51 protein-coding genes (2 of these 51 cut by a window edge) are annotated in these 56,594 nt (G+C 62.4%); 20 read left to right on the top strand and 31 right to left on the bottom strand.

Translation table 11 applies throughout. The annotated features are described in order from the left end of the window. On the top strand, nt 1-134 hold the 3' end of the coding sequence (locus HU736_RS02305) for an HvfB family MNIO-type RiPP peptide maturase (RefSeq protein WP_186699729.1). 697 nt of this gene lie to the left of the window's left edge; 134 of the gene's 831 nt are visible here — the last part of the coding sequence; its start codon lies off the left edge, out of view; the stop codon is at nt 132-134. After that, complete coding sequence (locus HU736_RS02310) at nt 131-850, top strand: HvfC family RiPP maturation protein (RefSeq protein WP_186699731.1); 720 nt, start codon at nt 131-133, stop codon at nt 848-850. The genes HU736_RS02305 and HU736_RS02310 overlap by 4 nt, the downstream gene beginning before the upstream one ends. On the opposite strand, the gene HU736_RS02315 is transcribed toward HU736_RS02310, so the two are convergent. Beyond that, nucleotides 826-1,782: a DMT family transporter gene (locus HU736_RS02315; protein ID WP_186699733.1), complete on the bottom strand. Its 957-nt coding sequence runs from the start codon at nt 1,780-1,782 to the stop codon at nt 826-828. The two genes, HU736_RS02310 and HU736_RS02315, sit on opposite strands and share 25 nt — an antisense overlap. A gap of 102 nt (nt 1,783-1,884) precedes the next feature. On the opposite strand from HU736_RS02315, the gene HU736_RS02320 reads away from it, so the two are divergent. From HU736_RS02320 to HU736_RS02330, 3 genes are all read left to right on the top strand, one after another. Further along, nucleotides 1,885-2,769, top strand: a complete 885-nt coding sequence (locus tag HU736_RS02320) for a LysR substrate-binding domain-containing protein (protein ID WP_103436976.1) — start codon at nt 1,885-1,887, stop codon at nt 2,767-2,769. Nucleotides 2,770-2,859: 90 nt separating this feature from the next. Continuing rightward, nucleotides 2,860-5,412: a bifunctional diguanylate cyclase/phosphodiesterase gene (locus HU736_RS02325; protein ID WP_186699735.1), complete on the top strand. Its 2,553-nt coding sequence runs from the start codon at nt 2,860-2,862 to the stop codon at nt 5,410-5,412. A gap of 75 nt (nt 5,413-5,487) precedes the next feature. Then, nucleotides 5,488-6,657 carry a GGDEF domain-containing protein gene (locus HU736_RS02330; RefSeq protein ID WP_186699737.1) on the top strand — a complete coding sequence of 390 codons (1,170 nt, stop codon included), beginning with the start codon at nt 5,488-5,490 and terminating at the stop codon, nt 6,655-6,657. A 63-nt stretch (nt 6,658-6,720) separates the two neighbouring features. Here the strand turns inward: HU736_RS02330 and HU736_RS02335 are convergent, their stop codons facing one another. The 3 genes from HU736_RS02335 to HU736_RS02345 all read right to left on the bottom strand — a co-directional run bounded on the left by HU736_RS02335 (nt 6,721) and on the right by HU736_RS02345 (nt 10,837). After that, the gene (locus tag HU736_RS02335; RefSeq protein WP_186699740.1) at nt 6,721-8,079 is read right to left on the bottom strand and encodes a hypothetical protein; all 1,359 of its coding nucleotides are present in this window, start codon (nt 8,077-8,079) and stop codon (nt 6,721-6,723) included. A gap of 139 nt (nt 8,080-8,218) precedes the next feature. Further along, nucleotides 8,219-9,034: a protein phosphatase 2C domain-containing protein gene (locus HU736_RS02340; protein ID WP_103438745.1), complete on the bottom strand. Its 816-nt coding sequence runs from the start codon at nt 9,032-9,034 to the stop codon at nt 8,219-8,221. Nucleotides 9,035-9,304: 270 nt separating this feature from the next. Continuing rightward, complete coding sequence (locus tag HU736_RS02345) at nt 9,305-10,837, bottom strand: MFS transporter (protein WP_186699742.1); 1,533 nt, start codon at nt 10,835-10,837, stop codon at nt 9,305-9,307. A gap of 107 nt (nt 10,838-10,944) precedes the next feature. Here HU736_RS02345 and HU736_RS02350 point away from each other — a divergent pair, with 107 nt between their 5' ends. Further along, nucleotides 10,945-11,853, top strand: a complete 909-nt coding sequence (locus tag HU736_RS02350; protein WP_186699744.1) for a LysR family transcriptional regulator — start codon at nt 10,945-10,947, stop codon at nt 11,851-11,853. Nucleotides 11,854-12,111: 258 nt separating this feature from the next. On the opposite strand, the gene HU736_RS02355 is transcribed toward HU736_RS02350, so the two are convergent. The 3 genes from HU736_RS02355 to HU736_RS02365 all read right to left on the bottom strand — a co-directional run bounded on the left by HU736_RS02355 (nt 12,112) and on the right by HU736_RS02365 (nt 16,077). Further along, on the bottom strand, nt 12,112-14,451 hold the full coding sequence (locus HU736_RS02355) for a TonB-dependent siderophore receptor (protein ID WP_186699929.1): 2,340 nt from the start codon (nt 14,449-14,451) through the stop codon (nt 12,112-12,114). A 136-nt stretch (nt 14,452-14,587) separates the two neighbouring features. Next, entirely contained in the window at nt 14,588-15,559 is a 972-nt protein-coding gene (locus HU736_RS02360) for a FecR domain-containing protein (protein WP_367615277.1), read from the bottom strand. After that, nucleotides 15,556-16,077 (bottom strand): sigma-70 family RNA polymerase sigma factor, encoded by a 522-nt coding sequence (locus tag HU736_RS02365; protein WP_186699747.1) that lies wholly within the window; start codon nt 16,075-16,077, stop codon nt 15,556-15,558. The genes HU736_RS02360 and HU736_RS02365 overlap by 4 nt, the downstream gene beginning before the upstream one ends. Nucleotides 16,078-16,236: 159 nt before the next feature. Here HU736_RS02365 and HU736_RS02370 point away from each other — a divergent pair, with 159 nt between their 5' ends. The 4 genes from HU736_RS02370 (at nt 16,237) to HU736_RS02385 (ending at nt 20,582) form a co-directional block, all read left to right on the top strand. Next, nucleotides 16,237-16,758 (top strand): sigma-70 family RNA polymerase sigma factor, encoded by a 522-nt coding sequence (locus HU736_RS02370; protein ID WP_103436980.1) that lies wholly within the window; start codon nt 16,237-16,239, stop codon nt 16,756-16,758. Continuing rightward, the gene (locus tag HU736_RS02375) at nt 16,755-17,714 is read left to right on the top strand and encodes a FecR domain-containing protein (protein WP_186699749.1); all 960 of its coding nucleotides are present in this window, start codon (nt 16,755-16,757) and stop codon (nt 17,712-17,714) included. Before HU736_RS02370 ends, HU736_RS02375 begins: the two co-directional genes overlap by 4 nt. 91 nt (nt 17,715-17,805) lie before the next feature. After that, the gene (locus HU736_RS02380) at nt 17,806-20,280 is read left to right on the top strand and encodes a TonB-dependent siderophore receptor (protein ID WP_186699751.1); all 2,475 of its coding nucleotides are present in this window, start codon (nt 17,806-17,808) and stop codon (nt 20,278-20,280) included. A 14-nt stretch (nt 20,281-20,294) separates the two neighbouring features. Beyond that, on the top strand, nt 20,295-20,582 hold the full coding sequence (locus HU736_RS02385) for a hypothetical protein (protein ID WP_371411608.1): 288 nt from the start codon (nt 20,295-20,297) through the stop codon (nt 20,580-20,582). A 177-nt stretch (nt 20,583-20,759) separates the two neighbouring features. Here the strand turns inward: HU736_RS02385 and HU736_RS02390 are convergent, their stop codons facing one another. Next, nucleotides 20,760-21,968 (bottom strand): MFS transporter, encoded by a 1,209-nt coding sequence (locus HU736_RS02390; RefSeq protein WP_186699753.1) that lies wholly within the window; start codon nt 21,966-21,968, stop codon nt 20,760-20,762. Between the two features lie 135 nt (nt 21,969-22,103). Between HU736_RS02390 and HU736_RS02395 the strand changes: the two genes are divergently transcribed. The 3 genes from HU736_RS02395 (at nt 22,104) to HU736_RS02405 (ending at nt 24,919) form a co-directional block, all read left to right on the top strand. Next, on the top strand, nt 22,104-22,691 hold the full coding sequence (locus HU736_RS02395; RefSeq protein WP_186699755.1) for a TetR/AcrR family transcriptional regulator: 588 nt from the start codon (nt 22,104-22,106) through the stop codon (nt 22,689-22,691). A 194-nt stretch (nt 22,692-22,885) separates the two neighbouring features. Beyond that, complete coding sequence (locus HU736_RS02400; RefSeq protein ID WP_186699757.1) at nt 22,886-23,869, top strand: DUF1852 domain-containing protein; 984 nt, start codon at nt 22,886-22,888, stop codon at nt 23,867-23,869. Between the two features lie 27 nt (nt 23,870-23,896). Beyond that, nucleotides 23,897-24,919 carry a methionine synthase gene (locus tag HU736_RS02405; RefSeq protein WP_186699759.1) on the top strand — a complete coding sequence of 341 codons (1,023 nt, stop codon included), beginning with the start codon at nt 23,897-23,899 and terminating at the stop codon, nt 24,917-24,919. A 30-nt stretch (nt 24,920-24,949) separates the two neighbouring features. Here the strand turns inward: HU736_RS02405 and HU736_RS02410 are convergent, their stop codons facing one another. The 3 genes from HU736_RS02410 to HU736_RS02420 form a co-directional block, all read right to left on the bottom strand. Next, entirely contained in the window at nt 24,950-25,624 is a 675-nt protein-coding gene (locus tag HU736_RS02410; RefSeq protein ID WP_186699761.1) for an anti-sigma factor, read from the bottom strand. After that, nucleotides 25,621-26,187 (bottom strand): sigma-70 family RNA polymerase sigma factor, encoded by a 567-nt coding sequence (locus HU736_RS02415; protein WP_340612914.1) that lies wholly within the window; start codon nt 26,185-26,187, stop codon nt 25,621-25,623. The genes HU736_RS02410 and HU736_RS02415 overlap by 4 nt, the downstream gene beginning before the upstream one ends. A 124-nt stretch (nt 26,188-26,311) precedes the next feature. Then, complete coding sequence (locus HU736_RS02420; protein ID WP_186699765.1) at nt 26,312-26,905, bottom strand: fasciclin domain-containing protein; 594 nt, start codon at nt 26,903-26,905, stop codon at nt 26,312-26,314. Nucleotides 26,906-27,244: 339 nt separating this feature from the next. On the opposite strand from HU736_RS02420, the gene HU736_RS02425 reads away from it, so the two are divergent. After that, the gene (locus HU736_RS02425; protein ID WP_186699768.1) at nt 27,245-27,763 is read left to right on the top strand and encodes a cysteine hydrolase family protein; all 519 of its coding nucleotides are present in this window, start codon (nt 27,245-27,247) and stop codon (nt 27,761-27,763) included. 42 nt (nt 27,764-27,805) lie between these two features. On the opposite strand, the gene lysA is transcribed toward HU736_RS02425, so the two are convergent. Beyond that, complete coding sequence (gene lysA, locus HU736_RS02430; protein ID WP_186699770.1) at nt 27,806-29,038, bottom strand: diaminopimelate decarboxylase; 1,233 nt, start codon at nt 29,036-29,038, stop codon at nt 27,806-27,808. Between the two features lie 119 nt (nt 29,039-29,157). Between lysA and HU736_RS02435 the strand changes: the two genes are divergently transcribed. Beyond that, nucleotides 29,158-30,072: a LysR family transcriptional regulator gene (locus tag HU736_RS02435; RefSeq protein WP_186699772.1), complete on the top strand. Its 915-nt coding sequence runs from the start codon at nt 29,158-29,160 to the stop codon at nt 30,070-30,072. A gap of 2 nt (nt 30,073-30,074) precedes the next feature. On the opposite strand, the gene HU736_RS02440 is transcribed toward HU736_RS02435, so the two are convergent. The 5 genes from HU736_RS02440 to HU736_RS02460 form a co-directional block, all read right to left on the bottom strand. Then, complete coding sequence (locus HU736_RS02440; RefSeq protein WP_103436990.1) at nt 30,075-31,589, bottom strand: DHA2 family efflux MFS transporter permease subunit; 1,515 nt, start codon at nt 31,587-31,589, stop codon at nt 30,075-30,077. Beyond that, nucleotides 31,579-32,724: an HlyD family secretion protein gene (locus tag HU736_RS02445; protein ID WP_186699774.1), complete on the bottom strand. Its 1,146-nt coding sequence runs from the start codon at nt 32,722-32,724 to the stop codon at nt 31,579-31,581. The genes HU736_RS02440 and HU736_RS02445 overlap by 11 nt, the downstream gene beginning before the upstream one ends. Continuing rightward, the gene (locus tag HU736_RS02450; RefSeq protein WP_186699776.1) at nt 32,721-34,160 is read right to left on the bottom strand and encodes an efflux transporter outer membrane subunit; all 1,440 of its coding nucleotides are present in this window, start codon (nt 34,158-34,160) and stop codon (nt 32,721-32,723) included. The genes HU736_RS02445 and HU736_RS02450 overlap by 4 nt, the downstream gene beginning before the upstream one ends. 104 nt (nt 34,161-34,264) lie before the next feature. Next, the gene (locus tag HU736_RS02455) at nt 34,265-34,978 is read right to left on the bottom strand and encodes an AraC family transcriptional regulator (RefSeq protein WP_103436993.1); all 714 of its coding nucleotides are present in this window, start codon (nt 34,976-34,978) and stop codon (nt 34,265-34,267) included. A gap of 173 nt (nt 34,979-35,151) precedes the next feature. After that, nucleotides 35,152-35,949: a class I SAM-dependent methyltransferase gene (locus tag HU736_RS02460; protein WP_186699778.1), complete on the bottom strand. Its 798-nt coding sequence runs from the start codon at nt 35,947-35,949 to the stop codon at nt 35,152-35,154. 74 nt (nt 35,950-36,023) lie between these two features. Between HU736_RS02460 and HU736_RS02465 the strand changes: the two genes are divergently transcribed. Then, a complete protein-coding gene (locus HU736_RS02465) occupies nt 36,024-36,362 on the top strand; it encodes a hypothetical protein (protein ID WP_186699780.1) in 339 nt (112 codons plus the stop codon). On the opposite strand, the gene HU736_RS02470 is transcribed toward HU736_RS02465, so the two are convergent. After that, on the bottom strand, nt 36,331-37,557 hold the full coding sequence (locus HU736_RS02470) for an MFS transporter (protein WP_186699933.1): 1,227 nt from the start codon (nt 37,555-37,557) through the stop codon (nt 36,331-36,333). The two genes, HU736_RS02465 and HU736_RS02470, sit on opposite strands and share 32 nt — an antisense overlap. A gap of 274 nt (nt 37,558-37,831) precedes the next feature. Between HU736_RS02470 and HU736_RS02475 the strand changes: the two genes are divergently transcribed. After that, complete coding sequence (locus tag HU736_RS02475; protein WP_103436996.1) at nt 37,832-38,344, top strand: AAA family ATPase; 513 nt, start codon at nt 37,832-37,834, stop codon at nt 38,342-38,344. Nucleotides 38,345-38,384: 40 nt separating this feature from the next. On the opposite strand, the gene HU736_RS02480 is transcribed toward HU736_RS02475, so the two are convergent. The 5 genes from HU736_RS02480 to HU736_RS02500 all read right to left on the bottom strand — a co-directional run bounded on the left by HU736_RS02480 (nt 38,385) and on the right by HU736_RS02500 (nt 44,297). Further along, nucleotides 38,385-38,837 (bottom strand): GNAT family N-acetyltransferase, encoded by a 453-nt coding sequence (locus HU736_RS02480; RefSeq protein WP_186699782.1) that lies wholly within the window; start codon nt 38,835-38,837, stop codon nt 38,385-38,387. Continuing rightward, nucleotides 38,834-39,232 (bottom strand): GFA family protein, encoded by a 399-nt coding sequence (locus HU736_RS02485; RefSeq protein WP_186699784.1) that lies wholly within the window; start codon nt 39,230-39,232, stop codon nt 38,834-38,836. Before HU736_RS02485 ends, HU736_RS02480 begins: the two co-directional genes overlap by 4 nt. A 193-nt stretch (nt 39,233-39,425) precedes the next feature. After that, nucleotides 39,426-42,506, bottom strand: a complete 3,081-nt coding sequence (locus tag HU736_RS02490) for an efflux RND transporter permease subunit (RefSeq protein ID WP_186699786.1) — start codon at nt 42,504-42,506, stop codon at nt 39,426-39,428. Continuing rightward, the gene (locus HU736_RS02495; RefSeq protein WP_186699788.1) at nt 42,503-43,603 is read right to left on the bottom strand and encodes an efflux RND transporter periplasmic adaptor subunit; all 1,101 of its coding nucleotides are present in this window, start codon (nt 43,601-43,603) and stop codon (nt 42,503-42,505) included. Before HU736_RS02495 ends, HU736_RS02490 begins: the two co-directional genes overlap by 4 nt. A gap of 79 nt (nt 43,604-43,682) precedes the next feature. Beyond that, the gene (locus HU736_RS02500) at nt 43,683-44,297 is read right to left on the bottom strand and encodes a TetR/AcrR family transcriptional regulator (RefSeq protein ID WP_186699790.1); all 615 of its coding nucleotides are present in this window, start codon (nt 44,295-44,297) and stop codon (nt 43,683-43,685) included. An 89-nt stretch (nt 44,298-44,386) separates the two neighbouring features. Between HU736_RS02500 and HU736_RS02505 the strand changes: the two genes are divergently transcribed. After that, the gene (locus HU736_RS02505) at nt 44,387-45,841 is read left to right on the top strand and encodes an efflux transporter outer membrane subunit (protein ID WP_186699792.1); all 1,455 of its coding nucleotides are present in this window, start codon (nt 44,387-44,389) and stop codon (nt 45,839-45,841) included. A gap of 198 nt (nt 45,842-46,039) precedes the next feature. Here the strand turns inward: HU736_RS02505 and HU736_RS02510 are convergent, their stop codons facing one another. From HU736_RS02510 to gbd, 3 genes are read right to left on the bottom strand one after another with little or no spacing between them, the layout of a single operon-like run. Further along, nucleotides 46,040-47,629, bottom strand: coding sequence for an aldehyde dehydrogenase (NADP(+)) (locus tag HU736_RS02510; protein WP_186699794.1), 1,590 nt, complete (start codon nt 47,627-47,629; stop codon nt 46,040-46,042). A gap of 20 nt (nt 47,630-47,649) precedes the next feature. Beyond that, nucleotides 47,650-48,993, bottom strand: coding sequence for an MFS transporter (locus HU736_RS02515; RefSeq protein WP_186699796.1), 1,344 nt, complete (start codon nt 48,991-48,993; stop codon nt 47,650-47,652). A 45-nt stretch (nt 48,994-49,038) separates the two neighbouring features. Further along, the gene (gbd, locus tag HU736_RS02520) at nt 49,039-50,181 is read right to left on the bottom strand and encodes a 4-hydroxybutyrate dehydrogenase (protein ID WP_186699798.1); all 1,143 of its coding nucleotides are present in this window, start codon (nt 50,179-50,181) and stop codon (nt 49,039-49,041) included. 155 nt (nt 50,182-50,336) lie between these two features. On the opposite strand from gbd, the gene HU736_RS02525 reads away from it, so the two are divergent. Next, on the top strand, nt 50,337-51,278 hold the full coding sequence (locus tag HU736_RS02525) for a LysR family transcriptional regulator (RefSeq protein WP_186699800.1): 942 nt from the start codon (nt 50,337-50,339) through the stop codon (nt 51,276-51,278). Here the strand turns inward: HU736_RS02525 and HU736_RS02530 are convergent. Beyond that, the gene (locus HU736_RS02530; RefSeq protein ID WP_103437006.1) at nt 51,275-52,087 is read right to left on the bottom strand and encodes a helix-turn-helix domain-containing protein; all 813 of its coding nucleotides are present in this window, start codon (nt 52,085-52,087) and stop codon (nt 51,275-51,277) included. The two genes, HU736_RS02525 and HU736_RS02530, sit on opposite strands and share 4 nt — an antisense overlap. Before the next feature lie 108 nt (nt 52,088-52,195). On the opposite strand from HU736_RS02530, the gene HU736_RS02535 reads away from it, so the two are divergent. After that, on the top strand, nt 52,196-52,510 hold the full coding sequence (locus HU736_RS02535) for a DUF2834 domain-containing protein (RefSeq protein ID WP_186699802.1): 315 nt from the start codon (nt 52,196-52,198) through the stop codon (nt 52,508-52,510). Nucleotides 52,511-52,566: 56 nt separating this feature from the next. Here the strand turns inward: HU736_RS02535 and HU736_RS02540 are convergent, their stop codons facing one another. The 4 genes from HU736_RS02540 to HU736_RS02555 all read right to left on the bottom strand — a co-directional run. Further along, complete coding sequence (locus HU736_RS02540; RefSeq protein WP_186699805.1) at nt 52,567-53,862, bottom strand: OprD family porin; 1,296 nt, start codon at nt 53,860-53,862, stop codon at nt 52,567-52,569. Nucleotides 53,863-53,995: 133 nt separating this feature from the next. Then, the gene (locus HU736_RS02545; protein WP_186699807.1) at nt 53,996-55,309 is read right to left on the bottom strand and encodes an MFS transporter; all 1,314 of its coding nucleotides are present in this window, start codon (nt 55,307-55,309) and stop codon (nt 53,996-53,998) included. A 208-nt stretch (nt 55,310-55,517) separates the two neighbouring features. After that, on the bottom strand, nt 55,518-56,159 hold the full coding sequence (locus HU736_RS02550) for an N-carbamoylsarcosine amidohydrolase (protein WP_186699809.1): 642 nt from the start codon (nt 56,157-56,159) through the stop codon (nt 55,518-55,520). A 14-nt stretch (nt 56,160-56,173) separates the two neighbouring features. Beyond that, on the bottom strand, nt 56,174-56,594 hold the 3' portion of the coding sequence (locus HU736_RS02555; protein WP_186699811.1) for a maleate cis-trans isomerase family protein. 332 nt of this gene lie beyond the right edge of the window; the window shows 421 of its 753 coding nt (coding positions 333-753); its start codon lies off the right edge, out of view; its stop codon occupies nt 56,174-56,176.

Raw genomic sequence — 56,594 nt, forward strand, 5'->3', positions numbered from 1 at the left:
TGGCCTGCGAGCGCTTTGGCGTGCAGCCGACGGTTCTTGAACGCGATTTCAACTACCCGCCATTGGCCGAGCTTCTGGCCGAAACGGCGCGCATTGCGATGGCGCAGCAGGCTAGTGTGAGGTGTGCAGCATGAACCTGCATCAACAGCAACTGCAGATGGCCAGCTACGTGCGCGACCCGGTCCGCAACCCGCCGCCGGCCGATATCGAGGCTCGGCGCCTGCGGGTCTATCGCGAGCTGTTCTATAACAGCATCGAAGGGCTGCTGGCCGCCAGTTTCCCGGTGATGCGAGCAACCCTGGGCGAGCTGGTCTGGCACGCGAGAGTGCGTGATTTCTATGCCGCTTACCGTAGCCAGACGCCGCTGTTTACCGAGATCGGCGGGGCATTCATCGATTACTTGTACGAGGCTGATCTGGACGCCCCGTGGCAATTGGAACTGGCCCATTACGAATGGATCGAAGCGCAGCTTTTCCTGAGCGCTGATGAGGCCTTCACCCAGCTGGATACAGCCGATCTGCTGGAGGGCGAGCCAACACTGTCGTGCCTGGCGCGGATCCTGGCGTACCGCTGGCCGGTCGATCGGATCGGCCCCGGCTATCAGCCTTCAGCGCCACCTGCATCGCCAACCTTGTTGCTGGTTTATCGCGATGAGCACCTGCAGGTGCGTTTCGCCCGGCTCACCCCAATGGCCTACCAGTTACTGGCCGGGCTCAACGGCAGCGGGCGGCAGCGCTTGCAGGCGCTGGGCGACGAGCAGGTTCAGGCGCAGGGCTTGGCGCTGCTCGAAGACCTGCACGCGCAGCAGCTTGTCATCGCCGTAAATTACCTGGCGGGTGCCTCGGCCTGAGCCTCGGCGGATTTCTTCGCCGGCGGCTTCAACCGGGTTACACCCAACAGCACCAGTGCCATGCCCGCCACCTGATATAGTGAAATCTGCTCACTGAGAATCGCCCACGACGCCAGCACCGTCAGTACCGGGCCGAGGTTGCCGACAGCCGCCGTCTGGGTAGGCCCCAGGCGCTGAATCGCCAGGGCCAGCCAGTAGATTGGCAGCACCGTGGAGAATACTGCCATCAGTCCAGCATTGGCCCACACCGCAGCCGGCAACTGCGCCAGTTGGCTTACATCCGCCACCAGCAGGTAGTGGGCCAGCACCATCAAACTTGAAGCCGCGCCGCACAACCCGGCCAGGCGCATAGAGCCCATTCGCTTGAGCAGCATGCCGGTGCCGCAGTAATACATCGCGTAAGTGACCGCGCTGGCAAACACCCACAACGAGCCGACAATGATCTGCTGGCCTGCGCTGGCACTGCTGACATCGTGCACGAATGCGATGCCCAGGCCGAGATAGCACAGTCCCATCGCCGCCATCGTGCGCAGGTTGGGCCGTTCACGCAGGGCGACGGCCTGGATAAGCAGTACCAAGGTGGGGTAGGTGAACAGGATCAGCCGCTCAAGCCCCGCGCTGATGTACTGCAGGCCATAAAAGTCGAACCAGCTGGCCAGGTAGTACCCAAGCAGCCCCAACACTGCCACCCGCAACCCATCGGCCACCGTCAACCGTTCGCCACCCTGGCGTTGGCTGAGCCAAAGCAACCAGACAAACAGCGGCAGGGCCAGCGCCATGCGCATCGCCAGCAGGGTAATTGCATCCACTGCAGCTTCGGCGTAGGCGAGTTTGACGAAGATCGCCTTGAAGCTGAAGCCCAGTGCCGCGAGCACTGCAAAAAGGCTGCCGTTATCAATCTGGCGTTTGAGCATGGCGTGTAAGCGAGGCATGGCGAATCCGGAAACAATTGGTAAGGTTTATTCTGCGCATAACGCGGCGCACTGTAGAATCGCTATTTAGCGAACAAGGCTTTCGTTTTTGGAGAAGACACGATGCACTTCGACCTTGCTGATCTGCGTCTGATCGCGGCGATCGCCAGCAGCGGAAGCCTGAGTAAAGCCGCGGCTACCTTTCCGGTAGCAATCTCGGCTGCCAGCAACCGCCTGCGTCTGTTCGAGCAGCGCAGCGGTTTGACCTTGTTCAGCCGCCGCGCCGACGGTATGCAACTGACGCCCTCCGGGCGGCTGGTGCTGGAAGCTGCCCGTGGCGTGCTCGGCGAGGCAAGCAAGCTGCAGGCGACCCTGCACGAACTGGCCGGGCAACGCCGAATCACCCTGCATCTGGCCGCATCGACGGTGACCAACAGCACCTTGCTGCCGGCGGTGCTGGGGCCGTTCCTGGCGGACTACCCGCAGGTCGATCTGCAATTGGTCGAGCACAAGAGCATCGACGTGCTGCGCGTGGTGCTGGCCGGCGAGTGTGAAATCGGTGTGTACGACGGCAACTTGATCAACGACGGCGTGGTATCGCTGCCGTTTCGCACCGAACGGCTGGTTCTGCTGATGCCTGCCGAGCATGCGTTGGCTGAGCGTGGGCAGTTGCGGCTGGTCGACGCGCTGGATTTTGCTTTTGTCTGCCTGCCGGCCGAACGCGCCATGCAACGCTTTGTCGAGGAGCTGGCGATGAACCTGGCCATGCCATTGAAGGTGCGGGTCAGGGCGCCCAGCTTCGAGGCGATAGCGCAGTTGGTCGCGCAACACGCCGGCATTGCCATCGTGCCGCAGACCGCTGCGGTGCGCGCCGAGCAGGAGTTGGCCGTGCGCTGGCTGCCACTGCAGGAGCGGTGGGCCACGCTGGAGCTCAGGGTGTGCTTTCGCAGCTGGGAAGGCCTCAGCTCGCATGGACGGCTGTTGGTGAGCTTTCTGACCGGGCAGTGAGGCGCCGCCCAGAGCCCCGGTCGTCAGTTGCGTCGATCATCACCGCTGCGTGCCAGTCAATCGAGGAACCTCTGGCGAATCGGTGATTGAATGGACGCTCTCTCTGCCACTGCCCCCTCCACCCGCAGTCATCTGGTCCGGCAACTGATCCTGGTATTCGCCGGGCTGTTGCTGTTGGCTCTTTTGGTCGGCCTGGTGTCGCTGTATCGGATCGCCGCCAACCTTGACCTGCGCGAGCAGGAACAAAGCCGGTTTCACGCAGAATCCGCGCTGCGCCAACTGCATAAAAGTGAGCGCACGTACCTGCTCAGCCATTCCGATTGGCAAGCAGCGTACGATCATCTGGCCGGGCCGGTGGACGCCCATTGGGCCTTCGCCGAAGACAACGTTGGCGCTACCTTGTACAGCGAGGACGGCTACGCGGGGGTATTCGTGCTCGATGATGATGGCACCCACTATGCGGTGGTCGACGGTGAGCTCAGCCAGCAGCGCTTTGATCAGTTCAGCAGCAGTGCCGACAGGATCCTCGCCCAGGCCCGCCAGGCGCCGCGGGCAACCTCGGGCTATATGCTGTTCCGTGACCTGCCTGCCTTGTTCGCCGCTGCCGTGATCCGTGCACCCAACATGCCTCATCACCTCAAGGCGCCGAGCGCGGTGTTGGTGTTCGTGCGCATGCTCGATGCTGCGGTGCTCGAGCCACTGGGGCAAACCGTAGGCTTGTCTGGCTTTGCCCTCAGTAATCGCCAGGCGGGCGGCGCCGGTTACGGTGTGTTGCCGCTGGAGGGGACTGGCATGCGCCTGAGCTGGCATATTCCTCAGCCGGGCCGCGAACTGATTCGTAGCGTGGTCCCGGCGCTGCTGCTGGCGGTGCTGTGCATCGCTTTGCTGGTGGCGCTGCTCGCCCGCTACGCCATTCGCACCAGCAGTGGCATCGACCGTAGCCATCAACAGCTGGAACAGACCAACGCCGCTCTTGAAACCAGCGAAGAACGCTTCAGGGCCGTTGCCGAGGCTGCCTCGGACTGGATCTGGGAAACCGACCTGCAGCTGCACCTGATCTACCTTTCAGCCCGCTTCAGCGAACTCACCGGGCATCCATTGCACGCATGGTTGCGGCGGCCGATCAGCGCCTTGCTCGACTGCGATACCGCCCATCTCGAACACTGGCTGCACGGCCTGGCTACCAGCGGTGGTTCAGCTACCTTGCGTTGCCACTACCATGATCACCTCGGCCAGCAGCGGATCTGCCGCATTGCTGCACGGGCGATCCTCGAGCACAAACAGTGCAAGGGCTTTCGTGGCACCTGCAGCGATATCACTGATGAAGTGGCTGCGCATGCGCAGATCCATCATTTGTCATTGCATGACCCGCTGACCGGTTTGCCCAACCGCAACAAACTGTTCCGCTATCTCGAACATGTCGAGCAAACCAGTCAGCGCCAGTCGGTTGCCGTACTGATGCTTGATCTGGACAACTTCAAACCGGTCAACGACAGCCTTGGTCATCCGGCCGGTGATGCGGTGTTGGTCGAGGTCGCGGCGCGGCTGGGGCACGTCACCCGCGACAGCGATCTGGTGGCCCGCCTGGGCGGTGACGAGTTCATCATCGTGCTGGCCAAGCCAGGTCGGCGCGAGGACATCGACCGCTTCTGTGCGCGGGTGGTCGAGGCTATCGGTCGGCCCATCGACATCGACGGCCAGTTGGCCCAGGTCGGGGTCAGCCTTGGCGTGGTGCTTTCAGCCGAGTATCCGGGTTCGCCGGGCGATCTGATCCGCTACGCCGACGTGGCCCTGTACAGTGCCAAGCATGCCGGCAAGCACACCTGGCGCTACTTCACCACGCAGATGAATGCAGCGCTGGTCGACAAACGTGAACTCGAGCGCGACCTGCGCGAGGGCATCCCGCGCGGTGAGCTGAGGCTGCAGTTCCAGCCGCGTTACAAGGTTGACGGTGTCACCATCGCTTCGGGTGAAGCACTGGTCCGTTGGCAACACCCGCGGCAGGGCCTGCTCAAACCGGACAGTTTCATCCCGCTGGCCGAAGAGTCGGACCTGATCGTACTGCTAGGTAACTGGGTCATCCGCCAGGCGTGCGCCCAGGCGCGGGACTGGCCGTTGCCGATCATGGTCTCGGTGAACATGTCGCCGGCCCAGTTCAGCCGCAGCGACGTCGTCCAGGATGTCGCCGAGGCGCTGCGCCTGACCGGCTTGCCGGCACATCGACTGGAGCTGGAGATCACCGAGAACGTCATGCTCAACGACATTGAGGGCGCGTTGCAGACCATGACCGCGCTCAAGGAGCTGGGTATCCGCCTGAACATGGACGACTTCGGCACCGGCTACTCGTCGCTGGGCTACCTGCGGACCTATCCATTCGACAGCATCAAGATCGACAAGCGCTTCGTCCAGTCGCTGGGCAAAAGCGAACGCGATCGCAGCGTGATCCAGGCCATTATCAACATGGGCAATGCCATGGGCATGACGGTCACCGCCGAAGGCGTCGAGACTGCCGAGCAACTGGCGCTGCTTAGCGATGACCAGTGCCATGAAGTACAAGGATTTTTATTGAGCAAACCACTGGACAATGGCGTTTTGGTGCGGATGATGCATGAACAAATCGCCACGACGGAAATCGTGCGCTAGGCATACCGCGCAGGGTCGCGCAGAGCGGTTTACACCGTGCCATTTCATCACTTCTGCATACAGGCCCGTCAGTCCATGGCGCTCGACCCCCCAACGATGTTGACCATTTCGATAGCCCTTGCCGCCGCTGCGGCGCTGTACCTGGCGGTCGAGTGGCGCACCGTGCGTGAATCTTCATTGCTGTATTGGAGCGCAGGCTTCGCCACGATCACGGTCGGCTGCGTGCTGTCGTTGATGCGTTTGCAGGGAATGCTGTTGATCGGCATCTGGTTCGCCAATGGCCTGCTAGTGACGGCGCACTTCTTGTTCCTGCTGGGGGTGGCGCGCTTCACCGAAACTCGCCTGTCGCGAGGCTGGTATTCGATTTTTGTCATCTGGACGGCACTGTTGCTGCTGCCTGAAGGGCCTGAATGGTCAAAGCTGATGCTGCTGGCCAACTCGCTGTTGGTGGCGGTCACAACGCTCAAGGCCAGCTCGCTGCTGCGCCCGCATGGGCTGTCGCTGAGCGTGGGTGCGGTGCAGTTGCGCTTTGTGCTGCTGCTGCACGGGCTGTTCTACCTGGCCAAGATGATCCCGCCATTGATGCCCGGCACGTTGATTGACCTGGCGGCGTTCCGTGGCGAGATCATCCAGATTTCGCTGGTTGAAGGGGCGATGGCGATCATGCTGATCGCACTGTCGATGACCGGCACCGAGCGCTATCGCCGCGAACAGCAGATCGCCCGCCTGGCCGCGCGCGACCCGCTGACCGCAATGTACAACCGGCGTGCTCTGGAGGTGCGGGCGCCGCGCCTGCTGAGCCAGGTCAGCGCCGCGCGCCCTGGGGCGTTGTTGATCATCGATATCGACAACTTCAAGATGGTCAACGACCTGTTCGGCCACGCTGCCGGCGATCGCCTGCTGGTGGCGCTGAGCGAGATGATTCGCGGGTTGGTGCCTGCCCATGCACTGGCTGCCCGGTTCGGCGGCGACGAGTTCATCATCTTGCTTGGCAACACCAGTCGTGAACGGGTCAACCAGTTGGGCGACAGCCTGCGCGAGCAGTTCCAACTACTTACCTCAGGCTCTTATGCAACACCTGCGGCGGTAACCTTGAGCATTGGTGCCAGCTTGTTCGATCAGCCGCCCAGTGGTCTCACGGCGTTGATCGAGCAGGGTGACAATGCGCTTTATGAAACCAAGCGGGCAGGACGCAACAGCATTAGTCTGGTTGATTTGACCCTGGGCACTCCGGCGGTCGATTGAGTACGGCTGTCAACTAATTGACTGCGTTGGAGCGGGTTATTGGGTGGTCTGGACGAAAAGGCGTCACTGTGCGTTGATGATTACCGTGCGAGCCATGCAGTCTTTGCAGTTGACTACAGTTTCAATCTGGTTGGCTTGCGCATGCACAGCCGCTGAACCGCAGCTTACGCAGTGCAGCCTGGTGCCGCCTGCTGACGGGGCTGCTGCGCCGCCAGGCGTGGGCAATTGGCTGATATAGGCAAACAGGGTCTGGTCCAGGCCCTGATCATCCAGTTTCAGTACCACGCCATGCAGCACATGGCTGAAGCCTGATCGCGGCGCCTTCACCTCGTAGCCGGGCCAACGAAACGGCCAGCGCTCGTCGACCGCACGCTGGCCGAGCGAGAGCATCCGCCCGGGGATGGTATTGGAGGCGATGTGTTTGTTTACCTGACACTGCGCGGCGAACGCCAGGGCGCCGCGAATAGCCGTGTTGGTCAGCGACCAGATACTGCGTATGGGCAGTTGTAACAGGAGCTGCGCGGCCACCTCACGGGATTTTTTCCACGCATCGAACGGCAGGCCGTGATCGGCCGCTCGGCTGAGGATGTAGGCATACACTTCTTCCACAGCCAAGCGGTGGAGTACTTCGACGATCTCGCCATGCCAGGCCGCCAGGGGCCCCTGTGACAAGTCATCGAGCAGCGCCTGCTGCAGTTGCGCCAGGCTCGCCCGCTGCGGACCGGTCAGGTAGACATTGACGATCCAGCACACTTTATCCAGCCGCGGTACCAGTGCCGAGCCGGTGCTGAAGGCATCCAGGGCTGAACCTGGATCGATCACCAGCACTTTTCGCTCGCGCAGCGTCTGCAACAACGCGCTGTCCATATCCTGCGTGGGTGTGAGGCGGGCATCGCCGCGCAACTCGGCCAAGGGCGCCAGACGCTGGTTGGCCTGGTCTGCATGGGTCATGAGCAAGGCCAGCAGTTGCACTTTGCTGGTGAAGTCCAGCGAGGCGAGCGGCACGCCGGGAATATCATCCAGCGACCACTGTGTTCGAATCCGCTGACGACGCTCCAGGTTTTGTTGCTTTTGCTGGGCCATGCGTGACGCCTGGCAGGGCGCGCAGGTGCAATAACGCAGCAGGCGGGTCCGGCCAGGCGGGTAGTGACGATGATCGCAGCCCTTGCAGAAGGCTGGATCAATATCCCAGCTGGTCGCCGTCTTGCCCCGGCGCCGCTCGTACATCGGCACGGCGCAGTAAGGGCAGGTCACGTCCGGCGACGCGATAGGCGGAAAGCTCTTGATCAGACAGTTGGGTGCAAGGTCGAGGTTATAGCGCTGAATCAGAGCGGCGTTTTTCGCGCCACCGAGGTATTCCTGGTAGAGCTTTTCGACCTGTTCAGCGCTCAAGTGGCGCAGCTTGTTTTGATAGTCCGACAAACCTGATTCCTCCCTCGGAAACATCGCCTTGGTGTGAGGGAAGATCATGCGGCGCATCGATTTAGCCTGGGAAGAGCCAAGAGAGCCGATCCTTCCTAAGCGTTTGTAGGGCGTTTCCCAAGCATTGCCGTTGGGGGCTTCAGCTTACCCGGAGCCAGATGGCGGAGGCATCGTCACTGGCTTTGAACCGGGGGTAACGCAGGCAGGCGGCATCTTCCTTTTCGATCCGACGTAGCTGCAGTGCCAGATCCGCCAGGCCGTGGTGCAGCAGATGGGCGATGAAGTCAGCGGGGGTGAAGGCCGCGTAGCTGTCCAGCAACGCGCTGAAACCGTCGCTCATCAGGACCAGGTCGTCGCCCGCTGCCACTGGCGTGCGGGTGTAGCGCAGGGCAGCGCGGGCTGCCTGGGCATCTACGCTGAGGACTGCCTTGGGCCGCTCCCGCGCCAGCCTGCGGTCAGCGATGATGGCCGGTGTGCGTACGCCATGGGCGCCAGTGCCAGGGCCCAGGGCTGCGGCTTCGGCGCTCTCGGCCTGGCGATCTGGCTCGGGGGTGAGGAAGGCAATGCCTTGCGCACTGCGGTGCAGTACTGCGCAATCGCCGAGAAAGCCGCAGCTCAATTGATCGCCTTCAAGCGCTACTGCCGCGAACGAGGCGCGGGGCAGTTCCCAGGTCGCAACCGGAAGCCGCTGACGCTGGCGCTCGTAGTCACGGGCAACTTGCGCGAAAACCGATTCACACACCAGCTCCAGGCTGCCCTCGGCGCCGGCGAAAGCCCGCTGCGCGGTCGCCGCCAACCATGCGGCGCCGCCGCGTTGGCCGAGCAGGCCGGGCGGGCCGAGGTCGGTGGCGCCGTCGATCACCCACGCGTGCAGGTCTGCGCTGCCAATGCGGTCGTCGTTGGCGACGTCTGGCTTGCCGGCCAGGCTCAGGCTCTGGATAAGGTCGAGGTGCATGGTCGATCGGTCTTCTTGGCGAGTGGCTGGGAGGGGTTGGACCGGGTATTGGCCTGCGGGTTCGTTCAGCTCGCGGGCGCGGTTCAGCATACCTGATGACTCTGGTCGGATCCGAGCAGGACAGCCGGTGAGGGCGGATAGAAGCCAGTGAGCAGGATTGGCATGCCACAAGACCTGCGCTCGGCCTCCTGAGTCGCGGGTGGATCGAGAGCAGGCATCGCTGTGCTGGCGCACGTCAAAGGCGAAAGCCGGGGTGGCGTGCCAGTAATTTCATGCTGCAGCGCCCACTTCTTCATGCGCTCGCGATCGCCCCAGCAAAGCGAGCACCAGTAATGCAGTCAACAGCGACGATGCCGCCAGGATGTACAAGATCCTGCTGAATGCTCGGTCGTAAGTGCTCAGCAGCAGAGCGCTCTCGCTGTTGACCAAAGCGCTGGCATGCGCCAGATCGCCGAGCGCGGCGCGGTTGGCGGCCTCGAGCACAACGGCTGGATCGGCTGCGGGTAAAGCGTCGAACAATCCGTCCTGGATTAATAACGCCAGCAACGCGCCCGCCACGGCGACGGCAATCCCGTCGGCCGAAACACGTACGCAGTTGAAGATTCCGGTCGCCATGCCGGCGCGCTGTTTTTCCACCACGCTGACTGCCATGCCATCCATCAGCCCCCAAGGTAGACCTACGCCTGCGCCGATCAATACCAGCGGCGCCACCAGCGCGGGGCCGGCTCCGGCGGATAACACCTCAGCCAACCAGACCAGCCCGACCGCCAATAGCAGCAGCCCGACGGCAGACAGCGTGCCGGAGCTGAACCAGCGCGATAACAAAGCGGCAAGAAACGGCACGACCAGCAGCGGTGCAGCCAGGGCGATCATCATTTGTCCCGCTGCCAGCGCGCTCAGTCCGTCAATCCCGATGAAACGCCCCGGCAGCATTACGATCAGTGTGACAAAGAAGAAGGCTGGCGAGGCGGCCAGTACCTGCACCCCGACGAAGCGCCTGGAGCTGAATAGCGAAAGGTCGAGCATCGGCCGGGCGGCTCGGCGTTCGATACGTACAAATACGATGAACAGCACTCCTGAACCAAGCAGCGGGCCGAGCACCAGCGCGCTGCGCCAGCCTGCTTCCGGTGCCAGCAGAATGGCGTAGGTAAACAAACTCAGTGCGGCCGTGAAAGTGAGCGCGCCGGGCCAGTCCAAACCTGTAGCGTCTGGGTCGCGGGACTCTGTGGCGCTTACCCACACCAGCAGGAAACCCGCTACACCAATCAGCGCTGTCGCCAAGAACACCCAGCGCCAGCCTGCCATCTCGACCAGCCAGCCTGCTGCCAGCGGCCCAAATGCCAGGCCGATGCCAAAGGTGGTACCGAGCAGGCTGAATACCCGTGTACGGATCGGTCCGTGGAAAGTCTGTGCCAACGAGGACATGGCCCCCGCAAAAGCCGCAGCGCCGCCCAGCCCTTGCGCCAGACGCAGCCCATCGATCCAGGCGACCGTCGGCGCCAGGGCAATCAAGCCTGTCATCAACACGAACAGCGCCAGGCCGATCAGCCATACGCGCTTGCGGCCATAAGTATCGGTCAGGCTGCCGGCTGCCATCATGGCGCTACCGTAGGTGAGGATGTAGCCATTGACTACCCAGTTCAATTGAACCGCTGAGCCGCCGAGCTCTTGATTGATTGAGGGCAGCACAACGGCTGGGCCGGTAAAGCACAGCGGGATCAGGACGCCGGTAAGGGAGGCGGCAAGCAGTTGCAGCCAATCGCGTCGAGAAGTGCTGCTTACGGCTGTGAGTGCTGGTGTCATGGAAGTTATCCGCGAAATGTCAGCCATCAGCGTAAGGACAAGTCTGCCACGGAAAAATAGGCTAAGGTTCCGAGCATATCGGACAAATATTCTTTAAACGGTGATGAGTGGATTCTCTCAGTGGCATCGCGTTCTTTGTGCAGGCGGCAGAAGCCCGCAGCTTTTCGCAAGCCGGTCGCGTGCTCGGTGTCTCGTCTTCCGCCGTCGGCAAGAGCGTGGCCCGGCTGGAGCAGCGGCTGGGCGTGCGTCTGCTCCACCGCAGCACGCGTAGCATCACGCTGACCGCTGAGGGCTCACTGTTTCTGGAGCGTTGCCGGCGCATCCTGTGCGAGGTCGAGGCGGCCGAATTGGAGCTGTCGGAAACCCAACGCGCGCCCCAAGGCAAGCTGCGTGTGAGCATGCCGCTGGTAGGCAGTTTGGTGATGCCGGCGCTGACGGCCTTCATGCACCGCTACCCCGCAATCGAACTGGACGTGGATTTCTCGGATCGGATGGTCGATGTCATCGAAGAGGGATTCGATGCCGTCATTCGCACCGGAGAACTGACGGATTCCCGGTTGATGTCGCGCACATTGGGCACGTTCAAGTTGCTGCTGGTAGCCTCACCCAAGTATTTGACCGCGCGCGGCACGCCGCTTGAGCCTGCTGATCTGGCAGACCACGCTTGTATGCAACACAGGTTTCCGAGTACGGGGAAGTTCGAGCCGTGGCCCTTACGCAGGCAGCAGGACGCGGTTGAACCCGTGCTCGGGGCCTCGATGGTATGCAACACCACCGAGGCCCTGCTGCACGTCGCCCGCGATGGCCTTGGGATCGCCTGTTTGCAAGATTTCATGGTGCGGGATGCGCTTGCGGCTGGCGAACTGGTGACGGTGCTGGATGACTTTATCCAGCATCAGGGCGCCTTTCGCATGCTTTGGCCATCGAGCAAGCACCGTGCGCCCAAGCTGCGCGTGTTCATCGACTTCATGGTGGCGGAGCTTTTCAAAGCCGGTAATCCGCTACAGATGAAGTAAATATATGTTGCGCCTGCAGATATGGATCGGATTTCCCCTCTACCGTGTAGGCGGTTTCCGATCATCCTTTTCACGGCTTTGCACCATTGCATGCTCTGGGGAGCACAGCCTAGTCTTTTCCGGTCGTTGCCATTCTTTGGCAGGCCGTCACAATCTTTGGAGCACGTGCACCTCCTATGGCGGTTGTACGTGGGGCACCTCACGTGCGTCGAGTTTCTAGAGTTCTCGGTCTGTAACCTGCGTCTGCCCAAGCCAACCTCAGAAGCTGTACTTGAAACTGGTCATCAGATTGCGCGGCGCGCCGTACACGCTATACAACCCGGACTGGCTGTAATACTCGCGATCGAACACGTTATTGATGTTCAGCGCAGCACTGAGGTTGCGGCTGATGTCGTAGCGGGCCATCAGGTTGGTAACCGCATAGCTGCTCTGGCTGAAGGTGTGCAAGTCAGCGCCAACCTTGCTCTGCCAGTTCACCCCGCCGCCAATCGTCAGTTTGTTCAGCGGCCCGTGCAGCCGGTAGCTGGTGAAGGTCTTTACGCTGTTGCGCGGCAGGTTGGTATTGATGCGCTGGTCATCGGCATCGGTGGTGACCGAATAGGCATAGCCGGCGGACGCCTGCCAGCCTTCGGCCAGTTCGCCGTTCAGTTCCAGCTCAATGCCCTTGGATGTGGTGTCCTGCTCGGCGCTGTAGACGTTGTCGTGCTGCCAGATGGCAAGGTTGTCCTGCTCCAGCTTGAACAGCGCAAGGCTTGAGTTGAGCTTGCCGTCGAGGTGCGAGCCTTTGATGCCGATCTCGTAGCCGACGCCTTCCATCGGGTCGAGCGGGTTGTTGTCTTCATCGGTCACCCACGACGCTTGCGGGTTGAAGATCTTGGTGTAGCTGGCATACAGCGACCAGGTCTGATCAAGGTCGTAGACCACCCCGGCATACGGGATGAATACGCCGCTCTCTTTGCGCTTGACCTCGGTCTCGGCGCCGCCGTACGGGCGGTCGGAGGTGTCGCGCTTCCAGTCGATCAGGCGGCTGCCGAGGATCAGGCTGAGGCCTTCGCTGACGCTGAAGCGCGAGGTCAGGTAGGCAGCGTACTGGTCTTCATCGATCGACGACTTGCCGCTCTCGGTGAAGGTGGGCTTGGCCGAGTTGCCGTCCCAGTCGAACAGGTTGTCGATCGCGCCGGCAGGCGAGCCGGCATAGTCATAGCCCCAACCGCCCCAGCCGGGCACGCTTTCCTTGTACTGGGACAAGGTCATCCCGGTGATCAGTTCGTGCTCGCGGCCGAACAGGCTGAACGGGCCGGTGGCGTAGACATCGAGGTTGTCCTGGCGTGGCGTACCGGAGAAGCGCACGGGCAGTTGCGACAGGCCGCTGCCGTCGGTGTTCAAGTCGCCCCTGGCGAAGTTGAACACTTCGTCGAACTTGTTTTCGGCGTGGGTCAGCTCGATCTTGCCGCTCCAGCCGTTGCCCAGTTGCTGTTCGATGGAGGTGAAGAAACTGGTTTGCTCGTGGTCGTTGTAGGACCAGTCCGGGGCGGCGTTGAGCGAGCGCTTGAGGTTGGTGCGCTGGCCGGTGCTGAAGCGCGACGGCAGGCCCGAGCGCAGCGGCGAGTCGACGTCGCTGCGCAGGTAGCTGAAGCCCAGGGTCAGCAGGGTGTCTTCAGTCAGGTCGAACTCGGTGATGCCATAGATCAGCTGCGACTGCGAAGAGTAGCGGTCGATCCAGGCCTTCTCGGTCTTGTAGTCGGCGACGAAGCGGCCGCGGATGTTGCCCGCTTCGGTCAGCGGGCCCGAGACGTCGAAGCCTGTGCCGTAGCGGTCCCAGGTGCCGGCCTCGCCGGTAATGCTGGCCTGCGCATCGGCCGTCGGGCGCTTGCGGATCAGGTTGATGGTCGCCGAAGGGTTGCCCATGCCGCTGATCAAACCGGTGGCACCGCGGACGATTTCGACGCGGTCGTACATCGCCATGCTCTGCGAGTAGTTGTCCAGACGAGTGTTGGTGGGCACGCCGTCGACCTCGTAGTTCTGGATGGCAAAGCCGCGTGACCAGTACGAGTCGCTCTCGGCGCCGAGGCCGTCGCGCACGACGATGATGCCGGGGGTGGCCTCGAGGGCATCGGTGAGGTTGGTCAGGCGCTGGTCATCGAGGCGCTGGCGGGTCATCACTGTGAGCGACTGCGGGGTTTCCTGCGGGGTCAGGTTGAGGCGGGTCGAGCTGCTGGACGAATAGGTGGTGTAGAGGCCGGTGCCTTCGGTGGTCGAGCCGGGGGCTTTGCCGGAGATGGATACCGCGCTCAGCTCCATCGCGCCGCTGCTGCTGGCTTGCAGGGTGTAGTTGCCGTTGGCACTGCGGCTGGCCTCCAGGCCACTGCCGGCAAGCAGCATGGCCAGGCCCTGGTCAACGTCGAAGTTGCCGTGCAGGCCGGCGGTGCTGCGTCCGTCGGTGAGGGTGCTGGGGTAGCTCAGCAGAATATGGGCGGCCTGGCCAAAGCGGCTCAGGGCTGGCGCGAGCGGGCCGGCCGGGATGTCGAAGTCGGCCTGGGCCTGCTCGGCGGCGCTGGCCCAGGTGGGCAGCATCAGCAGCGGTGCGGTGGCGGTCATGCAGGCGATGGCCTGGACCACGGCGCCGGCCAGTTTATGCTTGAGATTCACGCGTTGTTCCCCGATTGAATGATTGTCTGGGGGTTAAGTCTCGCGAGAATCAAAAATGGACCACCCTTGCGCAGATTTTTTTGCGTCAGGCGATGCGTGGCTTCAATGTCACCCAGTACCGGGTGAAATGCTCGACCTCAAGCTGCAGGGTGTTGGCCACGGCGAGGATGACCTTGTCGGTATCGGCCAGCGGAAAGGTGCCGGACACACGTAGCCTGGCCAAAGCGGGATCACAGGTCAGATGGCCACGTCGGTAACGGCTCAGTTCAGCGATGAATTCTGCCAGTGGCTGGTCTTGAGCGACCAGCATGCCCTGGCTCCAGGCAGGGATGGCGAGCGGTTCAGGTTGCCGGCTAACTATGCCGGCTTCGGCGAAGGTGGCTCGCTCGCCGGCTTGCAGGATGATCGGCGGGTGTGCCAGCAGGGCAGGGCTGAATACCAGCTCGCCGCGGTAGACGCTGACCTGAGTAAGACCCGCGCGTTGCCTGACGTTGAACTGCGCCAGTTGCGCCTCGAGCCGACCCTGAGCGGTGTGCACCGACAGCAAGCGTCCGGCGCTGGCGTTGCTACGGGTGATCAGCAGCTCGCCGCGCAGTAGTTGTATCCGCCGCTGGTTCTGTTCGGTGGCAACGTTGATCGCCGTGTCAGTGTTCAATTGCAGCTCAGTGTCACCGGCCAGGCTGATGCGCCGTTGTTCGCCGACCCGGCTATGATAATCAGCGCTGAAGTCTTGCACCAGGGCAGTGTCCTTCATGTACCAGGCACTGGCGCCGGCGGCCATCAACACGCTCAGTTGCTTGAGCACGCTGCGTCGCGACGAGTCTGGACGCAATGCCGCCTGGGCCAATCGGCGCTGGCTTGGGTTACGCAGGTCGCCCATGCGCTGGGCGAATGCTTCGGCGCGTTGCCAGGCATGTTCATGCATCGGCTGCGCCTGCCTCCAGGCCATCCACGCGGCGAGGGTTGCCGGGCTGACGTCAGGTTCCTGCAACTCGAAATGCCAGTGCATGGCCTGCTCGGCTATTTCTGCGGCAATCGGCGGCGGGCTGCTGGTCACGGCAGGTCCAGACTGTCATCGAGGACGATGCACAGCGCGCTGGCTTTGATGATGTAGCGCTTGATGGTGGTTACCGAAAGCTTGAGCCGGTCGGCGATCTCGGCGTGGCCGAGGCCATCGACCTGCGACAGCAGAAACACCTCGCGCACCGGCCGCTCCAGGCTTTCGAGCATGGTGTCGAGGGCGATCAAGGTCTCGAGCAGGATTGCCTGGGTTTCCAGGCTTGGCGCAACCGGCTCGGGCATTGCCGCCAGCGCTTCGAGGTAGGCGCGTTCGATTTTCTGCCGACGGTAATGGTTGCAAAGCACGCTCTGCGCCACCTTGGCTAGAAAGGTCCGCGGTGCGTGCAGCGCTGGCAGTTGCTCTTTGGCCAGCAGGCGCATGAAGGTGTCCTGGGCCAGATCCGCTGCGCTGTGCGAGCAACTCAGGCGTTGCCGCAGCCAGCCCGTCAACCAGCTGTGTTGCTGACGGTAGAGCACAGCCACGTTGCACAGGGCAGGTTGGGAGGATGGGAGCATGATCTGCAGGCGCCGATTGGAAGTGTCGCAAACGATAATGCTTATCATATATATGGCTCGGGGCGATGCGCAACAGGTGCGAATCGGTTGGCTATTGCAAAGCTACCGGTCACCGCACGACAATAAGAGTCATTACCACTCGCGAAACGTTCTATTGCCATGTCCGCCAATGATGCGTCCCTGCACACTGCCGTCAATGACCTGTACTGCGAGCATCACGGCTGGCTCAATGGCTGGTTGCGCCAGCGCCTGGGCAATGCTTTCGATGCCGCCGATCTGACCCAGGACACCTTCGTGCGCGTGCTCAAGGCGCGCAGCGCCCTGGAGATCCGCGAGCCGCGGCCGTACTTGTCGAGGATCGCCAACGGTTTGCTGATCGACCTGTTTCGGCGCCGTTCGCTGGAACAGTCCTACCTGCAGGCACTGGCCGCCATGCCTGAAGCGCTGCAGCCGTCTCCGGAAGAACAGGCGATCATGCTGCAGGCGTTGGTCGAGATTGACCGCTTGCTGCAAGGCCTGGGGCCCAAGGTCAAACAGGTGCTGATCCTGTCGCAGTTCGACGGCCTGACTTACCCGCAGATCGCCGCGCAGTTGGGTATCAGCCTGCGCAGCGTCAACAAGCATATGGCCAAGGCCATGGAGCACTGCTGCTTGATGCAGATCCAGATGCAGCTGGCATGAGCCTGACCCTCGCTGAACGGCAAGCGATCAGCGCCGCAGCGCGCTGGTACGCAGCGCTGCAATCAGGGGTCGCTACCGACGCCGAGCGGGCGGCCTGGAACGCCTGGCTGGTGGCCGATCCTGTTCACCTGCAGGCCTGGCAGCGCATGACTGCCGTTGCCGAGCAGATGGCCAGCGTGCCAGGTGCGGTGGCGGCACCGGCATTGCGTGGCCTCGAGCGCACGCGCCGACAGGTGCTGCGCAGCGTCATGATCCTGATGCCTGCTGCGTCACTGGGTTGGCTGAGCTGGCGCAGTGATACGCCGCAGCAGCTGTTTGCCGATTTTCGGACCACGGTTGGTGAGCGTCGCCAGTTTCAGTTGGCGGATGGCAGCAGGCTGTGGCTGAACACCGATTCGGCAGTCAACTTGAGGTACGACGGCAGCCAGCGTCTGCTGGATTTGCTGCAGGGCGAGATTCTGATCAGCACGGCCCCTGACGCTGCGCAGCGGCCGTTCAAAATCCACACCCGTCACGGCGAGGTACTGGCGCTGGGCACGCGCTTCATCGTTCGCACCCACGAGCAGAACGCCGAGGTCGCCGTAATCGAGAAGGCGGTAGAGGTCCGCACGGCCAGCGCTGGCGCAGCCATTCGGGTCGAAGCGGGGCAGCGGCTGGACTTCAATAAACGCTCGTCGGGGGCTGTGCAGCGCAGTGATGCCTCCGTAGGCGCCTGGCAGCAGGGCAGCATCATTGCCGTGGAGCGGCCGTTGGCTGAGCTGCTGGCGGATCTGTCACGTTATCGCCGCGGCGTGCTGCGTTGCGATCCGCAGATTGCCCGGATGAAGGTCTCCGGAGCGTTCCCGATCGATGACACCGACCTTGCCCTTACCGCACTGGAAAGTGGCCTGTCGCTGCGGGTCACGCGCTTCAGCCGCTACTGGGTGCATGTCTCGGCAGCGGCCGTGGCCCATTGAAAAAACTTCGCAGGCATGTGCACTTTTTACCGACGCCGTTCGGCTCATCCCCCAATACGTTTATTGAGCAATGTTCAGGGGGAGGGTAGGCATGTCTGCAATGCACAAACGGGGTCGTCTGGCGACCGCAATCAGGGCTGGTCTGTTGGCCGCAAGCATGGCCAGTGTATGGTCGACGGCAACATTCGCCGCTCCGGCGCAGGAGCAAGGCGCGGCGCGGGCGTTCGCGATTGGCCCGGGCAGCCTGACCGAAGTACTCGGCCGCTTCGCCAGCGCAGCGGGTGCTGCGATCTCTTTTGATGGCCGCCAAACAGCCGGGCTGCAGTCGCCAGGGCTCAATGGGCAGTTCAGCATTGGCGAAGGTTTTGCGCGGATTCTTGCCGGCAGCGGCCTGCAGGCCGAAGCGCAGGCTGACGGTACCTATGTGCTGCGTGCTGCGCCCGCTACTGGTTCGGCAATGGAGCTGGGCGCCACCACCATCAACGGCCAGGTGCTTGGCGCCACTACCGAGAACAGCGGCTCGTATACTACCGGCGCGGTCACCATCGGCAAGGGTGAGCACTCGCTCAAGGAAACACCGCAGTCGGTCACGGTGATGACCCGCAAGCTGCTCGATGACCAGAATCTCAACACCATCGACCAAGTCATGGAAAAGACCCCGGGCATCACCGTGTATGACTCAACCATGGGTGGAAAATACTTTTACTCTCGCGGTTTTCGCATGTCGGGCCAGTACCAGTACGACGGCGTGCCGCTGGACATGGGCAACCTGTACGTGCAGGCCGACAGCTTCAGCAGTGACATGGCCTATTACGACCGGGTCGAAGTCCTGCGCGGCGCCGCCGGCATGATGAAAGGAGCGGGCGGCACCGCCGGTGGCGTCAACTTTGTGCGCAAGCGTGGCCTGGCCGCTGCCCACACCGATGTCACCCTGTCGGGCGGCAGTTGGGACAATTACCGTGGACAGGTCGACACGGGCGGGCCGCTGAATGCGTCTGGCACGCTGCGCGGCAGGGCGGTGATCGCGCAGCAGAGCCGGCACTACTTCACCGATGACGCCAGCCGCAAGGATCAGGTCTATTACGGCGCACTCGATTTCGATCTCGGCCCTGACACTACCCTGGGCCTCGGTATCGCCTATGAAGACGTCGACGCCAATCCATGCTGGGGTGGCGTGCCGCGCTATCGCGATCGCAGTGACCTAAAGCTGAGCCGCTCGACCTGCCTGGACCCTTCGTGGAATACCTGGCGCAGCCAACGCACTACCGTATTCAGTGACCTCAAGCACCAGTTCAATGATGACTGGCAGCTCAAGGTCGCCAGCGTCTATTCAAAAAACACCCAGGATATCAAATACGCTTTCGCCTCCGGCGCTGTTACCCCCGGCGTCGACACCACCGGTATGCTCGGCAGCATGTATGACTACGACCAGGTCGACTATGGTCTGGATGCCTATGTCGATGGCAAGTTCGCAGCGTTTGGCCGGCAGCACGAGTTGGTGTTCGGCGCCAATGCGAGCCGCGCCGACAAGGACGACTTCTATTCGGTCGCGTTTCTGCCGCAACGACAGAATGTATTCAACCCTGACAAGAATATCCCTGAGCCGGATGACAGCTACTTCATCGACAATGCGTCGCGCGGTGGCCCGGTCAAATCGGTTACCAAACAGAAAGGCGTGTACTCGACGCTGCGCCTGAAACTGGCCGATCCGCTGACGCTGGTGGTTGGTGGACGGGTCAGTTGGTACAGCTCTGAGACCGATTCGGAGTTCCTCAACGGCGTTGCCCCACAGCATTCGCGCAGCCGCGAGACCGGCCAGGTGACCCCGTTTGCCGGCGTACTGCTGGACCTCAATGACAACCTGACGGCCTACGCCAGCTACTCGGATATCTTCACCCCGCAAGGCAATTACCGCGATGAAGCCGGCTCGGCGCTCAAACCGTTGGTAGGCCAGAGTTACGAGTTGGGGATCAAGGGCGCCTGGTTCGACGGTCGCCTCAACAGCGCGTTCAACCTGTTCCGCACCCTCCAAAAGGACCAGGCGCAGACGGATTACTTTTCGTCATGCCCGTCTTCCGACGGCTATTGCTATGTCAACGCCGGTAAGGTTCGTGCGCAGGGTTTCGAGGCTGAAATCAGCGGCGAAGTCATCGAGCGCCTGCAACTGATGGCGGGCTATACCTACACCCAGACCAAGACCCTCGACGACATCGACGCCAGCCTCAACGGCGCAGCGTTCAACAGCTACGTGCCGCGGCATGTACTGCGGATGTGGGGTGAATACGCCTTGGGCGGGGCGCTCGAGCGCTTCACGGTTGGGGCGGGGGTGAATGCGCAAAGTGACAATTTCCGCCTTTCGCCTGCCAGCGGCGAGAAAATCACCCAGGCAGGTTACGCGGTCTGGAATGGACGGATCGGTTACCGCATCGATGACACCTGGTCGCTGGCACTGAACGCCAATAACCTGTTCGACAAGCGTTACTATGCAACCATCGGCACCGAGGCGTTCGGCAACTACTACGGTGAGCCGCGCAACTTCATGGCGTCGGTGAAGGCAAGCTTTTGATCAAGGAGACTGCGTTGATGGATCGGGCCTATTGGCTAGCGCTAGGTGGACGCGCGGCGCAGGATATTTATGCCTGGTCGGCGTTCGTCGCGGCCACGGAGTTTCTCTGGCAGGACGCTGCGCTGGTCAAGGACAGCGATGCCTGGCAGGCGCTGTGGTTTGAACTTGAGGTCGTCAATGCGCTGGCATTGGCCGAGTGGGATGAGCAGGGGCGACCTGGAGACTGGTCGGTGCGCTGGGGTAAGGATTATCAGCAGGATGCGGCTGAGCTGGCGGGGCGGTTGCTAGCGCTGTTGGCGTGATCCGGATTTCGGCATGGGGGCTGCGCGGCAGCACCCAACCATCCAACGGTCTGTTATCAAGGCGCGCCAGTTAGACGCGCAGTTTTGCCTGGAGGGAGAACCTAGCCACCAACTTGCTCATGTCCACCGCCAGGCGCGACAGTTCGGCGCTGGCTGCGGCTGGGTGGCGCGAACCGTTCACTCAGTCATCAGCGCAGCCGTTTGCTGGCTGTGCAGCTTTCTCGATGCCTGCAGTGCCACCAGCAGCACTGCACAGGCTGCTACCAAGGCCAGGGCGAATCCAGCGTGGACACCCGCGCTGTCAACGATTCGCCCGGCACCCGCAGCGCCCATAGCCACGCCAACATTCAGCCCAGCCAGCAGCCAGGTCATGCCCTCAGTTACTTGCTGTTCAGGGACCAACCGCTCGATCAGGGTCATCGCCACAATCATGGTGGGTGCGAAGCACAGGCCCGCCACCAGTACTGCGCCCGCCAGGGCAGGGATGCTGCCCGCAAGCATCAGCGGCAGCGTGGTTACGGCAGTAGCGGCTGCACCGATGAGCAACTGTCGATGCAGCGCAAAGTTCGTCTGCAAAACCCCAAACAGCAAGCCGGACGCGCAAGAGCCGAGCGCATAGGCGGCCAGTACCACGCTCGCAGCTGCCGGGCGCTGAAGCTGCTCGGCAAATGCCACGCTGGCGATATCGACGGTGCCGACAATGATGCCCATGCACACCATCAACAGCGTCAGCAGGCGCACGCTGCCCAGGCGGATGACCGAGCATGATGGTGCAGCCAGATTATCGGCAGCAGCAACGCCTGGCTCGGTAGCACGTTGAAGCAGCAGCGCAGTCACGCCAAGCGCCAATACGCTTGCGCTCACCAACAGCGCAGCTTCTGGAAACACCGCCACAGACAAGCCGACCGCAAGCGGTGGCCCGAGGATGAACGTCACTTCGTCAAAGACCGTTTCCAGCGAATACGCCGTTTGCAGGCAGGGCTGGCCGCGATACAGGGCGGTCCAGCGGGCCCGCACCATTGCCGATATGCTTGGCATGAACCCGGCGAGCAGTGCTGCGATGAACAAACACCAGACTGGCGCCTGCCACCTGGCGCTGGCGGCCAGCATCAACAGGCCGACCACGCTGATCGCGGTCGCGACCGGCAACACGCGGCGTTGCCCATGCAGATCAACCAGCCGCGACAGCTGCGGCGAGAGCAGGGCGTAGGTCAGCACAAAGGTCGCCGAGACCAGGCCTGCCAGGGCATAACTGCCGTAGAGTTGGGATAACAGGGTGATGATGCCGATACCGGTCATTGGCAGAGGTAGCCGCGCCAGCAGGCCTGCGGCGGTAAAAGCAGGGCTGCCAGGTGCGGTGAACAGTGCTCGATAGGTGGGGGCCATAGGGATCTCCTGAAATGCCGACTTGCATGTGCATTGCCCATGCAGGGAAAATACATACGCTGTGTATGAAAGTGATCGTATATTCATACGCTGCGTATGTAAATCATCATTCAGGCCTTAGCCAGGAGAACGCAGATGGTTCGTCGCACCCGTGTCGAGATGGAAGAAACCCGCGCAGCCTTGCTCGCCACCGCGCGCAAGGTGTTCACCGAGCGTGGCTATGCCGACACTTCAATGGATGACCTGACCGCCCAGGCGGGCTTTACCCGCGGCGCGCTATATCACCACTTTGGTGACAAGAAAGGGCTGCTGGCGGCGGTGGTCGAGCAGGTCGACAGTGAGGTGGACGCACGGCTGCAGGCCATTTCTGATTCAGCTGAAAATCCGTGGGAAGGCTTCAGCGGTCGCTGCCAGGCCTATCTGCAGATGGCCCTCGAGCCGGAAATCCAGCGCCTTTTGCTGCGGGATGCCCGAGCGGTGCTGGGCCCTGCCTCGGCCGAGGCGCAGCGCCACTGTGTCGAGTCGATGACGGGGTTGATCAATGAACTGATGGCGCAGGGCGTAGTAGCCAAGACCGACTCCGAAGCAATGGCATCGTTGATCTACGGCAGTTTGTCGGAGGCGGCGTTCTGGATCGCGGAGGGCGACCAAGGCTCCCGTCGGCTGGAGCGGGCCAGCGCGGCATTGGAGTTGCTGCTGGGCGGTTTGCTGCTTGGAGCATGATCCAAGGATCTCTGGATACCTGCATGAATATGCCTAATGATGCTGTGAAATCGTTTCATTAGTTCGCACACAGCCAACAACCTAGACTACGTCCTACTTAGTTACGCGATAAAATTGAAGTTCGAGTTGCCCACTGCTGGAAATGCGCGTTCGGGTTTCGGGTTTCATCTCGCTCAACAGGATGTCAGGTTGCGATGAATAACCAGTTTGCCTTTACCCTGAAAAGTCTTCGTTTCGACGAACACTATCAACCCTGCGAAAAGACCCGCATCACCACTAACTTTGCCAATTTGGCGCGCGGCAGTAATCGCCGGAAGAACTTGCGCAATACCCTGCAGATGATCGACAACCGCTTCAATGCCTTGGCCCATTGGGACAACCCGACAGCGGATCGCTACAGCGTCGAACTGGATATCATTTCGGTTGAAATGGACCTCGGTACGTCTGACAGCGCGCGCGGCCTGCCATTGATCGAGATATTGAAGGCGACCGTAGTGGATCGCGTCACCGGCGAGCGTACCCAGGGCATGGTGGGCAACAACTTCTCCTCCTACGTGCGTGATTACGACTTCAGTGTGCTGTTGTTGCAGCACAACAAAGGCGCGTCCGAGTTTGCCGTTCCGGAGAACTTCGGCGAGCTGCACGGCAAGCTGTTCCAGCACTTCGTCAATTCCAGCGCCTACCGCGAACACTTCGCCAAACCTCCGGTTATCTGCCTGAGCGTTTCCACCAGCAGGACTTATCAGCGCACTGACAATCACCACCCGGTGTTGGGTATCGAGTACCGCCAGGACGAGTATTCGCTGACCGATGAATACTTCAAACAGATGGGATTGAAGGTGCGTTACTTCATGCCGCCCAACAGCGTTGCGCCGCTGGCGTTTTATTTCTCCGGTGATCTGCTGGCCGATTACACAACGCTTGAACTGGTCAGCACCATCAGCACAATGGACACCTTCCAAAAGATCTATCGCCCCGAGATCTACAACGCCAATTCCGTGGCGGGCAAGTCGTACCGGCCAAGCCTGCAACATGAGGATTATTCATTGACGCGCATTGTCTATGACCGTGAAGAGCGCAGTCGGCTGGCGCAAGAACAGGGCCAGTTTGTCGCTGAACACTTCATCAAACCTCACCGCGCTGTTCTCGAACAGTGGGCCGCCAATTACGCGGTTTGAGCCGTTAACAGAATAAGGTTATCTACCGTGAAAAAACTGCTACCCACTTCGACTGCCGGCAGCCTGCCGAAACCTTCCTGGCTGGCCCAGCCCGAAACGCTCTGGTCGCCCTGGAAGCTGCAGGGCGATGAACTGACCGAGGGTAAACAGGATGCTCTGCGTCTGGCGTTGCAAGCGCAGCAATTGGCGGGCATCGATATCGTCAGTGACGGTGAGCAAACCCGTCAGCATTTCGTCACCACGTTCATCGAGCTTTTGAGCGGGGTTGATTTCGAAAAGCGCGAAACTGTCAGGATCCGTGACCGTTACGATGCCAGCGTGCCAACCGTCGTCGGCGCTGTTGCGCGGACAAGACCGGTGTTTGTCGAAGACGCCAGGTACCTGCGCCAGCTGACCGATGAGCCGATCAAGTGGGCACTGCCGGGCCCCATGACCATGATCGATACGCTTTACGACAGCCATTACAAAAGCCGGGAAAAGCTGGCGTGGGAATTTGCCAAGATCCTCAATCAGGAAGCCAGAGAACTGGAAGCGGCCGGCGTCGACATCATCCAATTCGACGAACCGGCCTTCAATGTGTTCTTCGACGAAGTCAACGACTGGGGCGTCGCTGCTCTGGAGCGGGCAGTCGAAGGCCTGAAGTGCGAAACTGCGGTGCATATCTGCTACGGCTACGGCATCAAGGCCAACACCGACTGGAAGAAGACCCTCGGCACGCAATGGCGTCAGTACGAAGAGGCGTTTCCGAAACTGCAGAAGTCCAGCATCGACATCATCTCGCTGGAATGCCACAACTCCCATGTGCCAATGGACCTGATCGAGCTGATCCGTGGCAAGAAGGTAATGGTCGGCGCGATCGATGTTGCGAATCACACCATCGAAACGCCCGAAGAGGTGGCCAACACCTTGCGCAAAGCGCTGCAGTTCGTCGATGCCGACAAGCTGTACCCGTGCACCAACTGTGGCATGGCGCCGTTGCCCCGGCAGGTTGCCCAGGGCAAGCTGAGCGCGCTGAGTGCGGGTGCAGAGATCGTTCGCCGAGAGCTCTGAAGCCGCTGCCGGGCCAGTGGCGGGTCTGGCTTACAGATCCGCCAGCGCACCTCTGTACAGCACCGGCCCGGTCGGTTGACCGGTCGGCGAGCCGCCTTTCGGTTCAAGGCTGATCGCCAACACCACGGCCTTGCCGAGCAACCGGCTCTGGGCCTTATCAAGCTTGAGCGTGCTGCGGCCAGTCTCGGCGATCAACCCGAGCGAGACAGGCTTGCTGCCCGCAGCGATCGCCCAGAGTTGCAGGCTGTGCGCCGGGGTAATTGCAGTCAGTGCCAGCGCTTCGATGTGCAACTGGTCTGCACCAGCGTCAATCCGGAACACAGCCTGCGCAGTGTCACTCAGCAGGGTGGCGCGGTAGCGGCTGTCGTCCTGGTTGTAGATCACACCAAACACCACGGCCACCGCCAGCGCACAAGCCACCACGCCGATACGCAGCCCGTTCCACCACCCGCGTTTAGCTGGTTCAGTGACCGGCTGCGGTTCGATGCGTGCCTTGATCCGCTGCCAGACATGCTCTGCAACGGGCGACTCTGGGATAGTCTCGGTCATGCTGGCCAGGCAGGTTTGCCACTGGGCAAGCTCTGCACGCAGTGCCTTGTCCTCAAGCAACAGCCGTTCAAAGCGCCGCTGCGCCAACGCCGGCATCAAACCGACGGCGTAGTCGCCAGCCAAGGCACGGCGCAGGGCAGGGGTTTGATAGTTCATGATTCAAGGCACCTGCGCAGGCGCTCCATACCGCGGCGGATCCACGACTTGACCGAGCCCAATGGAGCTTTGAGGTGGACGGCGAGTTCGGCACAGGACAAACCCTGGAAATACGCGACGGCGATCGACTGGCGTTGCATGCCTTCAAGCGTGTCCAGGCAACGGTTCAGCGCGCCAGCCTCGCGGGCAGTGCTCAATTGCTCATGCGCGGAAGGGCTTTGATCCTCCAGCAGCTGCGCTTCGACATCGGTCAGGGAGCGTTCACGCTGCTTGCGCAGGTGATCCACGGCCTGATTGCGGGTGATGTTGATCATCCAGGTCATTGGCGCGCAAAGGTGCATCTGGTAGCGGGAGGCGTTATGCCAGATGCGCACGAAACTCTCCTGCAGCACGTCTTCAGCCAGATCGCCGCGCCCCATGAAGCGCAGGGCAATCCCGTGCAAGCGCGGGCTGACACTGCGATAGAGCGTTTCGAAGGCACGTCGGTCGCCCAGCGCAGTGGATGCCAGGAGCTGCGCCAACTGGTCACTTTCGGCGATTGAGATAGCTGTTCTCCAGGCAATCGGGTTGACTGATGCGAGGCTTCGATTGCAGTCAGAGAATAGTGTAGGAAATGGGGACGGGCCATTCACTGAGCGGCGCCTGGCCAATACCGCCGCACCTCGTCCGTTGGCGCGGCGGCAGGGCTCAGCCTTTGGGCATCAGGACCTTGTCGATAACCTGGATCACGCCGTTGGACTGGTACACGTCGTAGGTGGTGATGTCGGCCACGTCACCCTTTTCATCCTTGAGGGTGATGTTGTGCGGCCCGTTCATCATCGCCCACAACGTGCCGCCCGCCACGGTGGTCAGTTCGGCTTTGCCGCCGCCCGCCTTGATCTTGGCGGCAAGGGCAGCCATGTCGAGCTTGCCGGCAACGACGTGATAGGTGAGCAGTTTACTCAGGCTGGCCTTGTTTTCCGGTTTCAGCAGCGTATCGACAGTGCCCGCGGGCAATGCCGCGAAGGCTGAGTTGACCGGCGCGAATACGGTGAACGGGCCTTTGCCTTTGAGGGTGTCGACTAGCCCTGCCGCTTTCACTGCGGCGACCAGCGTAGTGTGATCTGCAGAGTTCACCGCGTTGTCGATGATGTCCTTGCTCGGCAACATGCTCTGGCCGCCCACCATGACGCTGTCCTGGTTCATGCTCGCCGCTTGCGCGGTACTGATGGTGAAATTACCGGCGAAGGCGAGCGTCAGCAGGCTGGCGACCAGCTGCGTTTTCAATGCAGTGCGTTTCATGGTGGTGATCCTTGCAGGAGGTATCGGCCAGGAAGGTCTGTCCGTGCTTGATATACGCGCGGGCCGGTGAGTTGGATGCAGTAAGGGCGACTTTTATTTTTTGGGCGGGCGGGGCAAGCGCGGTGTTCTGGCGAGGCGGCTTGCTAAACAGAGGGCTGGCGGTTAACGTCGTTGTCATGAGCACACTGCGCAGCACTTCGACTACCACCACCACGACCACCAGTGACGGGTCGAGGGTGCCTGCGTGAGTTGATCGAACAGCGCCCCCAAAGACCCGCCAGCAATGGATCGGGTCTTTTTTTTTGCCCTGATTTTTATCACTGACGTAAGGATACGAGCATGTATGCACTTCTGATTCTCGACATGCAGGTTGGACTGGTGCATGGGCCGGACAAGCCGTGGCGCATCGGGCAGGTCATCGATAATTTGAACGTGCTCATGGAGCAGGCTCGAGACAAGGGCGCGCCTGTCTTTCTCGCCCGCCATGTGGGGCCAGCAGGGACTGCAATAGAGCCGGGTAGTCCACTGACGCAGATCATCCCGCAGTTGCAGTTGCAGGGTGACGAAGTGATCTTCGAGAAGCGCCGGCCCAGCGCCTTTACCCACACCGATCTAGCCGAGCAACTGCGTGAACATGGCTGTGAAGGCGTGATCGTGACCGGGATGAAAACCCAGTATTGCGTAGACAGCACGTGTCGGGCGGCTCGCGACAGTGGCTTTGATGCAGTGCTGATTGCCGACGGTCATACCTGCTCCGACACCCCCGCGCTCGGTGCCGAGGCCATCGTCGCTCATCACAATGCAACGCTGGCCGGTGCATTTTGCCGCGTGGTGCCCGCTGAGGAGTGGCGCTTCTGAAATCACGCTGATCGGCTCGGCCCGAGTCGATCAGCGTGGGCCTTACAGTTCCAGATCCAATAGCGCCTGGATGGTTTGTCGCCGTCTGATCAGACGAATATCGCCATCCTCGATCAGCACTTCGGGCAACAACGGCCGACTGTTGTAGTTCGACGACATGGAGGCGCCGTAGGCCCCTGCGTCGTGGATCACCAGCAGGTCGCCGACACAGGCCTGGGGCAACAACTGCGCCGCCAGCCCGTGCTCGTCCTGGGTGAAAACATCGCCTGACTCGCACAGCGGCCCAGCCACCTGAGTCAATTGCAACGGGCGCTCGACTGGATTGCCGTCGGCATCCAGCACAGTCATCCGGTGATAACTGCCATACAACGCCGGGCGCAGCAAATCGTTGAAGCCGGCGTCGACCATGATGAAGCGGTTGCCGCCCATCTGCTTGACTGCACGCACCTCGGTCACCAGGTAGCCCGACTCGGCAAGCAAGAACCGCCCGGGCTCGATCTCCATGTGCACCTCATGGCCAAGCATTGTTTCGATCTGGCTTTTAGCCGCCGCCCAGGTCCGGGCATAGCGCTGGATGTCGACCGGGCTGTCACCGTCCCGGTACGGTACCGATAACCCGCCGCCGATGGAGAACGCCTCGATATCCATGTCCAGCCGGTCGACCAACTCGACCATCGCCTGGGCAACCTGCTCCAGGTGCGCATAATCCACACCTGAGCCGATGTGCATGTGCAGGCCCACCAGGTGCAGACCGTGGGCGCGGATGCAGTCGAGAGCCTCGCCGAGTTGCTCGTGCCAGATGCCATGCTTGCTGTTTTCGCCGCCGGTGTTGGTCTTGCGGCTGTGGCCGTGGCCGAAGCCCGGGTTGATCCGCAGCCACACCCGGTGCCCGGGGGAGCATTCGCCCAACTGACGCAGCATGTCGATCGAGCCCGCATTGACCTCGATGCCCGCTTCGACCACCCGCGCCAGCGTCGCGCGATCCAGCACATCGCTGGTCAGCACCAGCTCTGCTGGCTGCCGATCAAGCGTGGCGCCTACAGCCAGGGCCCGTTCGATTTCGCCCAGTGATACCGCATCCAGGGCCAGGCCTCGCGCGCGCATCAGGCGCAGGATATGCAGATTCGGGTTGGCTTTTTGCGCATAGCGAACCAGATCGAAGCCTTGCAACTGGTCGATCCTGGCGTTGATGGTGTTTGCGTCGTAGACCCACAACGGCGAGCCATGGCGGCGAACTGCGCTGGTCAGCAAGTGGAATGGGGCGGATTCAGGCATGGGGTAATCCTTGTACGGGAGGGGTCCAAGGTTGCGGTAAGTGACGTATTTATAAAAATAGCTTTTTATGTGTCAGCAATTCATATCTGATATGGCAATTCTGCTGCGTCGGTGCCGCTGTGAAGCTTACCTTTCGTCATATCGAGATCTTTCGCGCCATCATGTCAGCCGGCAGCGTGACCGGGGCTGCACGCCTGCTGTTCACCTCGCAACCTACCGTCAGCCGTGAGCTGGCGAGGTTCGAACAACTGGTGGGGTTGAGTCTGTTTGACCGCGAAGCAGGACGCTTGAAGCCGACGGCGCAGGCGTTGCTGCTGCTGGAGGAAGTGGAGCGGTCGTACATCGCTCTGGAGCGTATCGATCGCTGTGCCCAGGCCATTCGCAACTTTGAGCAGGGCAGGTTGGCGATCACTTGCCTGCCACTGTTTTCGCAGACGTTACTGCCAGAGGTGTGCCAAAGCTTTCATCAACACTACCCCGGCGTGAGCGTGCGGATCGAAGCGCAAGAGTCGCCACTGCTGGAAGAGTCTCTGATTGCACAACAGCATGACCTTGGGCTTACCGAGGTCGAGCAAACGCCACACGGGACCGTCGCTGAGTTGTTGTTCAGCGCAAGCATGGTCTGCCTATTGCCGGATCAGCACCCGTTGCTCGACAAGCGCCAGCTTGAGCTCAGCGACTTTCACCAGGTTGATTTCATCAACCTCTCCAGCCTGGATACCTATCGCCAGCAGCTGGATCAGCATTTCAGCGCGGCAGGCGTCAACCGGCGCACCGTCATCGAGACGACCAATGCCGCCTCGGTATGCGCGATGGTCAGGCAAGGGTTGGGCGTAGCGGTCATCAATCCGCTAAGTGGCCTGGACGCTGCGCGCAGTGGCCTGTCGATACGCAGGCTGAGTGTCTGCGTACCCTACAAGGTGATGTTGGTTCGCCCAGACCACCGCCCTGGCTCGGCGGCGGTCGATCGCTTTTGCCAGGCGCTGCGGGCGCAAGCGCGCAAGCTGAGTGAGGCCTTGGCTACGGGGCTGTAAATTTACTTTGCGCGTTCCGAGCGCAGCAGCAGGGCCGCGAGTGCGCAGGCCGTAAGCGCCAGGCACGAGACATAGAATGCATCGCTGTAGGCCATCAGGTAGGCCTCGCGGCGGATCGTCCCGGCCAGCCCTTCGAGCAGCTGTTGCTGCTGCAGCAGCCAGCTCTGCATCGGTTGGCCGATACGCTCCTGGAGGGCGGGCGAGAACAGCGTGACATGCTCATGCAAGCGCTCGCTATGCACCCGTTCGCGGCTGGCGACGATCTGCGTCAACCCCGCCGTACCGATGGCCCCGCCGAGGTTGCGCAGCATGGAAAAAACCGCTGAGGCAGAGCCGGCCTGGCGCTTGTCCAGGCCAGCGACGGCCAGCACTGACAACGCCACCATGATGAACGGCTGACCAATGCCGCGCACCACGGTCGAGGGAATGATCACGTTGTTGCCGGCATCGGCGCTCAGCCACGCGCCCAACCAGCAGCCCAGCGCCATGATCAAAAAACCGCTGGCGACCATGAACTTGGCACTGGTCCAGCCCATCAAGCGTGGCATCAGGGGCGCCAGCAGCAGTTGCACCACGCCGTAGGCAATCAGCGCTACGCCGACCTGATGGGCGCTGAAACCCTGCAGCTGCGACAGATAGTTGGGCACCAGAAAGACCAGGCCAAAGGTTGCCGCGCCAAAGATGAACATTGCCGCGCTGGCCACGCCGAAGTTGTAGTGGCCGAGCAGACGCAGATTGATGAAGGCACGTGAGCCAAACAGCTGGGTCGCCACGAACAGCACCAGCGCAATGGCGGCAATCAGGCTGAGGCCGGCAATCAACGGCGAGCTGAACCAGTCCAGGCGGCCGCCTTCTTCCAGCACGATCTGCAACCCGCCCAGGCCGATGACCATGGCGGCGATGCCCAGCCAGTCGCCTTGGCGCAGCCGCGCCAGCTGCATCGGTTTGGCTTCGATCGACCAGGCGATGGCGAGCAGCAAGGCAATACCCGGCACCAGTTGCAGGTAGAAGATCCAGCGCCACGAAAAGGCGTCGGTGAGCCAGCCGCCCAGCGACGGGCCGGCGGCTTGGGCGACGCTGTTGGCCAGGCTGAACAGGGCCATGCCCATGGCCATCTTGCGCGCCGGTAGCTCGGTGATGATCAGCTGGAACGACAGCGGAATCAGCACCGCGCCAGCCGCGCCTTGAATGACCCGGATGAAAATCATCGTCTCCAGATTGGGTGCCGCCGAGCAGGCTACCGAGGCGAGCAGAAAGATAAACGAACCGGTCCACATCACTCGGCGCAGGGAGAACACTTCGACCAGCCAGGCGGTCAGCGGGATCATCACGATTTCTGCGACCAGATAGGCCGTGGATATCCATGAGCCTTCTTCAAAGCTGGCCCCCAGTGAACCTCGGATCTCGGGCAGCGCCGCGCTGGTGACGTGTACGTTCATGCCGGCCATGAAGCAGCCGAACAGCCCCGCCAGCACTGCCACCCAGGCACGCAACGATACTGATTGCTCAGTGCTCATCGGTGCTTGCCCCTGGGCGCGTGTCGACCCGTGTCACAACCGACATGCCGGGCAGGAGCGGCAGATCCGGCAACGGTTGATCGAGCAGGATGCGTACCGGGAAGCGCTGCACGATCTTGGTGAAGTTGCCGGTAGCGTTATCGGACGGGAGCAGCGCGAAGACATTGCCGGAGGCCGGCGACAAGCTCGCTACATGCCCTCGCAGGTCGTGATCGGAAAAGCTGTCGACCGCGATACGTACCGGCTGGCCCGGGCGCATGTGCTCCAGCTGGGTTTCCTTGTAGTTGGCCACGACGTAGGCCTGCTGCAACGGCACCACTGCCAGCAGCGGCTGGCCTGGCAGCACATATTGCCCGGCGCGAACCCGGCGTTGGCCGACCACTCCGGCGATCGGGGCGCGAATCACGGTGTCTTGTTGATCCTGCTCGGCCAGCTGTTGTTGGGCTTGGGCGCGGGAAAGGGTCGCTTGGCACTGCTTGAGTTCGGCATCGACCTGCGCGGCGCGCAGTTTGGCCATGTTCAGTTGCGATTGCTGTTGCTGCAGTGCAGCCTGGGCGCCTTGCTCGGCCGCTTGCGCCTGGCTGGCCTGGCTGGTGGCGGTTTCCAGCCGTTGCGCGGTGGCGGCGTGGTCACGCACCAGTTCGCGATAACGCTGGATATCGAGCTGGCTGCGGCGTGCTTCGGCCTTGGCGCTGCGCAGGGCGGCCTGCGCCTGGAGGATGGCCTGGCGTTGCAGGGTGATCCGCTCGGCCGCCAGTTGCTGGCTGGCAGCGGCTGCGAGCAGTGCCGCCTGCGCCTGGGCAACTCCGGCCCGTGCCTGATCAAGGCGAGCGTTGTAGTCGCGATCGTGCAGGCGTACCAGCACGTCTCCGGCCTGGACCGGTTGGTCGTCTTCGACTTCAACAGCCGCCACATTGCCCGCCACGCGCGAACTCAGCGCCACCCAGTCAGCCTTGATGTAGGCGTCATCGGTGCTCTGCAGATAGCGGCCTGTGGCCCACCAATAACTGGCCAGCGCCAGCAGCGCGACCACGGTCACGGCGAGCGCTACCGTCAGCGCCAGGCGCCGCCGGGTTGTGGTTTTACTGCGCTGCTCGGCAGCGTTGGGCACGGTGGGTTGTACGGCACTGTTCATGGTTGGGTTCCGGTTTTACTGATGGATGCCTGCCAGCGGCCGCCGAGGGCGCGCAACAGGTTGATCTGGGCCTGGGCGAGACGACCTTGGGCGTCGACCTGGCGAGCGCGCAGGCCTATCAGCTCGCGTTCGCTGTCAAGCAACGCCAGGCCATCAAGGGCGCCGGCGCGGTAACTGAAGTCGGCCAGCGCATGCGCTCGTTGACCGTGCTCCAGCGCGGCGGTAACGGCCAGCAGGCTTTGCCGCTCACCGTCGAAGCGAGCGAGGGCCTGGCGCACATCCTTCAATGCGGCCAGCGCGACGCCTTGGTAATGAGCCCGTTGGGCCTGCTGCAAGGCTTCGGCCTTGCGCACTCGGGCGCGGTTGGCGCGCACGTTGGGGAACTGCCAGGTGATCAGCGGGCCGATGCCGAACATCACCGCGCGGCTGTCGCCGAGGTGACCGAGGTGTTGGTCGGCAGCCGTCAGCGAAGCGCCAAAGCTGACCTTGGGGTAGAGGTCGGCGGTGACGATCTCGACGTCCAGCCCGGCGGCGCGCAGCTCACGCTCGGCCTGGCGCACATCCGGGCGGCGTTCCAGCAGCTGCCAGCCATCGCCGAGCGGCAGCGCAGCCGCCAGCGTGGGCGGGCTGTCGCAGGTTATGGCCGCTGCCGGCGCAGCCTGGCCGCTGAGCATGTTCAGCTCATACAGGGCCATCTGCCGGTGCGCTTCGAGCAACGGCAATTCGGCGCGCAGCTGCTCTTGCAGTGCGAGCAGGCGCTCACGGTCCAGCTCGGTGGCGATGCCCGCTTGCTGCTGACGTTGGCTGAGTTGCACGCTGTGCTCAAGGCTGTGCAGGGATTGCCTGGTCTGCTTCAGACGGGCGCTGTAGGTGCAGTGCTGGACGTAGGCGCGGCTGGTTTGAGTGACGACATTCAGGCGCACCAGGTCCAGTGCTGAGGCGCTGGCGTCGGCCTGCACTGCGGCGCGCTCGATGGCAGCGCGTACCTGCCCCCAGATATCGACCTGATAGGCCAGCTCGATGCCCGGATTGAGTTGCCACTGCGCCGAGGCGTGGCTGTCGGTGGCTTTGGCCAGGGTCTGATCATCAGCAGTTTTACCGTAGGTAGCTGCCAGGCCAAGTGCAGTGGCGGGCCAGCGTTGGGCGTCGAACTCGGCAATGCCCGCCAGCATCGCCTGTACGTTGGCTTTGGCCTGGGCCAGGTCCTGATTACGCGCCAGGGCGCGCTGTACCCAGCGGTCAAGTTGCGGATCATTGAACAGCCGCCACCAGTCCTCGGGCAGGGCCTGCCTGCTGGTACCGATGGGCACGCTGGCCAGGGCATCAATCTGCAAGGGTGGCGGCGCGGGCACAGGTTGCCGGGTGCAGGCAGTCAGCGCACAGAGCATGGCCAAGGCAAGCCGGGTAGGGCGGGGGGAGGATTGGCGTAAAGGCATCACAAATGTCGCATCAGGGGCTGTGATGCGAGGTTACTCAGCGCGCCGGCTGCGCCGCTGCCGCAAGCGCGCCAACCATGCGTGCAAACGGGACAACCTGCTGCCTAGTCGCTGCTGCCCAGCAGGCGCAACTGCCAATCGCTCGGCGCCTGACCGAGCGTGCGCTTGAACATGGCCGCAAAGGCGCTGGCGCTTTCGTAACCGTGCTCCAGCGCCACCGTCAGGATCGGCTTGCCCTCGGCGAGCTTCTGCTGGCTGAGCATGACCCGCGCGCGAGTCCGCCATTCGCCATAGGACATGCCCACTTCCCGCTGAAACAACCGCGCCACGCTGCGGGCACTGAGGTTGAGCTGCGTGCCGCATTGCTCCAGGGTGAGGTCTTGGGCCGGGTTGTCGAGAAAGCGCTCGCACCACGCTCGCAGCCGCGCATGCTGCGGCATCGCTACGAAGGCATCGAGGTGGGCCGCGTTGGCCAGTTCGTGTTTGATCAGGGCGCGGATGTGCTCGCCGTCCTGCCGGTCGGGCAAGTGTGACGCGGCCAGAATCAATTCGCGCAGCAAGCCGGAAACGACGATCACCTGACAGCGGTCGATGTGCGCTTCAAGCAGCAGCGTGCGCATGCGCACCTGGCCTTGCATGGTGATCGCGTGGTTGACCCCGGCCGGTACCCACAGGGCATGCCCGCCGGGGATGACGTAGTTACCGCTGTTACTGCTGACACGCATGATGCCGCTGGCGGCGTAGATCAGCTGGTCTTCGCCGTGGCAGTGATGGGCAACGTGCTCGCCGTGTTGATAATCCCTTCCCAGCGTTTGCATGGATCGCTCCGTTTGACGGGATCTGATTATACCGCTGGCTGGTGGCGATTTATTGCAACATGTTACTGTTAGGAGATTTATTCTGCTTGGATCTTGCTTTTTTAAAGAGTTTATCGGTTGTTGTTTGCTTTTTATCGCAATTAGCGTGCGCTTGTTCCTGTTTGCGATTGCAGCTATTTCACAGCCAGCAAGGTGTAACACATCGGCACCTGCAGCTCGTTGCTCTCATAAACGTCATAGAGCTCTTCGCGGTTCGAGTGCGGGTACTCGGTAAACGCCTGCAGTTGCAGCGACGCTTGCAGCACAGCGGTAACGATGTCGCTCATGCGGTGGATGTGCCAATACGACGTCACCCCATTCGCCTCACCCTGGCCCTCATAAACAATGGCCTTGTCCTCAACCACAGGCTCGGTCTGGAAGTAGCTGCCGCTGATGCGCCAGGGGTCGCTGGACTCAGGTTCGAGCATCTCCAGAAACGGGTGAGTTTCGTAAATGGCCAGCGTCCCGCCCGGCTTAAGCGTGCTGGCGGCGTGGCGGAAAAACGCGGGCAGATCGGGCATCCAGTTGAGCACGCCGATGGTGATCAGCACCACATCGAAGCGCGCGGTCACCGAGGCTGGTAGCTGGTGGATGTCGGCTTCGATGAACTCGACAGCGTGGGGCGACCTTGCGGCGAGTTCATGGGCTTGCTGCAGGAATGCGGCGGACTGATCGACGCCCACCACATGCTCGGCGCCTAGCGCATACAGCGAGAGCGCTTCGCGGCCATTGTTGCAGCCCAACTGCAGTACCTGTTTGCCGCGAAGGTCTACTTGCTTGAGCAGCGCCGTGAGTGTCGGGTCCAGGCAGGAGAACTGCGCATTGGCAACCTCCGTCAACAAGCTCTGCCAGGTGGCACTGTTGCGATGCGCATCGGCAGAGGCGTTCCAGGCATCGCGGTTGCTTTTGATCATGTGCTTGAACGACGGCATATTGGGCTTCACTCCATGAAGATGCCGGTGATCAGGCCGGCTGATTGCCTAGTGAGCACTTAGGGGAAGGCTTAGTGCAAGCAACAAACTCACTGGCTAGCGACTACATCGATATTTTTGTGAAAACGGGCGGCGTGATCCCCCGTGGTGAATTGCCGTTCGTGCATACGCAGGATATGAACATGCCCAAGGCGGGCCAGGACTTGACCTTCGATTTCTATGAAACTCCAGTGCGGCCTGACCTCAAGACCGAGGTCTACATGAAATGGCAGGGGGACCGCAGCGAGTATTGCTTCAATACCGCGCAGTTCACCCCCAAACCCGGCCATTACCATGAGTTCTGGATGACCTCAGGCCATGGCCGCTCAGTTGATCGCGGGCTCAGCAGGGCTGCACGGCAAGACGGTTGCTGACCTTGCGGCCCAGCACCAGCACCGTCATGAAGCCGCAGGCGACCAAGGCGGTTGCCAGGCTGAGCAACGCTGCAGTACCCAGCTGATCGACGATCTGCCCACCAAAGAACGAGCCCAGCGCAATGATCACCTGGAACATCGCCACGAACAGCGGCATGCCGCGTTCGACGTCCCTGGGTGCAACGATGAACATCCAGATGCTGGCGCAGGCCGGGAACGCACCGAAGGCGAAGCCCCACAGCGCAATCAAGATGGCCGCGCCGGTCATGCCGGTGGCGAAGTGGGGGAACAGTGCAGTGCTGATACCGATCATTACAGCCACCAGCATCAAGGTATGACGCACGCTGCGGTTGGCGGCAAAGCCGGCGAAGATATTGCCCAGCACACCGGCCACGCCGTACAGCAACAGCAGCGAGCCAATGGTCGGCCCGTCGAAGCCGGCATTCTGTTTGAAGAACGGCGCCACGTAGGTGTATGCCGCAAAGTGCGCCAGGCCAATCAGCAACACGGCAATCAGGCCAATCCGCGCCTGCGGATTGATGAACAACGCCGGTAGGTCACTGACGCGGATGGCCTTTTCCGGATTGAGCCGCGGTAGCAAAAGCACCTGCGCCAGTAGCACCGGAATGCCCACCAGTGCGGTCACCAGGAAGGTCATGCGCCAGCCCATCAGCCCGCTCAGCCAGGTACCGACCGGCACGCCGAGCACGGTGGCCAGGGTTACGCCGACCATGATGATCGAGGTCGCCTGTGCCACGCCGACACCCTTGGGCGCGAGGCGGCCACTCAGGGCAATCGCGGTGGCCCAAAAGCCACCGATACTGATGCCCAGCAGCACGCGGCCGAACAGCAGCAGGCTGAAGTCGCTGGCGTAAGCCACAACTGCGTTGGCGATGATCATGATCAGGGTCAGACCGATGAGCAGGTAACGGCGGTCCATAGTGCCGATGCCGACTGACAGCAGCGGGGCAGCGAGGGCCGCCATGATGCCCGGCACGGTGACCATCAGCCCGGCGTGGCCGGCGCTGATGCCCAAGTCGCGGGCGACGTCGTTGAGCACGCCCACTGGCAGAAACTCGCTGGTAACCAGGGCAAATGCGCCCACGGCGACCGAGAGGATCGCCAGCCACTGCTGTGCGACGCTTTGTTGATTGTGTTCAGGGAGGCCGCTAGGGGCCTGGCTGGCGCTTGGCATGAGGCTTGGTTCCAAGGATGAGGTCGCCTTGAGCAGGCGGGAGAGGGCGGATTGGCGGGCATTATAGAAGTCGCCTGCGGCAAGCGGGCAGGCGTGCGGTTCGATAGTAATCATCAGTGGTATCGATGAAAGGTGCTGAACAGAGCGGCTGCCAGTGCCAGGCATGCGCGAGCTTGTCTCTTGACTGAAACTGGCAGATCAGCATTGACAGTGCCTGTCTCGCCCTTACAATCGCGCCCCCTCGATTCAGCACGCACAGTGAAAAGGAGCTTCGATGCAACGGGTGATGATTGTTGGCCAGCCGGGTTCGGGCAAAAGCACTCTGGCGCGGCAGCTTGGTGAACGCACTGGTTTGCCGGTCGTGCACATCGACACCATTCACTGGCAGCCCGGCTGGGTTGAGCGCAGCCGGGATGAGAAGACCCGGCTGTGCGGCGAGGTCGAGGCGGGTGAGCGGTGGATCTTTGAAGGAGGGCATTCGGCGACCTGGGAAAATCGGCTGGCGCGCGCTGACCTGTTGATCTGGATTGACCGATCGACTCCGCTGCGGTTCTGGCGGGTGTTGCGAAGGACGTTGCTCAATCGTGGTCGAACCCGGCCTGACCTGCCGGCAGATTGCCCTGAGTTGCTGGGCAATCTGCCTGAGTTTTTCCGCTTCATGTGGCAAACCAGGCAGTCGGCGCGGCGCAAGATGCAGCAGTTGGTGGCGGATGCACCGCGGGGTTGCCGGGTGGTTTGCTTGCGTTCTGATCAAGATACCCAGGCGTTTTTGGCGAGCTTCGACTAAGGATTCGCGTTGCGCTCGGGAAGTTGGGCCGCTTGTGCCTCTATCGCAACGTCTTTTGCATGATGATCGTGCGCTCGGAACCGTGAAATTCGTCGCGAACCTCGCTGAAGCCCAAGCGCTGATAAAATGCCTGAGCAGTAATCGACGAGGGCACGCTCAACACGCCGAGGCCTCTGGCCTGCGCCACTGCCTCAAGTTTACGCATCAATTGCTGCCCAAACCCGCGGCGCTGAAAATCAGGGCTCACAAACACACTGCGCACCACACCGCCATCCAGGCTCGCCGTAGCTACTACCTGATCTTGCAGAGTTGCGACATACACCTCACGCAAGGCAATCAGTTGCTCGACCGCTGCGGGTGAAAAACTGCGTTGCACCTGTTCAATGATGTCTGCTGAGTAGTCCCTGGCGTTGGACTCACGCAATGCGCCAATCACGACCGCGCTGATTGCTGCTGCGTCCGCCACGGTTGCCGGTCGAATCACAGAAGTCATCCGATGCCCCGGCTTGAGTTGGGGGTGTACCAAGGTGCTGCGGACTCGAGATGAACGTGTTTCTGTTTGGCTGGCAGCAACGGTGTGTCGAGTGTGCCCAGTGCAATCGAAACCCAGTCAGCGAACTCACCCGTTGAGCGCGACCAGAACAGCGTTGATCCGCACTCGCTGCAGAATTCACGTTTCACTGTGGCTGATGATGCATAGGCCCTGATGCTCGACTCGCCACTGAGGATACGTAGCGCGTCGCGTGGCACGCTGGCGTATGACGCGAATGCGGCGCCGTGGCCTTTGCGGCATTGACTGCAATAACAGTGGCTGACGGCTTTTGCCGGCGTGAGTAGCTGGTAGCTGACGGCGCCGCAGAGGCAGCTGCCGCGATGGGTTTCGGTCATGTGCTTCTCCAAGGGAGCGAAGTGGCAGCGTAGCCAATTGTGATTGGCTGGTCGAGTCGTGGGGATTGGGGCCGCTACGCGATCCTTTCGCGACACACGGCCGCTCCTACAGGGGATGTGGAGCGGCCTTGCCGGGGCGCCGGACCGGTCGGAAAGGGCTGCAAAGCAGCCCCAAATTCCCACGCTCACATCGTCAGGCCCTGACCTCCACACTGCGTGGCTGCACCCCAATCCTGAACCAGATCGAATACATCGCCGGGAGAAACACCAACGTCATGATGGTACCGACCAGCGTGCCGCCGATCAGGGTATACGCCAGCGTGCCCCAGAACACTGAATGAGTTAGCGGGATAAACGCCAGGATCGCCGCCAGTGCCGTCAGCAGCACTGGCCGGGCGCGCTGCACCGTGGCCTCGACCACTGCATCGAACGGATCCAGCCCGGTGATCTGGTTCTGATGAATCTGCCCGATCAGGATCAACGTGTTGCGCATGAGAATTCCCGACAGCGCAATCAGCCCGACCAGCGCGTTGATGCCAAACGGCTGCTGAAACAGCAACAGCACCGGCACCACACCGATCAAGCCCAGCGGTGAGGTGAGAAACACCATGACCATCGCCGAGATCGAGCGCACCTGCAGGATGATGATCAGCAGGGTCAGGGCAATCATGATCGGCAGCAACGGCACGATCGCCTGGCTGGCCTTGGCCGACTCTTCGATCGAACCTGCCATCTCGACCCGGTAGCCCGCCGGCAGCGTCGTGACGATCGGTTGCAGCGCCTGCCAGATCTGCGCGGACACATCCGGCGGCTGCAGGCCTTCGGCGGTATCACCGCGCACGGTGATGGTCGGGCTGCGGTCACGCCGGCGCAGCAGTGGGTCTTCCATGCGCACACTGACCTCGCCAACCTGGCCGAGGGGAATGCGCTGCCCGGCGGCGCCAACCAGGCTGAAGTTTTCGATCCTGGCCGGATCCAGCCGGGTGTCGCCAGCTGCGCGCGCCTCGACCTGCACCAGGCGGATGTCCTCGCGTACCGCCGTGACCGGCACGCCGCTGAGCAAAAACTGCAGTTGCTGGGCGACCGCTGCAGAGCTCAGGCCAACGGCCTGCAAACGGTTCTGATCCAGGGAGAAATGCAGCGTCGGCACCCGCGTGCCCCAGTCATTGTTTACCGTCTTCAACAGCGGGCTGGCCTGCATCACGCTTTGCACGCGCGCGGCGATTTGACCCAGTTGCGCGGTATCTGGGCCGGTTACCCGGTACGCTACGGGGAACGGTGAGTAAGGGCCGAATACCAGTTGCGTCACCCGCACGCGGGCTTCGGCGGCCAGGCCTTCGGCGGCCGCCTGGCGCAGGCGATGCTTGAGCGCCTCGCGCGCTTCCTGGCTGTCAGTGAGCACAACGATCTTGGCAAACGAAGGGTCAGGCAGCTCGGGCGCCATCGCCAGGAAGAACCGCGGCGGACCCTGGCCGATGTACGAGGTGACGATCTTGGCCTCTTCCTGCTTACGTAGCCACGTTTCAACCTTGATGGCTGCGGCGTTGGTCTGCTCGATCGAAGTACCGTACGGCAGCTGCAGCTCAACCAGCACCTCTGGCCGATCGGATGTGGGAAAGAACTGCTTCTTGACCAAGCCCATACCCAGCACCGCGGCCACGAAGGCCGCGATGACCGCGCCCGCTACCAGCCACTTGTGCGCAATCACCCGCGCCAGCAGCGAGCGAAAGCGGTTGTAGTGGCGGGTGTTGTAGATCGCGGCGTGGCCGCCTGGCACCGTCTTGATGTCCGGCAGCAGTTTGACCCCAAGGTAGGGCGTGAAGGCTACCGCCACGATCCACGAGGCAATCAGCGCGATACCAACGATCCAGAACATGTTGCTGGTGTATTCACCGGCGGTGGACTGGGCGAAGCCATTGGGCATGAAGCCGATGGCCGTCACCAGCGTGCCGGCCAGCATGGGCGCCGCGGTGTGGCTCCAGGCGTAGGCCGAGGCCTGGAAGCGGTCGTAGCCTTCCTCCATCTTCACCACCATCATCTCAATGGCGATGATGGCGTCATCGACCAGCAGGCCCAGCGCCAGAATCAACGACCCAAGGGTGATCCGGTCAAAGCTCTTGCCGGTCGCCGCCATCACCACAAAGACCATGGCCAGGGTCAGCGGCACGGCGGCCGCGACCACGATACCCACCCGCCAGCCCATGCTGATGAAGCACACCAGCATCACCACCAGCAGGGCGACCACGAACTTGACCATGAACTCGTCAACCGAGGCGCTGATATTGACCGCCTGATCGGTGACCTTGCTCAGCGTCATGCCCAGCGGCATGGCCTGGTTGATGTTCGTTGTTTCTGCTTGCAGCGCCTTGCCCAGATCCAGGCCGTTCCAGCCTTCGCGCATCACCACGCCCAACAGCAGGGCCGGCTCACCGCCGTTGCGCACGAGGAAGGTGGCAGGGTCCTGATAGCCGCGCTCGACGTCGGCCACATCGGCCAGGGTCAAGGTGCGCCCTTGGGCTGCAACCGGAGTCTGACGGATCTTCGTCAGTTGATCGAAGGCACCATCGACCCGCACCACCACCTGCGGGCCATGGGTTTCGATCGAGCCGGCCGGGGTCAGCACGTTCTGCTCGTTGAGCGCGGTAAAGATCGCTTGCGGGGTGACGCCCAGGGTCGCCAGGCGATCATGGGAGAATGATACAAAAATCCGCTCGGCCTGTTCGCCGATGATATTGACCTTCTTCACCCCCGGCACATGCAGCAGGCGCTGGCGCAGCCCCTCGGCGTTGCGCACCAGCTGGCGCTGTGGCTCGCCTTTGGCCTTGAGCGCATACAGGGCAAAGGTCACGTCGGAGAATTCGTCGTTGATCATCGGCCCGATCACGCCGGCCGGCAGCGCCTTGGCTTCATCGCCAAGCTTCTTGCGCGCCTGGTAGAACTCCTCCTGCACCTGGGAGGGTGGAGTGCGATCCAGCAGCGAGACCATGGTGAAGGCCAGCCCCGCGCGGGTGTAAGTTTCGCTACGGTCGTACCAGCGCAACTCCTGCATGCGCTTTTCCAGCGGTTCGGCGACCAGGTCCTGCATCTGCTGCGCTGTCGCACCGGGCCAGGCGCTGACGATGGTCATCTGCTTGACGGTGAAGGGTGGGTCCTCAGCGCGGCCGAGTTTGAAGAACGCCAGCGCGCCGGCGAAGCCGATCAGTACAATCAGAAACAGGGTGATGGCGCGCTCGCGCACCGCCAGCGCCGACAGATTGAAACGCGACGCGCTCATGGCTGGCTCCCGGCAACGTTAACTGCGGGGGCGACCAGCACCGGCTGATCATGGCGTAGCAAGTGCGCGCCGAGGGCGACGACCTGTTCGCCGGCAGTCAGATCGCCGACTACCCGCGCCGCATCGTCGCTGATTCCGAGCACCTGAACCGGGCGCCATGCGAGCTTGGCTGGTTGCCCGGTTACGACCCAGACGCCACTGCCGCTGCCAGGGTCGTACAGCGCACCAATCGGCACCTGGCGGGCGTTCTCTTCGGTGATCTGGGGGGCAAGCACGAGAGTAATGGTCGCGCCCAGCGGCGCGTTTGCCAGAGGCCCAGCCAGCACATACCTGGCTTCGAAGGTGCGGGTGGTGCTGTCGGCGGCTTCGGACAGCAGGCGCAATCTGGCCGGAACTTGCTGAGCCTGAAGGCCGTACAGCGTGGCCTGCGCGACCGAACCAGCGGCTGGGCGCAGCGTTTCCGGGAGGTGGACCACGGCCTCGCGCTGGCCGGCGCGGGCCAGCCTGACCACCGCTTGGCCGGCGCTGACGACTTGCCCAGGCTCAGCCAGGGTATCCATCACCACGCCGTCGGCATCGGCCAGCAGTACCGCGTAGCCGGTGGCGTTGCTGGCCACGTCCGCCTGTGCCTGAGCGGCTTTGAGCTGAGCCTTGGCCGAGTCTGCAGCCGCCTTGAGCTGGTCGTAGGCCGAGGCGGACACAGCGCCTTCGGCCACCAACCCGCGATAGCGTGCTTCGTCGTCGCTGGCCTGCTTGGCCCGTGCCCGGGCAGCGGCAACCGCCTCTTGCTGCGCACGTGCCTGCAGCTTCAGGTCAACCGGGTCGAGGCGCATCAGTGGCTGCCCGCGCTGCACCGTTTGCCCTGTGTCGACCAGCCGCTCAAGGATCTTGCCCGGCACGCGAAAGCCCAGGTCGCTCTGCGTGCGGGCGACCACTACGCCGGTGAAGGCGCGGGCTGCGGCAGAGGCGTTTGCCACTGGCGCCGTTCTGACCAGCGGTGGCTGGTCGCGGGGGTCTTTACTGACCGACGAATCGCCGCACGCCACCAGGACGATAGGCAGCAGGCAACTGGCAAATGCGGCAAGGTGCAGGCGCATGGGATCCATTACTCAAAGGCATTAAGGAATCCCATTTTTGTTCTAGTGACTAAATTTGTCAATGGTCACGGCTTGGATTTCAAGGCGCCAGGCTCCTCAGAATCAGCGCCGGCAGCTGCACCACGGCCGTTTCTACCGAGTCCAGGTTGTACTGCAGTTGCGCTGCGTTGACGTAGGGCTTGAGCACCAGATAGATCGCTTCGGTCGTTTCATCCAGCGGTGTCTTGCGCTCGAATTCGCCTGCTTCGCGACCCTCGATCAAGACCTGTTGAATGACCTGGCGAAGGTCCGCCTCATGTGCCTGGACTGACGGCCACTGGTCGCGCGAGGCCACTGCGGCGATGTCGTACAGCTTGCGTTCGTGGAAGAACAAGTCGCTGCCCGCCTCAGCAATGGCGCGGAATAGCCGCCTGATCTGCTCTGAGGCAGTAGGCGCATCAGCGATGGCGGTGGTCACCAGTTGCCTGATCATCGCCAGCCGGTTGGCGCAGATCACTTCACCAATGGCCTTCTTGGAATCAAAGAATTTATAGATGTATGCCTTGGAAAAACCAATGGCCTTGGCCAGGTCCGAGACCGTGGTCTTTTCATAGCCGTAATGGGCGAAATGCAGCATGGCTGCCTGGATGACCTGATCGCGGACATCATGGTCGGCTGGGCCGCGAGTGGGTGCTGGGGAGGTATTTGTCGTCATGCTCAAAGCGTACTCTGCTGAGGGCCGGATTGACAGTTAGTGACCAATCTATAATATGGTCACAACCTGTAACGGTCATGGGAATCATCATGCAGCTTTATCGAAGCATCGCCCTCATCCTGAGCGCCAGCCTGTCTGCAGGGTGCATGGTGGGGCCTGATTATAAACAGCCGCAGGCGCCGCTTGCCGATCACTATCAGGGCTGGGCGGGGACGCAGGCACAATCGGCAGGTGCTGTAACCAACCTCGATCAGTGGTGGACAGGCTTTGCTGATCCGGCCCTCAGCGGGTTTGTCCGCCAGGCGCTGGCGCAGAACCTCGACCTGGCCCAGGCTCAGGCGCGGCTTGCACAGGCTCGGGCTGCGTTGGGTTCAGCCAACGCAGCGCTTTCACCGTCTGCCGGAGTCGATGGCCAAGCGGCCCGTGCCTATCAGTCGATTCAGACACCCTTGGGTCAGGTGCTCGATTCAACGCCTGGCTATGACCGTTACGGCAACAGCTATGAGCTCAACCTGGTTGCCGGCTGGGAAATCGACGTGTTCGGCGGGCTGCGCCGCGACCGCCAAGCCGCACTGGCCGAGTACCAGGCTTCTGAAGCCGGGGCAGTGGCGACGCGGCTTGCCGTGGCCGCCCAGACCGCTGACCTGTATGCCAGCGTGCGCGGGCTGCAGGCGCGTTTGGCGATCGTCGAACAGCAGGTGCAGAACCAGCGTGAGCTGCTGGCCAAAGTGCAGTTGCTCAACCGCAAGGGCGTTGCCGCAGATGCCGAACTGCGCCAGACCGAGGGTGAGCTGGCGCAGGTCGAGGCCCGTGCGCCGCTGTTGCGCACGGCGCTGGACGCGGCGCTCAACGCGTTTGATGTAACGCTCGGCAGCCCGCCGGGGACCCATCGTGCAGCGCTTGCGGCTGGGATGACGATTCCCCAGGCACCCCAACTCACCGACATCGGCGCACCCGCTGATCTGTTGCGGCGCCGGCCTGATCTGATCGCCGCCGAGCGCAGACTGGCCGCTGCCAATGCCTCCATTGGCAGCGCGATCAGCGAGTATTATCCGAAGTTTTCCCTGGGGGCATTGCTTGGCAGTGCGACGACCTCGGGTGGCCAGTTGTTCAGTGGTGGGGCGAGCCAGTCAGCTGTGTTGCTGGGGCTGCGCTGGCGGCTGTTCGACTTTGGCCGGATCAACGCTGAGATTGATCGAGCCAAGGGGCGTGAGGCCGAGGCTTTGGCGATTTATCGGCAGTCGGTGCTGAGGGCGTCGGCAGATGTCGAGAATGCCTTGTCAGCGTTGCTCAACCGCCAGGCGCAAGCCGCTACGCTTGCGGCTGGTGAGTCATCGCTGCAGCAGGCACGGCGGTCGTCCTTTGCGGCCTATCAAAAGGGCGCTGCCAGCCTGATCAACGTGCTCAATGCTGATCAGCAACTGCTGCGTGCTTCGGATGCCAGGGCGGTGGCACAAACGGAAGCTGCTCGTGCGGCAATTGCGGCGTACCGAGCGTTGGGTGGGGGCTGGTCGCCCGCTGAGGCAGTTACGCAGCGGCCTTAGTAGGCAAGGTTCACCACCACCTCAAAACTGCGTGACCACCGTCACACCTGCCGTCTCGAACCGGTCCATGTTCACCAGTGCGTTGCCTGCGTGAGCTGAAGACTTCCAATCGACTGCCGGTGACTGAGCTGGTGAGTATTTGACAGGCGGATGCCAGTAACCAGGGCACCGTGCGCGCTGGCTACTGGCGAAGCTCATTCAGCCAAGCGGCGCTGTGGCTACCCCGTCAAGCTGGCGCCAGATCTGCAGTGGGTTGTCTTGCTTGAGTTCATCAGGCAGCAAGGCATCCGGCAGGTTCTGATAGCACACCGGGCGCAGGAAACGCTCGATGGCGGTCGAGCCGACCGACGTGCTGCGGCTGTCGGAGGTGGCCGGGAAGGGGCCGCCATGGACCATCGCATCGCAGACTTCGACGCCGGTAGGAAAGCCGTTGACCAGCAGCCGGCCGGCTTTCTTCTCCAGCGTCTGCACCAGGCTGCGCGCAACCTCCAGGTCCTGCTCCGTCAACTGCAGGGTTGCCGTCAGCTGACCTTCAAGCGACCTGGCGAAGGCCAGCATCTGGTCCACGCTCTGGCAACTGATGACGATTGCCGCAGGGCCGAACACTTCTTCCAGCAGCTGCGGGTTGGCCGCGACATTGGCGAAGGTCGTGCGGTACAGATGACCCTGCGCTTGCGTCGCGCCTGAAGGCGGCTGGCCAGCGGCAACCAGTGCTGTGTCTGGCTGCGCAGCGATCCGTTGCAGGCCGGTCAGGTATGCCTGGTGAATGCCCGCTGTGAGCATCGTCTGGCTGGCCTTGTCAGCCAGGCAGGCACCGGCACGGGCAACGAACGTTTCCAGCTCAGGCCCTGCAACGGCCAGCAGGATGCCTGGGTTGGTGCAGAACTGGCCGGCGCCCAGTGCCAGCGCGTCGGCAAAGCCTGCAGCTATTGTCTCGGCTCGCGCTGCCAGTGCGCCTGGCAGCAGGAACACCGGGTTGACGCTGCTCATCTCGGCGTACACCGGGATCGGCTCGGCACGCGCTGCGGCTGCCCGTAGCAGGGCCAGGCCACCGCTGCGCGAGCCGGTGAAGCCAACGGCCTTGACGGCCGGGTGGGAGACCAGTTGTTGGCCGACGTCATTACCGTCACCCACCACCAGCGAGAAAGTGCCTTCGGGCAGTTCCAGTTGCTGCACAGCCTGTTGGATCACGCGCCCGACCAGCTCACTGGTGCCCAGGTGTGCCCGGTGCGCCTTGATGATCACCGGGCAGCCTGCGGCCAGTGCCGATGCCGTGTCGCCGCCCGCGACCGAGAACGCCAGCGGGAAATTGCTGGCGCCGAACACCACCACAGGTCCCAGCGCCACCTTGCACATACGCAGATCCGGGCGCGGCAGTGGCGCTCGGTCGGGCAGGGCAGAGTCGAAGGTCGCCTGCTGCCAGCGGCCTTGACGCAGCACCGAGGCAAACAGCCGCAGTTGGCCCACGGTACGCCCGCGCTCACCTTCCAGGCGGGCCAGAGGCAGCCCGCTTTCGCTGTGGGCGCGCTCAAGCAGCGTTGCGCCCAGGCCGACGATACCGTCGGCAATCCTTTCGAGAAGCTGCGCGCGCCGTTCCGGGCTGGTCGAACGCAAGCTGTCAAAGGCCTGGTCGGCAAGCTCGCACGCCTGATTGACCAAGTTGGCGCTGGCGCAGTTGAACACAGGGGCGGGGATGGCCTCTTCAGTCGCGGGGTTGATCGCCAGCAGTTCACGGCCTTGGCCACGAATCAGTTGATGCCCGATTATTTGTTCGCCGGTAAGTGGCATTGGTGTACTCCGTAAACCTGTTACTTGTCAGAAGAAATCGGCTGCTTCAACAGCAACAGGTAAGCCATGGCGGCGACCGCTGCGACGACGGCGCTGATGAGGAATGCCGAGGCGAACGAGCCCGATTGCTGAATGCTGAAGCCGGTGACGATCGGTGCCACTGATCCTGCCAGGTAGCCGCCGAAGTTCTGAATGGAGCCGAATGACGCGACCTGGCGGCTGTCGACGATGGTGTTGGCGATCATCCAGGCGGTGGAGCTGGCCATGTTGATGCTGAACAAGGCGCAGCAGAGCAGGGCCAGGCTGAGCACAATGCCGCTGCCAAAGGCCAGGGGCACGGTGAACGCCGCTGCGGCCAGCAACGCGCTGACGACCACCCGTTTGCGACTGCCCAGCACCGTGCCGCCTTTTTTCACCAGGCGGTCGCAGAGCCGGCCGGCGACGATGGTGCCCAGGGCGCCGAACACGTAAGCCAGTGACACCACCCAGGCGGTCTGATACAGGCCTAGACCGTGCTCGCGCTCGAAGTAGCCGGGCAGCCAGGTCAGGTGCAGCCAAAGCATGTAGATCACGCCCATGAAGCCCAGCACTGCGCCCCAGGTGCTCTTGTGGCGGAACAGTTCAGCCCAGGCGCTCAGCTGGGATTTCAAACTTGGCTTTGGCGCCACGTTGGCCTGTTGCTGAGTCTGCGACGCCAGCAGGCGCTCGCGTTCTTCGGCAGGCAATTCGGCCAGGTAACGCTCCTTGCTCTTGTAGAACGCGAACCAGCACAGCGCGATGACGATGCCGAACACGCCGGTAGCGATGAACATCCCGCGCCAGCCCCAGTTGATCATCAGCAGGGTCAGCAGTGGCGGGGCGATGCACGGGCCGATGCAGGTCGAGGACAGCACGATGCCGGTGGGCGTCCCGCGTTTTTCTGCCTCGAACCATTCCGCCAGGGCCTTGGCCGCCGAGGGGAACATCGGCGCTTCGCCGATCCCCAGCGCGATGCGCAGGCCGATGAATGCCGAGAAGCTGTTGATCAGGCCCGAGGCGGTCTGCGCCACCGACCAGCCCAACAGGGCGGCGCCGAGCGAGAGTTTGCTGCCCAGGCGATCGATGATCACCCCCAGCGGCAGTTGCGAGAAGGCATAGGCCAGGGAAAACGCCGACAGCAGAATGCCCATCTGCGAAGGCGTGATGGCCATGTCGCGCTGGATCGAGGTGTTGGCAATCGACAGAGCGCTGCGGTCGACATAGTTGATGATGCCGATTACCAGCAGCAGGCTGACAGTGATGAACTGGTATTTCTTGAACGGGTTTCGGCTGGCTACCGTATCCGCAGTGCGGTCAAGCTCGGCTTGCGCATATTTACTGGTCATGGCTGTTCACTTTTATTGTTATTGGGATTCGCTGTTGGCTTGGGCTTACATGGACGCCTCGAGCATCCAGCGGTAGTCCTCGGCACTGGCTTCACGCGGATTGGTGCGGTGGCTATGGTCGGCCAGGGCACCCTGGATGATGCCTGGGAACATCGCTTCGCTGACGCCCAGCTCACGCAGACCTGTCGGCAAGCCCAGGGCACGGGTCATGTCACGCAGGGCCGTTTCGATCTGGCTGTCGTCGGCCAGGCCCATGGCCTGGGCAATGCGCAGTGTCTTCTGTTCAGCGGTCATCGTCGCCGCCTGACGATTGAAGGTAATCACCGCCGGCAAGAAGATCGCGTTGAGCGTGCCGTGGTGCAGGCGCGGATTGATGCCGCCCAGCGCGTGGCTCAGGCTATGCACACAGCCCAGGCCTTTCTGGAATGCCAGGGCGCCCTGCAGTGACGCGCTCATCATGTTAGTGCGCGCTTCGAGGTTGTGCGGGTCGGCGGTGGCGGCGCTGATGAAACGCCAGGCGCGCCATAGCCCGTCCAGGGCAATACCGTCAGCCGGCGGGTTGAACGCAGGTGCCATGAACGTCTCGAGGCAGTGCGCAATTGCGTCCATGCCGGTGGCAGCGGTCATTGCGGCGGGCAAACCTATGGTCAGCGCTGGGTCACAGATGGCCGACTTAGGGACTACATGCGGTGAGATCACGCCGACTTTGCGACCGTCATCGAGGATCAGGATGGCGCCGCGACCGACTTCGCTGCCGGTGCCAGCAGTGGTCGGTACCGCAATCACCGGCGCAGTGGCGGCGGTGATGTGGGCAAGGCCGCCTTCGATCACCGCAAAGCGCTTCAGCGGGCCCTCATGGCGGGCGCAGACGGCCACGCCTTTGGCCAGGTCGATGGCCGAGCCGCCACCAATGGCGATAATGCCGTCGCAGTCACATTCGCGGAACATGGCGACCGCTTCGCGGACTGCGCTCTCGTTTGGGTTGGGTGGCGTGGCGTCGTAGATCGGCAAGGCCATGTCAGCGCCTTCGAAGGCGTCAAGCGCGCGGTCGACCAGCCCGGCGGCGCGTACACCGCGGTCGGTCACGATCAAAGGTCGGGTTATACCAATGCGCTGGCACTCGGCGGGCAGCAACGCAATCGCGCCGACCTCGAACTGGATTTGGGTGATGTAGTTGATCAAGGACATGCGCTCTCCTGGAGCCTTTTAGCGTTGTTATTTTGGCCAATCTCAGGGCCGTCCTGGCGCACCGGGTGCGTCATCGTGCGGGGCCAGTATAGAAATCCGCAGACGGCTGTGGTACTGAGAACAATCCATACAGCTATAACCAGGACTCATAGCCAATGACACCATCGTTGAACTCGATCATGTCCCGGCTGCACGCCAGGCATCTGCGCCTGTTGATAGAACTAGATGCGCACCGCTCGCTGCTCGGCGCGGCCGACAGCGTCGGGCTCACTCAACCCGGTGCGAGCAAAGCGTTGCAGGAGATCGAGACGACCTTTGGCACGCTGCTGTTCAGACGCACCAACCGTGGCCTGGAGCCGACCGCTGCCGGCCACTGTGCGATCAGATCCGCTCGGGTGATCCAGACCGACCTGTCAAATCTGCGGCATGACCTCGATGCGATTTTGCGTGGAGTCGGCGGCAGGCTTGCCGTGGGTGCGATCATGGGCGCCGTGCCGCTGCTGATGAAGGCGGTATCAGAACTCACGGCGATCCAGCCGGAAATGTCCTTCGAGATCGTTGAGGGCACCAGCCAGTTTCTGCTTAGCCAGATCGAGAGTGGCCGCCTGGACATGGCCGTGTGCCGAACCTCTGTCAGCAGCTCACCGCATTTGTTCGCCAGTGAGTTCGTCCAGCACGAGACACTTGCAGTGATCGCCAGCGTCGATCATCCGCTCAAGGACGCCGCGACCTTGAGCCTTGAACAACTGGCCGAGAACCGCTGGATTGTCTACCGGGCGAACATGCCCATGCGCGTGCAACTGGAACGTGAATTCCACGATGCCGGCCTGCGCTTCCCGCTGCACCTGGTGGAAACCACGTCGATTCTGGCGACGTTGTCGCTGTTGCAGAACCAGCCTGAATTCGTCGCGCTGGTGTCTATCGATGTGGCCCAGCAGTGTCTGCAGCATCACCGCATCTGCATTCTGCCGCTGGCGATCCAATCGGTGAGCGACCCGTATGAGCTGGTGACACGCCAGGCCAGTCAGGAAACGCCCGCCATGCAGCAGCTTCGCGGTTTGCTGCTTAGCGCGGCTGCTGGCGGCTCGGCGCGTTAATCAGCGAGCCAGTGCTCATACGCCGCCGTCATCCGCTGCCGAGTCTGCGCATCTGCCGGAATCAGATGCTCGATCCGTAGCGACTCCACGGTGATGTCCAGCGGCATGCCAAAGGTGGTGAAGGTTGACAGAAACCTCAGCTCACCCTCCGCTGTATTCACCCGCGTCAGCAGCACCGGCATGGCTGCGGGCGCGTGCAATTGAGCAGCAGGAGCCGGCAGCTCGCGTAGTAACTGCGCGAGCTCGGGACTAGCCACGGCCTCCCGCGATGCACGCTGCCAGGCGACTGCGCGAATCTCGTCGGCATTGGCCAGCCGATCACCCAACCCGCCGGGGCGCAGCAGTGTATCGAGCAAATTCAGCCGCGCAGTCGCCTCAGGCGCGATGCCGGCCATGGCAAACAGCAAGCCGGCACTGGCATTGGCCGCGGTGACATCCCAGTTGCTGGCGATGACGATGGCCGGCGCCGGGTTGTTCGCGTGCAGAATATGTTCGATAGCTTCGTGGACCATCTTCAGCCCCGGCGCATCCAGCGGCGATGTGGCGTAGCGCGGGGCGTAGCCGGCGGCGACGAACAGCTGGTTGCACTGCTCCAGCGGTGCGGCCAGCGCCGAGAGCAGGGCATGCAGAGTGCTCGGGCTGGGTTTGGCACGGCCGGTTTCGACGCAGCTTAAGTGACGCTGCGAAACCCCGGCCAGCAGCGCCAGTTCGAGCTGGCTGAGACGCGCCTGCTGACGCAACTGGCGGACCTGCTGACCGGCAGAGGCGCTCGGGGCCGGTTGCTGGCGATGGAAAATTGGCTGGTTCATACGTCGACTCTGACCGTCCTTGGTGCCCTGTGTCCATGACCTGTTAGGTCATTGAGAGCGCGCAACACTATCACTACTCTGCCGGCGAACCCTACCTAGGAGTGGCTGATGACCCTGCGTTTGCTTGCCCTGACCTTGCTGGTGCCGTTTGCGGCGTATACCGGCTGGACCCTGATGAATGCCGAGCAGTCGCTTGTGGCGTTTGGTCTGGAGCTGATGGCTCGACCGGATACGGCCCAGGTCGTTATTGACCTCTACATGATGGCGGGCCTTGGCTGCTGCTGGATGATCAGCGATAACCGCTCGCGTCGTGGATCATGGCCTGCGCTATTGCCTTACCTGCTGCTGACCGCTGTTTTCGTGTCATTGGGCCCGCTGCTCTATCTGGCCATTCGAGGGGTAGCTCGGCCGCGGCAAATGTGAAGGCGCCATTGCTGCACCCGCTGGCCAATCGGCCCGCTGTGCAGCAATGGCTTTCATCAAAACAGCTTGACGGTGTAGCTCAGAATCAACCGGTTCTCGTCAATATCGGTGCGGTAGTTCGAGCGCGCCATTACGTTGCGTACCCGTACTCCCAGCCCCGCCAGTGGTCCACTCTGCACCACATAGGCAAGGTCCAGGTCGCGTTCGCGGTCACGGCCCTCGAAGCCAAGACCAGTCTCCACGTCGCTGCCTTTGACGTAGCGCAGCGTCGAGGTCAGCCCGGGCAGCCCGAGGGCGACGAAGTTGTAGTCATGGCGCACCTGCCATGAACGCTCACCAGGTGCGGAAAACTCGTAGGTCGGCAGGGTGTTGCCCATCGGGTTGGTGTTGGCGCCGACCTGGATGAAGCCGTCATCGCCGCCGATCTGCTGATAGCCGACATAGAAGGTGTGCCCGCCGGTCTTGGCCGAGAACAGGCTGAACAGTGCGTGGTTGTCGTAGTTGCCGGCGATCTTGCGGCCGTCTTCACGGGCGTCGAAATAGCCGGCGTTCACGCCGAGCGCCCAGGCACCAAGCGGTTCGGCGTGCTTGAGGCTGTAAAAGCGCTGTTGGTAGATGTCTTCCAGCTGTGCCTGCCAGACGCCGACGCTGGTGCGGTTGTCGTTGAAGGCATAGTCGGCGCCGACGTAGTTGAAGCGGTCGCTGGTAAAGCGTGCCAAGCGTGCCGGATTGATCGGGTCGTTGACCAGCGCGTACATGTCCTGACTATTGGAGGAGTCGCGCAGGCTGGTCGAGCGAAACTGCCCTGCGCTCAGGGTCAGCCCGGCAATCTCGCGCGACTCGAGCATGGCGCCTTGATAGGTCGGCGGCAACAGGCGCAGGTCACTGAACAGCAGGACGGGCAGGTTGGGCATCAACTCGCCGATTTTCAGCTCGGTCTGAGACAGCTTGAATTTGATCGCGGCGCCCATGCGGCTGTACTGGTCTGCCGACTCGCCGCTGTCGAGGCTGGGTAACAGGCCCGAGCGCGCATGCGCGGCGCTGCTGTCGAGCTTGAAGCCAAGCAGGCCGGTGAAATCGAGACCGACGCCGACGCTGCCCTGGGTATAACCCGAGCTGGCATTGAGGATAAAGCCCTGGGCCCATTCCTGGGTTCGCGATTGCGTACTGGGGCCTTTGATGTCGGCGTAGTCACGGCTGAAAAAATAATTTCGTGCCTGCAGGGTGGCGCGGGCGCCTTCGATGAAACCGGCTTCTTCGGCGCTGGCTTCTGCACAAAGGGCGGCCGCGAGGCAGCCGCCAGTGAGGCGTGCGGTGGTGCTGGCAAAACGCTGGGGCATCGGGCCGTGCATGGGAGTTACTCCTGAATTCGGGCAACAGCAAGCCGCCGCGGTGGCCTTGGCCTATCCACGTCGGTTTGCGTTCAAAGGGGCAGCGAGCGGGCTATGTGCCGCTCGCGCTGCAGTCACGCCAGGCGTGTGTCCATCAGCGATTGACCAGCTTGGCCGGCAGGGCAATCACCAGGAAGCAGCTGAGCAGCAGGCACACGGCAAAGGCCCAGAGCGCAGCATGTGAGTTGCCGGTGAGGTCGGTGACCACGCCCATCAGCGAGTTGCTGACCAGCCCGGCAATGTTCGCCAGCGAGCAGGCGAGGGCGAAGCCGGTGGCCGCAGCCGTGCCTTTGAGGAAGGTCGCCGGCAAACTGAAGAACACCGGCACGGCGCCGATGATCGCCGCTGAAGCGACCGCGAAGAGGAACACCGTCATCACCAGGTTGTCGCTGAACAGGGTGCTGCTGGCCATGGCGATGGCACCGATGATGAACGGTACGATGATGTGCCAGCGGCGCTCGCGGTGACGGTCCGAGCTGGCGCCGATCATGAGCATGCCGACCAGCGCCGCCAGGCTCGGGATCGCCGTCAGCAAGCCGATGTGGAAGGTGTCGCTGACGCCTGCGTCGCGGATGAAGGTCGGCATCCAGAAGCCCATGGCATAAGCGCTGAGCAGGATCGAAAAGTCGATACCGCCGAGCATCCACACCTTCAGGTTGAAGAACCCGTCGCGAAAGCTGTGCTTGCTGCCTTTGCCCTCGGCATCATCTGCCGCCAGATCTGCCGCCAGCTGCGCCTTGTCTTCGGCCGACAGCCACTTGGCTTGCTGGAAATTGTTAGGCAATGCCCAGAACGTCAGGATGCCCAGCAGCACACTGGGGATGGCTTCAAGCAGGAACAGCCACTGCCAGCCATGCAGGCCCTGCACCTGGTCGAAGTTGCCCATGATCCAGCCGGAGATCGGCCCGCCGATCACGCTCGACAGGGGCAGGCCGATCATGAACAGGGCGATGATCCGTCCACGCCGGTAGGTCGGGTACCACATGGTCAGGTAGAACAGTACTCCCGGCAAAAAGCCTGCTTCAGCGGCGCCGAGCAGAAAGCGCAGGACGTAGAACTGGGTGGTGCTGGTGACGAACATCGTGCAGGCCGAGAGCAGGCCCCAGGTGATCATGATGCGGGCGATCCACAGTTTGGCGCCGACACGCTGCAGGATCAGGTTGCTGGGAACTTCGAAGATGATATAGCCGACAAAGAACAAGCCTGCACCCAGGCCGTAGGCCGCGGTGCTGAATTGCAGGTCTTCAAGCATCTGCAGCTTGGCGAAGCCGACGTTGATGCGGTCCAGATATGCAGCGAGGTAGCAGAAACACAGGAAGGGGATGAGCCTCCATGTGATCCGGCGGTACAGTGCTTGGGGGCCATGATCAGTATCAGCATGGACCGTGGTTGCGTTCGCAATTGGCATTTCCTGTCTCCTGGCGGGCGACTTTGTGGTTGTTTTTCAAGCCAGCAGTTTTCGACGCTCCAGGCGCGCTGCGCACTATACGCGGCAAGCGTGGACGGCGTCACAAGGCCCTTGTCTGCTCCTGCGGGGCGACCCCTGGACAGCAGGTGGTCATGGAACGGGCTTCCCGCACCGTTCCTTGATTGTTATGGGTACATCGCGCCTGGTATTAACTGGCCAGGCGTTGCAACTGCTCGATAGCGTGCTGACGGCTGATCACATCGCCGTACTTGCTGTCGATGTCGAACAGGTTGGCTTCGTGCGGGTCGTTGTGCCGGTCACCAACGCACTCGCGCACCACGATGGTTCTGAACCCATGCTGCAGTGCATCCACCGCGCTGGCGCGGATGCAGCCGCTGGTGGAGCAGCCGGCCAGAACCACAGTGTCCACGCCTTGTGCATGCAGTAGTGAGGCCAGGCTGGTGCCGAAAAACGCACTGGCGTATTGCTTGCTGATCACTGCTTCTTCTGCGCGTGGCAGCACCGCCGCACAAAATTCGGCGAGCGGGTTGCCTTCGACCATATCTTTCATCACCGGCGCCTTGCGCACCCACACGCCGCCATCGGCAAAATGCGGGGCCTGGTAGCGGATGTTAGTGTGGACCACTAACGTACCGCACTCGCGAGCCAGCGCCAGCAGGCCGGCGGCCTGCTCGACGGCGCTGACTACACCGGGCGCATACAGCGGCGCGCCGGGGGTGGTGTAGCCCTGCATGAAGTCGATCATCAGCAGGGCTGCCTTGCGGCCGAAGCCAATCCGCTGGCCCCAGACCCCTTGGTAGTTGTCGCTGGCGCTCTGTGTATCGCTCATGATTGCCTCCCGGTTCAGTAAGCGCCAGACAACAAGGCGCCAGCGCCGGGGACTACCGGCTCCAGGTCGAGTGCCTTGAGCATTGCGTAGGTGGTGGCGATGGCTGCGGTGACCACCGGCTTGCCGGTCAGCGCCTCGACCTTGGCCACTGCTGGCAGCGACTGCATCTGCACGCAGGCCGACAGCACCACCACATCGACGCCTTCCAGGTTCATGCCGGCAACTATGCCTGGCAGGTTGGCCGGGTCGTGGCGGGCCACGGCGAGGTTGTCGGGGATCTCCAGTGCGCGCCAGTCCTGCACCTCGAAGCCTTCTTCGCGGATGTAGTTGACCACCAGTTCGGTCAGCGGCTTCATGTACGGAGCAACAATCGCAATGCGTTTGGCCTTCATCACATGCAGCGCATCCACCAGTGCGCCGGCGCTGGTGATCACT

This window comes from Pseudomonas shirazensis (assembly GCF_014268785.2).
GTDB lineage: Bacteria > Pseudomonadota > Gammaproteobacteria > Pseudomonadales > Pseudomonadaceae > Aquipseudomonas > Aquipseudomonas shirazensis.

Excerpts from the sequence above, each read along its gene's own strand:
- HU736_RS02310 (WP_186699731.1), top strand. The coding sequence starts at position 131 with ATGAACCTGCATCAACAGCAACTGCAGATGGCCAGCTACGTGCGCGAC.
- HU736_RS02315 (WP_186699733.1), bottom strand. The coding sequence starts at position 1,782 with ATGCCTCGCTTACACGCCATGCTCAAACGCCAGATTGATAACGGCAGC.
- HU736_RS02320 (WP_103436976.1), top strand. The coding sequence starts at position 1,885 with ATGCACTTCGACCTTGCTGATCTGCGTCTGATCGCGGCGATCGCCAGC.
- HU736_RS02325 (WP_186699735.1), top strand. The coding sequence starts at position 2,860 with ATGGACGCTCTCTCTGCCACTGCCCCCTCCACCCGCAGTCATCTGGTC.
- HU736_RS02330 (WP_186699737.1), top strand. The coding sequence starts at position 5,488 with ATGGCGCTCGACCCCCCAACGATGTTGACCATTTCGATAGCCCTTGCC.
- HU736_RS02340 (WP_103438745.1), bottom strand. The coding sequence starts at position 9,034 with ATGCACCTCGACCTTATCCAGAGCCTGAGCCTGGCCGGCAAGCCAGAC.
- HU736_RS02345 (WP_186699742.1), bottom strand. The coding sequence starts at position 10,837 with ATGACACCAGCACTCACAGCCGTAAGCAGCACTTCTCGACGCGATTGG.
- HU736_RS02355 (WP_186699929.1), bottom strand. The coding sequence starts at position 14,451 with ATGACCGCCACCGCACCGCTGCTGATGCTGCCCACCTGGGCCAGCGCC.
- HU736_RS02365 (WP_186699747.1), bottom strand. The coding sequence starts at position 16,077 with ATGCTCCCATCCTCCCAACCTGCCCTGTGCAACGTGGCTGTGCTCTAC.
- HU736_RS02370 (WP_103436980.1), top strand. The coding sequence starts at position 16,237 with ATGTCCGCCAATGATGCGTCCCTGCACACTGCCGTCAATGACCTGTAC.
- HU736_RS02375 (WP_186699749.1), top strand. The coding sequence starts at position 16,755 with ATGAGCCTGACCCTCGCTGAACGGCAAGCGATCAGCGCCGCAGCGCGC.
- HU736_RS02380 (WP_186699751.1), top strand. The coding sequence starts at position 17,806 with ATGTCTGCAATGCACAAACGGGGTCGTCTGGCGACCGCAATCAGGGCT.
- HU736_RS02390 (WP_186699753.1), bottom strand. The coding sequence starts at position 21,968 with ATGGCCCCCACCTATCGAGCACTGTTCACCGCACCTGGCAGCCCTGCT.
- HU736_RS02395 (WP_186699755.1), top strand. The coding sequence starts at position 22,104 with ATGGTTCGTCGCACCCGTGTCGAGATGGAAGAAACCCGCGCAGCCTTG.
- HU736_RS02400 (WP_186699757.1), top strand. The coding sequence starts at position 22,886 with ATGAATAACCAGTTTGCCTTTACCCTGAAAAGTCTTCGTTTCGACGAA.
- HU736_RS02410 (WP_186699761.1), bottom strand. The coding sequence starts at position 25,624 with ATGAACTATCAAACCCCTGCCCTGCGCCGTGCCTTGGCTGGCGACTAC.
- HU736_RS02420 (WP_186699765.1), bottom strand. The coding sequence starts at position 26,905 with ATGAAACGCACTGCATTGAAAACGCAGCTGGTCGCCAGCCTGCTGACG.
- HU736_RS02425 (WP_186699768.1), top strand. The coding sequence starts at position 27,245 with ATGTATGCACTTCTGATTCTCGACATGCAGGTTGGACTGGTGCATGGG.
- lysA (WP_186699770.1), bottom strand. The coding sequence starts at position 29,038 with ATGCCTGAATCCGCCCCATTCCACTTGCTGACCAGCGCAGTTCGCCGC.
- HU736_RS02440 (WP_103436990.1), bottom strand. The coding sequence starts at position 31,589 with ATGAGCACTGAGCAATCAGTATCGTTGCGTGCCTGGGTGGCAGTGCTG.
- HU736_RS02445 (WP_186699774.1), bottom strand. The coding sequence starts at position 32,724 with ATGAACAGTGCCGTACAACCCACCGTGCCCAACGCTGCCGAGCAGCGC.
- HU736_RS02450 (WP_186699776.1), bottom strand. The coding sequence starts at position 34,160 with ATGCCTTTACGCCAATCCTCCCCCCGCCCTACCCGGCTTGCCTTGGCC.
- HU736_RS02455 (WP_103436993.1), bottom strand. The coding sequence starts at position 34,978 with ATGCAAACGCTGGGAAGGGATTATCAACACGGCGAGCACGTTGCCCAT.
- HU736_RS02460 (WP_186699778.1), bottom strand. The coding sequence starts at position 35,949 with ATGCCGTCGTTCAAGCACATGATCAAAAGCAACCGCGATGCCTGGAAC.
- HU736_RS02470 (WP_186699933.1), bottom strand. The coding sequence starts at position 37,557 with ATGCCAAGCGCCAGCCAGGCCCCTAGCGGCCTCCCTGAACACAATCAA.
- HU736_RS02475 (WP_103436996.1), top strand. The coding sequence starts at position 37,832 with ATGCAACGGGTGATGATTGTTGGCCAGCCGGGTTCGGGCAAAAGCACT.
- HU736_RS02480 (WP_186699782.1), bottom strand. The coding sequence starts at position 38,837 with ATGACTTCTGTGATTCGACCGGCAACCGTGGCGGACGCAGCAGCAATC.
- HU736_RS02485 (WP_186699784.1), bottom strand. The coding sequence starts at position 39,232 with ATGACCGAAACCCATCGCGGCAGCTGCCTCTGCGGCGCCGTCAGCTAC.
- HU736_RS02490 (WP_186699786.1), bottom strand. The coding sequence starts at position 42,506 with ATGAGCGCGTCGCGTTTCAATCTGTCGGCGCTGGCGGTGCGCGAGCGC.
- HU736_RS02495 (WP_186699788.1), bottom strand. The coding sequence starts at position 43,603 with ATGCGCCTGCACCTTGCCGCATTTGCCAGTTGCCTGCTGCCTATCGTC.
- HU736_RS02500 (WP_186699790.1), bottom strand. The coding sequence starts at position 44,297 with ATGACGACAAATACCTCCCCAGCACCCACTCGCGGCCCAGCCGACCAT.
- HU736_RS02505 (WP_186699792.1), top strand. The coding sequence starts at position 44,387 with ATGCAGCTTTATCGAAGCATCGCCCTCATCCTGAGCGCCAGCCTGTCT.
- HU736_RS02510 (WP_186699794.1), bottom strand. The coding sequence starts at position 47,629 with ATGCCACTTACCGGCGAACAAATAATCGGGCATCAACTGATTCGTGGC.
- HU736_RS02515 (WP_186699796.1), bottom strand. The coding sequence starts at position 48,993 with ATGACCAGTAAATATGCGCAAGCCGAGCTTGACCGCACTGCGGATACG.
- gbd (WP_186699798.1), bottom strand. The coding sequence starts at position 50,181 with ATGTCCTTGATCAACTACATCACCCAAATCCAGTTCGAGGTCGGCGCG.
- HU736_RS02525 (WP_186699800.1), top strand. The coding sequence starts at position 50,337 with ATGACACCATCGTTGAACTCGATCATGTCCCGGCTGCACGCCAGGCAT.
- HU736_RS02530 (WP_103437006.1), bottom strand. The coding sequence starts at position 52,087 with ATGAACCAGCCAATTTTCCATCGCCAGCAACCGGCCCCGAGCGCCTCT.
- HU736_RS02535 (WP_186699802.1), top strand. The coding sequence starts at position 52,196 with ATGACCCTGCGTTTGCTTGCCCTGACCTTGCTGGTGCCGTTTGCGGCG.
- HU736_RS02540 (WP_186699805.1), bottom strand. The coding sequence starts at position 53,862 with ATGCACGGCCCGATGCCCCAGCGTTTTGCCAGCACCACCGCACGCCTC.
- HU736_RS02545 (WP_186699807.1), bottom strand. The coding sequence starts at position 55,309 with ATGCCAATTGCGAACGCAACCACGGTCCATGCTGATACTGATCATGGC.
- HU736_RS02550 (WP_186699809.1), bottom strand. The coding sequence starts at position 56,159 with ATGAGCGATACACAGAGCGCCAGCGACAACTACCAAGGGGTCTGGGGC.